Source organism: Blastocatellia bacterium (assembly GCA_016713405.1).
Lineage (GTDB): Bacteria > Acidobacteriota > Blastocatellia > Chloracidobacteriales > JADJPF01 > JADJPF01.
On sequence record JADJPF010000003.1, the window covers coordinates 1 to 57,671 of the forward strand.

General features: G+C 35.5%; 43 protein-coding genes and 4 pseudogenes (1 of these 47 running past the window's edge). 14 read left to right on the forward strand and 33 right to left on the reverse strand.

Annotated elements, in window-relative coordinates:
* Together IPK14_03335 and IPK14_03340 are read right to left on the reverse strand one after the other, a co-directional pair.
* Window positions 1–1,418, reverse strand: a pseudogene (locus tag IPK14_03335) (N-6 DNA methylase).
* Window positions 1,415–4,102 carry a DEAD/DEAH box helicase family protein gene (locus IPK14_03340; GenBank protein MBK7992464.1) on the reverse strand — a complete coding sequence of 896 codons (2,688 nt, stop codon included), beginning with the start codon at window positions 4,100–4,102 and terminating at the stop codon, window positions 1,415–1,417. The pseudogene IPK14_03335 and the gene IPK14_03340 overlap by 4 nt, the downstream one beginning before the upstream one ends.
* A 231-nt stretch (window positions 4,103–4,333) precedes the next feature.
* On the opposite strand from IPK14_03340, the gene IPK14_03345 reads away from it, so the two are divergent.
* From IPK14_03345 to IPK14_03360, 4 genes are read left to right on the forward strand one after another with little or no spacing between them, the layout of a single operon-like run.
* Window positions 4,334–6,094, forward strand: coding sequence for an ATP-binding cassette domain-containing protein (locus IPK14_03345; protein ID MBK7992465.1), 1,761 nt, complete (start codon window positions 4,334–4,336; stop codon window positions 6,092–6,094).
* Between the two features lie 7 nt (window positions 6,095–6,101).
* Entirely contained in the window at window positions 6,102–7,526 is a 1,425-nt protein-coding gene (locus IPK14_03350; protein ID MBK7992466.1) for an HlyD family efflux transporter periplasmic adaptor subunit, read from the forward strand.
* 13 nt (window positions 7,527–7,539) lie between these two features.
* The gene (locus IPK14_03355; GenBank protein MBK7992467.1) at window positions 7,540–8,976 is read left to right on the forward strand and encodes a TolC family protein; all 1,437 of its coding nucleotides are present in this window, start codon (window positions 7,540–7,542) and stop codon (window positions 8,974–8,976) included.
* Window positions 8,977–9,011: 35 nt separating this feature from the next.
* Window positions 9,012–9,515 carry a GNAT family N-acetyltransferase gene (locus IPK14_03360; GenBank protein MBK7992468.1) on the forward strand — a complete coding sequence of 168 codons (504 nt, stop codon included), beginning with the start codon at window positions 9,012–9,014 and terminating at the stop codon, window positions 9,513–9,515.
* On the opposite strand, the gene IPK14_03365 is transcribed toward IPK14_03360, so the two are convergent.
* The 4 genes from IPK14_03365 to IPK14_03380 form a co-directional block, all read right to left on the reverse strand.
* A complete protein-coding gene (locus IPK14_03365) occupies window positions 9,510–12,047 on the reverse strand; it encodes a response regulator (protein ID MBK7992469.1) in 2,538 nt (845 codons plus the stop codon). The genes IPK14_03360 and IPK14_03365 overlap by 6 nt on opposite strands.
* Before the next feature lie 78 nt (window positions 12,048–12,125).
* Complete coding sequence (locus tag IPK14_03370) at window positions 12,126–13,538, reverse strand: sigma-54-dependent Fis family transcriptional regulator (protein ID MBK7992470.1); 1,413 nt, start codon at window positions 13,536–13,538, stop codon at window positions 12,126–12,128.
* Window positions 13,525–14,400, reverse strand: a complete 876-nt coding sequence (locus IPK14_03375) for a GHKL domain-containing protein (protein ID MBK7992471.1) — start codon at window positions 14,398–14,400, stop codon at window positions 13,525–13,527. Before IPK14_03375 ends, IPK14_03370 begins: the two co-directional genes overlap by 14 nt.
* Window positions 14,384–15,070 (reverse strand): PAS domain S-box protein, encoded by a 687-nt coding sequence (locus tag IPK14_03380; GenBank protein ID MBK7992472.1) that lies wholly within the window; start codon window positions 15,068–15,070, stop codon window positions 14,384–14,386. Before IPK14_03380 ends, IPK14_03375 begins: the two co-directional genes overlap by 17 nt.
* Window positions 15,071–15,381: 311 nt before the next feature.
* On the opposite strand from IPK14_03380, the gene IPK14_03385 reads away from it, so the two are divergent.
* From IPK14_03385 to IPK14_03415, 7 genes and pseudogenes are all read left to right on the forward strand, one after another.
* The gene (locus tag IPK14_03385; protein MBK7992473.1) at window positions 15,382–15,837 is read left to right on the forward strand and encodes a YbjN domain-containing protein; all 456 of its coding nucleotides are present in this window, start codon (window positions 15,382–15,384) and stop codon (window positions 15,835–15,837) included.
* Between the two features lie 358 nt (window positions 15,838–16,195).
* Complete coding sequence (locus tag IPK14_03390; protein MBK7992474.1) at window positions 16,196–16,861, forward strand: TetR/AcrR family transcriptional regulator; 666 nt, start codon at window positions 16,196–16,198, stop codon at window positions 16,859–16,861.
* Window positions 16,858–17,343, forward strand: a complete 486-nt coding sequence (locus IPK14_03395) for an AMP-binding protein (protein MBK7992475.1) — start codon at window positions 16,858–16,860, stop codon at window positions 17,341–17,343. Before IPK14_03390 ends, IPK14_03395 begins: the two co-directional genes overlap by 4 nt.
* Window positions 17,344–17,369: 26 nt before the next feature.
* On the forward strand, window positions 17,370–18,710 hold the full coding sequence (locus tag IPK14_03400; protein ID MBK7992476.1) for a long-chain fatty acid--CoA ligase: 1,341 nt from the start codon (window positions 17,370–17,372) through the stop codon (window positions 18,708–18,710).
* A 134-nt stretch (window positions 18,711–18,844) separates the two neighbouring features.
* Window positions 18,845–21,107 (forward strand): annotated as a pseudogene (locus tag IPK14_03405) (3-hydroxyacyl-CoA dehydrogenase/enoyl-CoA hydratase family protein).
* A 16-nt stretch (window positions 21,108–21,123) separates the two neighbouring features.
* A pseudogene (locus tag IPK14_03410) lies at window positions 21,124–22,305 on the forward strand (acetyl-CoA C-acyltransferase).
* Between the two features lie 44 nt (window positions 22,306–22,349).
* Window positions 22,350–24,128 (forward strand): acyl-CoA dehydrogenase family protein, encoded by a 1,779-nt coding sequence (locus IPK14_03415; GenBank protein MBK7992477.1) that lies wholly within the window; start codon window positions 22,350–22,352, stop codon window positions 24,126–24,128.
* Between the two features lie 106 nt (window positions 24,129–24,234).
* Here the strand turns inward: IPK14_03415 and IPK14_03420 are convergent, their stop codons facing one another.
* The 6 genes from IPK14_03420 to IPK14_03445 form a co-directional block, all read right to left on the reverse strand.
* Complete coding sequence (locus IPK14_03420) at window positions 24,235–25,830, reverse strand: hypothetical protein (protein ID MBK7992478.1); 1,596 nt, start codon at window positions 25,828–25,830, stop codon at window positions 24,235–24,237.
* A gap of 583 nt (window positions 25,831–26,413) precedes the next feature.
* Window positions 26,414–26,872, reverse strand: a complete 459-nt coding sequence (locus tag IPK14_03425) for a hypothetical protein (GenBank protein MBK7992479.1) — start codon at window positions 26,870–26,872, stop codon at window positions 26,414–26,416.
* A 93-nt stretch (window positions 26,873–26,965) separates the two neighbouring features.
* Window positions 26,966–27,571, reverse strand: coding sequence for a uridine kinase (gene udk, locus IPK14_03430; GenBank protein ID MBK7992480.1), 606 nt, complete (start codon window positions 27,569–27,571; stop codon window positions 26,966–26,968).
* A 100-nt stretch (window positions 27,572–27,671) separates the two neighbouring features.
* On the reverse strand, window positions 27,672–29,495 hold the full coding sequence (locus IPK14_03435) for a hypothetical protein (protein ID MBK7992481.1): 1,824 nt from the start codon (window positions 29,493–29,495) through the stop codon (window positions 27,672–27,674).
* 12 nt (window positions 29,496–29,507) lie between these two features.
* The gene (locus IPK14_03440) at window positions 29,508–30,233 is read right to left on the reverse strand and encodes a hypothetical protein (GenBank protein MBK7992482.1); all 726 of its coding nucleotides are present in this window, start codon (window positions 30,231–30,233) and stop codon (window positions 29,508–29,510) included.
* Window positions 30,234–30,852: 619 nt separating this feature from the next.
* Window positions 30,853–31,593: a hypothetical protein gene (locus tag IPK14_03445; GenBank protein MBK7992483.1), complete on the reverse strand. Its 741-nt coding sequence runs from the start codon at window positions 31,591–31,593 to the stop codon at window positions 30,853–30,855.
* Between the two features lie 243 nt (window positions 31,594–31,836).
* Here IPK14_03445 and IPK14_03450 point away from each other — a divergent pair, with 243 nt between their 5' ends.
* Window positions 31,837–33,036, forward strand: a complete 1,200-nt coding sequence (locus IPK14_03450) for an ACT domain-containing protein (GenBank protein ID MBK7992484.1) — start codon at window positions 31,837–31,839, stop codon at window positions 33,034–33,036.
* 76 nt (window positions 33,037–33,112) lie between these two features.
* Here the strand turns inward: IPK14_03450 and IPK14_03455 are convergent, their stop codons facing one another.
* The 20 genes and pseudogenes from IPK14_03455 to IPK14_03550 form a co-directional block, all read right to left on the reverse strand.
* Window positions 33,113–33,433 carry a cytochrome C oxidase subunit IV family protein gene (locus IPK14_03455; protein MBK7992485.1) on the reverse strand — a complete coding sequence of 107 codons (321 nt, stop codon included), beginning with the start codon at window positions 33,431–33,433 and terminating at the stop codon, window positions 33,113–33,115.
* Window positions 33,434–33,473: 40 nt separating this feature from the next.
* Window positions 33,474–34,235 carry a cytochrome c oxidase subunit 3 family protein gene (locus IPK14_03460; GenBank protein MBK7992486.1) on the reverse strand — a complete coding sequence of 254 codons (762 nt, stop codon included), beginning with the start codon at window positions 34,233–34,235 and terminating at the stop codon, window positions 33,474–33,476.
* The gene (locus IPK14_03465) at window positions 34,222–35,889 is read right to left on the reverse strand and encodes a cbb3-type cytochrome c oxidase subunit I (GenBank protein ID MBK7992487.1); all 1,668 of its coding nucleotides are present in this window, start codon (window positions 35,887–35,889) and stop codon (window positions 34,222–34,224) included. Before IPK14_03465 ends, IPK14_03460 begins: the two co-directional genes overlap by 14 nt.
* A gap of 8 nt (window positions 35,890–35,897) precedes the next feature.
* On the reverse strand, window positions 35,898–36,998 hold the full coding sequence (coxB, locus tag IPK14_03470) for a cytochrome c oxidase subunit II (GenBank protein MBK7992488.1): 1,101 nt from the start codon (window positions 36,996–36,998) through the stop codon (window positions 35,898–35,900).
* 45 nt (window positions 36,999–37,043) lie between these two features.
* The gene (locus IPK14_03475; GenBank protein MBK7992489.1) at window positions 37,044–37,853 is read right to left on the reverse strand and encodes an SCO family protein; all 810 of its coding nucleotides are present in this window, start codon (window positions 37,851–37,853) and stop codon (window positions 37,044–37,046) included.
* A gap of 20 nt (window positions 37,854–37,873) precedes the next feature.
* Entirely contained in the window at window positions 37,874–38,347 is a 474-nt protein-coding gene (locus IPK14_03480) for a hypothetical protein (GenBank protein MBK7992490.1), read from the reverse strand.
* Window positions 38,334–39,419 carry a hypothetical protein gene (locus tag IPK14_03485; protein MBK7992491.1) on the reverse strand — a complete coding sequence of 362 codons (1,086 nt, stop codon included), beginning with the start codon at window positions 39,417–39,419 and terminating at the stop codon, window positions 38,334–38,336. Before IPK14_03485 ends, IPK14_03480 begins: the two co-directional genes overlap by 14 nt.
* Window positions 39,420–40,082, reverse strand: coding sequence for a cytochrome c (locus IPK14_03490; GenBank protein MBK7992492.1), 663 nt, complete (start codon window positions 40,080–40,082; stop codon window positions 39,420–39,422).
* A gap of 31 nt (window positions 40,083–40,113) precedes the next feature.
* Window positions 40,114–40,650 (reverse strand): DUF3341 domain-containing protein, encoded by a 537-nt coding sequence (locus tag IPK14_03495; protein MBK7992493.1) that lies wholly within the window; start codon window positions 40,648–40,650, stop codon window positions 40,114–40,116.
* Window positions 40,651–40,653: 3 nt separating this feature from the next.
* Entirely contained in the window at window positions 40,654–42,042 is a 1,389-nt protein-coding gene (gene nrfD, locus IPK14_03500; GenBank protein MBK7992494.1) for a polysulfide reductase NrfD, read from the reverse strand.
* A 2-nt stretch (window positions 42,043–42,044) separates the two neighbouring features.
* Window positions 42,045–45,160: pseudogene (locus tag IPK14_03505) on the reverse strand (TAT-variant-translocated molybdopterin oxidoreductase).
* Window positions 45,161–45,175: 15 nt separating this feature from the next.
* On the reverse strand, window positions 45,176–45,838 hold the full coding sequence (locus IPK14_03510) for a cytochrome c3 family protein (GenBank protein MBK7992495.1): 663 nt from the start codon (window positions 45,836–45,838) through the stop codon (window positions 45,176–45,178).
* 517 nt (window positions 45,839–46,355) lie between these two features.
* A complete protein-coding gene (locus tag IPK14_03515) occupies window positions 46,356–48,071 on the reverse strand; it encodes a hypothetical protein (GenBank protein ID MBK7992496.1) in 1,716 nt (571 codons plus the stop codon).
* Between the two features lie 15 nt (window positions 48,072–48,086).
* Window positions 48,087–48,893: an ABC transporter ATP-binding protein gene (locus IPK14_03520; GenBank protein MBK7992497.1), complete on the reverse strand. Its 807-nt coding sequence runs from the start codon at window positions 48,891–48,893 to the stop codon at window positions 48,087–48,089.
* Window positions 48,894–48,939: 46 nt separating this feature from the next.
* Entirely contained in the window at window positions 48,940–50,496 is a 1,557-nt protein-coding gene (locus IPK14_03525; GenBank protein ID MBK7992498.1) for a hypothetical protein, read from the reverse strand.
* A gap of 175 nt (window positions 50,497–50,671) precedes the next feature.
* The gene (locus IPK14_03530) at window positions 50,672–52,963 is read right to left on the reverse strand and encodes a pilus assembly PilX N-terminal domain-containing protein (protein ID MBK7992499.1); all 2,292 of its coding nucleotides are present in this window, start codon (window positions 52,961–52,963) and stop codon (window positions 50,672–50,674) included.
* Between the two features lie 21 nt (window positions 52,964–52,984).
* Window positions 52,985–53,764 carry a prepilin-type N-terminal cleavage/methylation domain-containing protein gene (locus tag IPK14_03535; protein ID MBK7992500.1) on the reverse strand — a complete coding sequence of 260 codons (780 nt, stop codon included), beginning with the start codon at window positions 53,762–53,764 and terminating at the stop codon, window positions 52,985–52,987.
* Between the two features lie 19 nt (window positions 53,765–53,783).
* A complete protein-coding gene (locus IPK14_03540) occupies window positions 53,784–54,224 on the reverse strand; it encodes a hypothetical protein (protein ID MBK7992501.1) in 441 nt (146 codons plus the stop codon).
* Between the two features lie 136 nt (window positions 54,225–54,360).
* Window positions 54,361–54,486: a prepilin-type N-terminal cleavage/methylation domain-containing protein gene (locus tag IPK14_03545; protein MBK7992502.1), complete on the reverse strand. Its 126-nt coding sequence runs from the start codon at window positions 54,484–54,486 to the stop codon at window positions 54,361–54,363.
* 44 nt (window positions 54,487–54,530) lie between these two features.
* Window positions 54,531–55,181, reverse strand: coding sequence for a prepilin-type N-terminal cleavage/methylation domain-containing protein (locus IPK14_03550; protein ID MBK7992503.1), 651 nt, complete (start codon window positions 55,179–55,181; stop codon window positions 54,531–54,533).
* 396 nt (window positions 55,182–55,577) lie between these two features.
* Here IPK14_03550 and IPK14_03555 point away from each other — a divergent pair, with 396 nt between their 5' ends.
* Window positions 55,578–56,759, forward strand: a complete 1,182-nt coding sequence (locus IPK14_03555) for a tetratricopeptide repeat protein (GenBank protein MBK7992504.1) — start codon at window positions 55,578–55,580, stop codon at window positions 56,757–56,759.
* Between the two features lie 202 nt (window positions 56,760–56,961).
* Window positions 56,962–57,303, forward strand: a complete 342-nt coding sequence (locus IPK14_03560; protein MBK7992505.1) for an STAS domain-containing protein — start codon at window positions 56,962–56,964, stop codon at window positions 57,301–57,303.
* Between the two features lie 90 nt (window positions 57,304–57,393).
* Here IPK14_03560 and IPK14_03565 read toward each other — a convergent pair whose 3' ends face one another.
* Window positions 57,394–57,671 carry the 3' end of a tetratricopeptide repeat protein gene (locus tag IPK14_03565; GenBank protein MBK7992506.1) on the reverse strand. 703 nt of this gene lie beyond the right edge of the window, so only the last 278 of its 981 coding nucleotides appear in the window; the start codon falls outside the window, past its right edge; its stop codon occupies window positions 57,394–57,396.

Here is a 57,671-nt window from a genome sequence, read left to right on the forward strand (position 1 = left end):
TTAACAAAATTATTTCCTTCAAATCATCCACAACCGCTTCTAGTTCTGTGATTGCTTCTGTAGCTAGGTCTTGGGGTTCCGGGTAACTCGTCAGCATCCTCTAAGGACTCATCCTTAAGCCAAGTGATGTCTAGCTTATAATCTCGCTCTTTACTTCATCAATGCTAAAACAACGGAAACGCCCCTCTAAACCTGTGTCCGTGCGCTTGCTATTGCCTTTGGGTCTGCACCATAGCATTGCTCAAATTCTGCAAAATGCTCTGGGTGATAATGGTCGGTCTTTTTAGTAATTCCTGCAACATTGGAACGCCCATCAAAAATCCAGACTTTTTCTGTAGCTAATCCTTTTTGCAAAAATATCACATTAGCTTTAACACCTTGGCTATAAGGCGTAAATGTCCCACGTGGCAAGCGTAAAACCGTATGAACATTGCAATCCTGCATTAAAATCTCAAAAACTTCGCCTGCCTTGCCTTCAAATAAACAATTGTCCGGCAACACCACCGCAGCACGTCCACCCGGTTTTAATACTGTCAAAATATGTTGTAGAAAATTAAGCTGTTTGTTTGATGTGCTGATTGTAAAATCTTCGCGCTCTGGGGCCTGATTTGCTCCCTTTGTACCAAATGGCGGATTAGTCAAAATTATGTCAAAGCGTTTACTAGACGCAGGTTGATCTATTGTGTCGCCAAACTCAATTTTAGACTCAATTCCGTGCAAATAAAGATTCATCAAAGCTAGCCGACGTGGACGGGCTACTAATTCTTGCCCAAAATAAGTGTTATTTTTAATCCGTCGCGCTGTTTCACGCTCTAACGCGCCGCCTTTGGTTAGTTCAATCAACCATTCATAGGCTGCAACTAAAAAACCTCCTGTCCTGCAAGCAGGGTCGCAAATGCTAAAACCTTATGAACACGCGGATCAGGCTTGACACACCTAACAATTGATTGAATTAAAACACGAGGCGTAAAATATTGCCCAGCACCTTTTTTACCCTCGCTAGCAGCCTTTTCTAGCAATCCCTCATAGGCTTGCGCTTTTATGTCTACACCCAAAGATGTCCATTCTAGCTCATCAATTAAACCTATTAATTTCTTTAAGTTAACCGGATTATTAAAACGTGATTGCGCTCCAGAATAAATATCACCCAATAAACCTGTGGTTTTTACCTAAATTACGAAGTAAATCAATATAATATTCGCTTATTTCTGTACCACTTTTTTTTTAAGCTCGGCCAATCACATTTTTATTTAAGGAGTTGCCTTATTATCCTTCATAAATGGCATTTCAATAGCTCGCTCATCAGCCATTTTTAGGAAAAGTAGATAGGTAATTTGCTCTATATAATCGCCATAATCAATCCCATCATGCCTTAAGGTATGGCAAAATCCCCAAAGCTTTTGAACAATATCTGTCATGCTGCTATTGCCTCATTAATATTTTTGATTAGCTCAAGTAAACGACCGTTAAAAACACGGTTAGCACGTCCCCAACCACCTTCACGCGAAAGAATCGGTATAGTATCAAAATCTTCCTGATCAATCGACAAAGTTTCTACTATAGCTTTCCTGATTCGCTCTAGCCATTCTTGTTGCTCCGGCGTAAATGTTTGATTAGCAGAAACTTTTTCAATAGCTCGGTTGATGCGTTCCTCAGCTGTAAAAAGCGGTTGGTCAGATTGTGCAGCGTGTTTAACCATTGAAATAATATCAACTAAGGCTTTTTTATATTGAAATTCATGAACTTTTTGTAGATTTGCAATTGTAAAATGCTCACTTGATGAAGAAATTTTATTTTGCAGTTCGCTAAGTGCGTCTGTTCCCCAATTTTGAGGACGATTAAGCAAAATACTAATTGCATCAATTTGATTAGGATTTTCCTTAACAAACCTTTCAAAAGCTTTTAGGTAATCTTCCGGCTTATGCTCTTTGCCTAGTCCATCACGAATTAACCATTCAGAGCTAACATTATCTTGTGTTTCATAAGCGACATAAAAAACACGTTGCGGACGAGGATAATTGACTAACAGGTCTTGAAATGCTGTGTCCTTAAGTAATTTTATTGATTCAGCAAAGTTTTCTGCTAATTTTTTAGGCAAGTTTAAGGCATAAGCAGCAAGGTTGCCATCAGGAATATAAGCAGCAAACAACTCTCGCGCATCGCCTGACATTTCCTTATCAACACGTTGCAGGCGTTTTACTAAACAACGTGTGTTATAGTCACGATCTCGATTATCCCAAATATCTTTAACAAGTTGTGCAATGCTGCGAGAGGCTCTTTCCGGTGCATCAGCAGTAATTGCTGTTGCATTACGGAAATACTCTAGCAATGTGCCTCCAAAACAATCAAAAACAACAAAATGTGATTTATCTGGGTATTTTTCGCCTTTTCTTGTCCCACGTCCTAGCATTTGCTCAAACAAAATTCGAGATTTAACCGGACGTAAAAAAACAATAAATTCTAGGTCAGGAATATCCACGCCGGTAGAAAGCAAATCTACAGAAACAACAATGCTAGGCTGTGGACGGTTGCGAAACTCTCGAATGTGCTGCAAGGGTCGGTCTACACTGCCAGTAATCTTTTGGACAAATGAATTGCCTCGTCCAAAAATATCTCGGCAAATTTCTACTAGCTGATCTGCATGCGAGGTATGATCTAGATCATTAGTAGCAAAAATTAAGGTTTTAGGAAAGCGTCCATATTTTTGCTCGTGTTCTTCAGCATATTTTTTTACTTCAGCAATAATTTTTTGGTTTGAATCTGGCGAGGTGACTTTTCTTTCTAAATCTGTAGCGTCAAATTCCCTTTCAGCTTCAATAAAATCTAGTTGCTCCACACCTGTTTGTGTATCAATTACGCCTACTTGCTCATCAGCTTTTAGAAAAACTCCATTTAATCTAACGTCTGAGTTTACTGTAACAACATCATAATCAACAAGATAGCCTTCTCTAACGGCTCTTTCATACTCATAACGATAAACTACATTTTGAAAATAGCTTTTTGTGTGTGCTGCCGGTGTTGCTGTAAGTCCAATGTTGATTGCATCAAAATGATCCAAGGCTTTACGCCAAGTGGAAAGCTCCTTTGATGAATAACCGCGATGGCATTCATCAGCAATAATCAAATCAAAAGCATGAATTGGAATATCAACACGTTCGGCATCTTCATCAATAGTTTCTTCTTCGTTCTTTTGCACCTCTTCACGTCCAAAAAGATTTACAATCATCCGTTGAATGGTACAAACATAAACAAAAGCGTGTTGTGGCTTAGGGTCTAACAAATAGGACGAGGGCAACACTTTACTATCAAACGTTCTATCACCGCTTAAATCTTCCCGTCTAAAGCGTTGGCTATAAACTTCATAAATGTTATCAAACTTTAGCCCTGGCTCAGGTTCAAAAGAAGCAAACGCTTGCACAGCTTGAGCCGCTAAAGCTCTACGGTCAACTAAAAATAAAATCCTTTGAGCAACTCCAGACTTCATTAGCCGGTAAACTTGGCTTACCAAAGTAAAAGTTTTGCCTGTACCCGTCGCCATTGCTACCAACATTTTCCGCTTACGATTAACTATAGCAGTTTCAATAGCCTGGTTTGCTTCCTTTTGATATGGTCGCAAACGCTGATGAAAAGGCGACTTAGCTGGATCAAAAAACCATTGGCAAGCCTGGTCAAACTGCTTTGTTAACATTTCTCTAAGTGCATTAGGGCTATGAAACGCGCTAATTTGGCGGGATCGGTTTAGTTGGTGCCGCACATCCTCAAACCAAATAATTTCCCCATTTGTAGAGTAAAGAAATGGTACAAAACGACCATTAAAGTTAAATGGGCTATTGCCAACACCTTTAGCATAACGCTCGGCTTGAGTTAGTACATTTTGAGGGCCAAGAGTAACTTTTTTAGCTTCAACAATCCCTAAAATTTGCCCATCAACACATAGGGCGTAATCAGCCGGGCCTGTGCTAGTCGGATATTCAACAATTGCTGTGTTTTGATACCAAGCAAGCGGACGATTAGCATCAAATGGGGCTATTGTCCAACCAGCTTTTATAAGTTTAGGGTCTATTCTTTGACGGCGAGTTTGCTTTTCAGATTCTGTTTCCATAGAAATCTAGCCTTTCCTAAATAGCAGACAAGTTGTCCTAATTTTGATACAAAACTAAAATTAAACTAGCTATATACTAAAACTAAATTACTATCATAATTTAACTAAAAGTTCCAGCAAACACTCTATTTATAAGTGTTTTAGGTATCTGTGTTGAAATAAAAACTTTATTTGGTATATTAATTGATTTTGTCAGTAGCGTTTCAAAATATTTGTGTGTTTTGAGGTAATATGGGCGCAGCAAACTCAACTATACATCCTTCTCCGCTAGCTAGATTAAACCTTATGCTATGGGAAGATCGCCGAGATTTAGCAATTTTACTGGTTTATACAATAATGACTGGTCTTTTTGCTTTGGCAATCCCCCTAGCTTCACAAGCACTTGTAAACACTATTGCAGCAGGCGTTTTTCTTCAACCATTGATTGTATTAACAGCTTTAGTTTTTGTAGGCATGCTTTTTCGTGCAATTTTAAGACTCTTAAAACTATCTTTGGTTGAGCGACTTCAACAACGTATTTTTGCCCGTGTAGCAATAGATTTTGGTCAACGTTTGCCAAGAATCCGTCATTCAGCCTTGGTTAATGAGTATCCTCCAGAACTTGTAAACCGATTTTTTGATGTTCTAACAATTCAAAAAACTTGGACAAAATTGCTATTAGATGGTTTGTCAGCCGTTCTACAAGTCATAGTAGGCTTGACGTTAATGGCCTTTTATAGCCCATTGCTACTAGCTTTTGACGTTTTAATTATTTTGTTTGTCGGCTTTGTAATTGGGATTTTGGGCATTGGTGGTTTGCGAACAAGTATTGCTGAATCAGTACAAAAATATCGTGTTGCTGAATGGTTAGAAGATATTGCACGTTGTCAAACTAGCTTAAAAATTAATGGCTTTGTCTCTCATTTAGTTAATCGTGTAGATGATTTAGTTATTACTTATATCAAAGCACGTCAAAGACATTTCCGCGTTACTTTTCGTCAAGCTATGGGAAGTTATTTTTTCCAAGCTTTTGCTAGTGCTGGAATTTTAGCTATTGGCGGCTGGTTAGTTATCAATCGACAATTAACTTTAGGCCAACTTGTAGCAGCGGAATTAATTGTTGTGGCGGTGCTTTCATCGCTAGAGAAAATCATTAAACATTTAGAAGATATTTATGATTTGCTGACTGGACTAGACAAAGTTGGTCATGTAATTGATTTACCACTAGAGCGTAGCGGCGGCAAAATTCTCCCAATCAACAATGAAAAAGGCGTTAGCTTGGTTTGTCGAGGTTTGCACTTTTCTTATGCTAATGGTCAAGAAGTTATTTCAGACTTTAATTTAGAACTTCAAGCAGGTGATCAAATTAGCCTAGTAGGTGCTAGCGGTGCTGGAAAATCAACCATTGCAGCCTTGCTTTGTGGCTTATATGAACCTAGTCACGGAACAATAGAAATTAATGGTTATGATATTCAAGACATAAAACTAGATAGCCTTAGGCAAGTTGTTGCTATGGTTGCAGATGCTAATGAAATTTTTGAAGGCACGATTGAAGAAAATATTTTAGTTGGTCGTGATTGGATAAGTCATGAAGATGTCCGATGGGCTTTATCTGTAACTCAATTAACAGACGACATTACACGTATGCCACAAGGCTTAAAAACTAAGCTGGTTAGTGCTGGTGCTAATCTTTCTCGTGGTCAAATACAAAGGCTTTTAATTGCTCGTGCTATTGTTGATCATCCACAGCTATTAATACTTGATGAAGCTTTTTCTAGCATTGATGAGAGAACAAAACTAAAAATCCTAGACGAAATATTTGATAAAAAATATGGCTGGACAATTATTGATATCTCTCATGACCCGACAGTAATTATGCGTACCAAAATGGTTTATGTTATGGGCGAAGGGAAAATTCTTGAGTTTGGTACACCAAAGAATTTAACACGTTATTATCAAGGTGCATTTCTAGATCTTTTCCCAACATTACTTCAAACAACTGCTAGGAGATAAAGGAGATATGGTGGCAACTGAAAACCCAATCAAAACAGATACAAAAGAAAACCTTGAGCTAGCACAAAGTCCAAAAGCTTTGGCCCTAATTAATGACAAAGCTTATGGGTTAAAGTCACTTAATTTGACTTCTACACCTAACACATTACGCAATCTAGCTATGTTGCTAATATTAATTTTAGCTTTAATCATTAATGGATTAATTTTTATTCCTTGGCAGCAAACTGTTGTTGGAAATGGGAAAATAATAATTTTTTCCCCAATGGATAGACCACAAAATATTGAAGCACAAATACCTGGTAGAATAATTAAGTGGGACGTTTATGAGGGTCAAATTGTCAAGGAAGGTGACATAATTGCCGAACTGTCAGACATTGACTCAAAGTTTTTAGATTCTAATCAGGTTGGCCGTTTAGAAAAACAAAAAGAGATGTTGCAATCTCGTCGTAGTGCTGCAATGACACGCAGTGCCGCGCTTGAAGAGCAATATAAATCACTAAATCAATCTAGGAATGTAGCAATTCCAACAGCCGGCGAACGAGCTAAACAAACTGAAGATAGATTGCGAGCGGCTGAACAAATGGTTAAAGCGGCTGAACAAAATTTGATGACATCTGAGCTTAATTTTAAGCGTATTGGTGAGCTAAACGAAAAAGGCTTGCGATCTAATCGAGATCGTGAACTTTCAGAACTTGATTTTATTCGTGCTAAAACTGAGCTAGAACGCGCACAAGCAATGCTTGAAATTGCTAAAAGTGACACAACTGTTGGAAGATTAGACCAGGTTAAAGTAGCTAGCGACACGGCTGCAACGCTAAATAATATAGAAGCGTCAATGGCTTCTGTCCAAGAAACTATGGCATCAATTAACAATGATTTACTTAAATTAGAGATAGATTTGCAAAATATGCGTGTACGAAGCACACAACAAATTATTCGCGCTCCTAGAAATGGGCAAATAGTCCGGTTGTTAAAAGTTGGTGCTGGTGAAACAGTCAAAGCTGGGGATGTGCTAGCAGTTATTGCACCACAAACTAATGATCAAGCTGTAGAACTTTATGTTTCTGACAATGATGCTCCATTAGTTTCTGTAGGTTCTCCTGTACGTTTGCAATTTGCTGGTTGGCCTGCAATTCAATTTTCTGGCTGGCCTTCAATTGCTGTAGGCACATTTGGCGGACGTGTAGCAGTTATTGACCCTGTAGATGATGGCAAAAGTCGTTACAGAATAATTGTAAAAGCTGACCAAGAATTAATTGCTAGTGGTAAAGACGACCCTTGGCCCGATGCCAGATATCTGCGCCCCGGTGCAGAAGTAAGCGGATGGGTAATGCTTAACACAGTCTCGCTTGGCTTTGAGCTATGGCGACAATTTAATGGTTTTCCTCCAACAATAGAACTTGAATCCTTAAAAGATAAAGGTAAAAAGTAGGAGATTAACCAAGATGAAAAACATAGTTTTAGCAGTTTTAACTCTAATTATTTTGCTATTTAACTCTGTTGCTATTTATGCTCAAGTTGATAGTTTTAATAATAATCAGAAAAATAACTTGACACCTTTATTTTTAGAGTCGGTGCTTAAACAAGTTGATTTTAATCATCCTAAATTAATAGGAATGAATATTGAGCGCAAAATAGCATCAGCTAAATTACTAGAAAAACAAGGTGCTTTTGACCCTACGCTTTCTTTTAATAGTGAATATATTCGATTTAATAGCACTACAACTAGAGGAAAGCTTAGATCTACATTTCAAAATGAAGTTGTTATGGAAATTACAACTAGAGCAGGATTAAAGTTTTTAGCAGGTTCTCGTTTTAATCTTGGTAGTGTTAAATCTCCCCTTTCTTCAACAGGCGATGCAGGAGAATATTTTGGTGGGATAAAAATGCCTTTTCTTCGTGGTGCAAGAATTAATGAAAAGGCGGCAGCAGAAAACCAAGCTAAATTAGGCGAATCTTTGGCAACAACAAACTTTGAAGAAGTACGACTTGAATTACTTAAAAAAGCTAGTGATAGTTATTGGGATTGGGTTGCAGCTAAAAGACGTTTAGATGTTGCAAATAATATTTATAATTTGGCTAAATTTCGTTTTGAAGCTGTCCAAGAGCGTGTCAAACTAGGCGATTTACCAAAAATAGATGGGGTAGAAGCTGAACAAGAACTACAACGCCGACAAGGAAATATTATTAAAGCTGAACGGGATTTGCAAAAGGCTGCTTTTAAGTTATCGCTTTTTCTGTGGGATGATAGAGGCATTCCAGAGGACACACCCTCCCCTGAACGTGTTCCAGTTTATTTTGGGAGTATTATACGCTTTACAGATGAGCAGCTTAATTTAGGCAAAATGTCGGCTATGGCGCGTCGGCCTGAACTACGAGCAATTAATATTAATCAAGACATTAGCAAAATAGACTTTAATCTAGCTTCTAATCAGCGTATGCCTGTTTTAGACTTGTTTGTTGTGCCGGGCCGAGACACCGGAATTGACTCTGTAGGAAATACATTAAAATTTGGTGTTAATATTGTCTTGCCTTTAAGACAACGTACAGCAGAAGGAAAAATGGCGGCTGCAAGGCTTAAAATAGATAAGCTTTCTGTAGAGCAAAGAGCCGAGCAACAACGAATAGTAACCGAAGTAGCAGACGCTATTTCTGCTATTAATACAACTTATGATCGATATATGGTAGCTTTGAAAGAAGTGAATTTGGCTAGAGAATTAGAACGTGGTGAGCGTCAAAAATTTGATTTAGGCGATAGCACAATATTTTTAGTTAACCAACGTGAGCGAGCAACTGCTGAGGCAGAAGTAAAATTAGTTGATATTGAAGCCGAGTACCAACAAGCTGTTGCTGCTTATCGTGCTGCTACTGCACAATTTTAGATTTGCTAAATTAAAGTTTTCAAAGGAAGCTGCTAATGAGCATAGAAAACAATATAAATGTTAGAGAAGCAAGAGTAGAAGATATAGAAACACTGTGTAAAATACGCAATAATGAAGAATTATTTAGAGGATATTTAGATGAATGCCAAGGAGGAAAAGCATATTTTTTGGTAGCAGAAATAGAAGAAAAAATAGCTGGTTTTGGCCTAGTTTATTTAGACATAACAAAAACAGGGAAAAAGAAATCTCATTTGCCAAAACTAAGCGATTTGTATGTTACCGAAAGTTACAGAAACAAAGGTGTTGCAACAACTTTAGTTAAATTTAGAGAATCACTTGCAATACAATATGGGCATTCTCAAATATATGTTAGTATAGATCCTAATGAAAGCCCTGAAATGATTAATTTAGCTAAAAAACTTGGCTATCTCCCATTACAAACAGATCCTTATCCTGTTACAGCTACCTTTTATGATCATCAAGGCCAAGCTTATGAAAAAACATACTTTAGGCTAGATTTCAAAAAATCCTTACTATAATTTTGATAAAGGCTCGTATGAATTTAATATTTTATTTAACTCATCAAAATTTATCGGTTTAGTAATAAAGTCATTCATTCCAACAATAAAGCATTTTTCCTTAAATTCTGTAATTGCATGAGCAGTCATAGCAATAATTGGGATATTGCAATTTTCATCACCTGCTGCACCAGCACGGATGGTTTCTGTAGCAGTTAATCCATCCATTTTTGGCATTTCTATATCCATTAAAATTAGGTCAATCGTATTGTTTTTTAGCTGTTGAATTACTTCTTCGCCATTAGTAGCAACAATTACTTTATGTGATAATTTTTCTAACAGCTTGGTAGCTACTTTACGATTTATTAATTCATCTTCTGCCAACAAAATTCTTAGACTTTTATTAGCTTGTTTAATCAATGGGATACTTTTGTCAGAATGTGTTTTGCTTACTTTACTTTCTTCTGACAGTGCTAGCGTTAATTCAAAAGAAAAAATACTACCTTTATTAACTTCACTATCTAGCTTAATAGTGCTATCCATTAATTCTATTAATTGTCTGCAAATAGCAAGTCCCAGGCCAGTACCACCATATTCTCGTGTGGTAGAGCTTTCTGCTTGGCTAAAATTTTCAAATATTTGATCTTGTTTTTCTGGAGCAATACCAATACCAGTATCAGCAATGGCAAAATAAATAGTTGTGCGTTCTTTAGTTATTTTTAATTGTTTAGCTGTTAAAGTAATAGATCCTTTTTCTGTAAATTTAATAGCATTATTTAGTAAATTAACTAATACTTGACGCAAGCGTATAGAATCACCTTTAACATATTTTGGTAAATCTGTAGATTTATCTAACTCTAACAGCAAATTTTTTTGCTTAGTCTGAACATTAAATATCTGTATAATATTATCTAGTAACTCTACCAGATTAAAATCTACTATTTCTAATTCTAGTTTTCCTGCCTCTATTTTTGATAAATCTAAAATATCATTGATTATTCCTAATAGATGGTGTGATGAATGGTTAACTATTTGTAAGTTTTCTTTCTGTTGTTCAGTTAGGTTAGTATCTAATGTCAAATTAGTCATTCCAATAATAGCATTCATTGGTGTTCTAATTTCGTGGCTCATTTTGGCTAAAAATAGACTTTTGGCCTTACTTGCCATTTCTGCTTGTTGTTTAGCCAAAAGTAGTTCTTCTGTACGTTCTGCAACACGTTTTTCTAATTCTTTGTTCATTGCTTGTAAAGTAGTATTTAATTGGTTTTGCAAATATAGAGCTTGTTCTTTTTGTTGAAGTGTTTGTGTTTGTGCTTGTGTAGTTTCTTCTTTTAAGGTGTTTATCTGATCTGCTAGTGCTAATGACCAAAAAAGCGTTGTTAAAACAATCCCTACCTGATATCCATGTTCAATTATCGTGTTACTAGGAAGTAAAGAAAAAATAAATGCAATACGAGCAAAAACGGGTAAAATCAGCGGCACCCAAGCTAATATATAGTAGCGTGTTTGACGATAGCCTTTTTGCCAAACTATTAAAGAAATAGTTAAACAGACAACAGAAGTAATTATTCCTAAAATATTTATTACTTGGCTTAATAAACCATAGCTAATAAATGGAATAGCTAATAACGACATTAAAAATAAAGCTATTAAAATTAAAACTACTTGATAGGCATAAAAAAGGGTTTCCTTTATATGTAGAAAAGCTGCTGTAAATTTTAGAAAAGTAATAAATATTAAAATAGTGCTTAAAGGAACTAAAAAAGCTATAGAACTTTTTGTTGTAGGCCAAACATATTGTTGTCCCAGTCCATCAAATGAAACTTGAAATAAAGTTACACTTAGCAAAAATAAAACATAATATAAATAGCTTTTCTCTCTTAAATGATAAAACAAAAATAGATGATATCCTGCTATTGCTAGTAAACAGCCGTAAAATAAACCCATTAATAAATAATCTAGTGTTTGTTTTTGTAAAAATAGCTCTAAGGATTGAATTGTTAAGGATATAACCATTACAGCTTGGCTTTGGTAGCGTAAATAAATAATTTTTTCTTGATTATCATCAAAGGTGAGATTAAAAACTAACAACCTAGATTCAATTTCTCGACTAGTAAAAGGTTCTAATGTACCTACTTTAATATGCTTAAAATCCCGATTATTATTTGATTGGTAAAAATCTAAAAAATGTGTATTAGGATAATTGCTAACTAATAACCATTTTTTACTTAAATCACTATTATTTTTAACACGAAATCTAACCCAATAGGTGTTGCGAGTAAAACCAAAGTTAGGAATTTTTTTGTCATTAGCAATAAATTTACTGTCATATTCTAAAGAGCTAACCTGTTGAATAGTTAGTTCATTAGTAGGATCTACTAGTATTTCTAAATTCAACCCTAATATATATTGTGTAATACTATCGCTTAAATCCAAAGTAGTTTTGCTGATTAAAGCCTTATCGCTCTCTATTGATTGGCAATAACTTACTGTAGTAAGTAGTAAAAAAAACAGCCAAGCAATTCCCAATACTTTAAGGATAAATTTAAGCATTTATTGGCCCAACTTTAGCTAAAAACCTTACCTAATGGATAATTTGGTGGAACAAAGAAAATCTTTTTTTAGATTTAATTAATTTAATACATCTTTTTCAATGTTATATTTTTTGATTTTCAAGTAAAGAGAATTTCTTGATAGTCCAAGTTTTTTTGCTGCTGGCTCAACACGGCCATTAGTGCTTTTCAGGACTCGCTCAATATGTCGTTTTTCATTTTCTTCAAGTGTTAAACTTGTATCATCTAATGCAGCTATATTAGTAGGTGTGTTAACTGTGCTAACAAGTTGATTAGCTGATAAAGTTTGGGGTTGAGACGCTTTAGAAGGAAAATCTAAGAGCAAATCTTTGTCCGTTAAAACTTCGCTATTGCTAAATAAAACTGCACGCTCTAACACATTTCTTAGTTGGCGAATATTTCCCGGCCAATGATAGCTTTGTAATGCTTTTTCTGCTGTTACAGAGAGTGTAATTTCCTTATGTTTTAATGGAGAAAGTTCTTTTAATAAATGTTTGGCTATGATTGGAATATCAGTCACTCGGCTTCGTAAAGCAGGAGTTTCTAAAGGAATTGTGCTAATACGAAAATAAAGGTCGCTACGAAATTTCTTTTCTTCCACAAGTTGGTTTAAGTCCTGATGTGTAGCGGCAATTAGACGAACATCTACTTGACGATCTGCGGTGCTTCCAAGTCTACGGAAGCGTTTTTCTTCTAAAACTTTTAGTAACTTAGGTTGAATTTGTGGATCAACATCTCCAATTTCATCTAAAAATATTGTTCCACGATGTCCAACTTCAAAAAGCCCTGCTTTGCTAGAAACTGCACTGGTAAAAGCACCTTTTTCATGTCCAAAAAGTTCTGTTTCTAAAAACTCTTTTGTTAGTCCAGCACAATTAAGATCTACAAATGCTTCATCTGATCGAGAGCTATTTTCATGAATCCATTTTGCTAAAACTCCTTTGCCAGTGCCGGTTTCACCTAAAATTAAAATTGGACTATCAGCATTTATTACCCGTTCAACTCTTTCTTTTAACTGTTGAATTAAAGGGCTACTACCTAAAAATGGATTTAAGCTTTTTCTAGCTTGTTGGGTTTTATTGGCTATTAATTTTTGTCGGTTCCGATGGTTTTCTAAAAGTCTTTCAAGTATGACTAAAAGTGCTGGTAGTTCAATAGGTTTAGTTAAAAATTGTTCTGCACCTTGTTTGATGGCTTTTACAGCAAGTTCTATTGAGCCATGAGCCGTTAAGATAAGCAGTGGGACATCTGGCGCGATTTCCTTAAAAATAGAAAGTAGGTCTAGTGCTGTTCCATCCGGTAAAGAATAATCAATTATTGCTGCATCAGGTTGGGAGTTACGAAAAATTTCTTTTGCTTTTTCACAATTAAAAGCTTCTAAAACATTATAACCTTTTGACCCTAAAAACTTACGTATACCAAATCTAATGCCTGGTTCATCATCTACAACTAAAATTTTATTTCTTGACATTTATTTTCTTTCCCTCATTAATTACTGGAAGTAAAACACTTACTTCAGCACCGCCTTTAGGATTATTATCAGCAAAAACTTTGCCTTTGTGTTGTTCAACAATTTTTTGAACTATAGGCAAGCCTAGGCCCGTACCACCTGGACGACGAGAATAAAATGGGTCAAAAATTTTTAGTAAATCTTCTTGACTAAATCCTGGCCCAGAGTCTTGGACAATTATTTTTAACCAATTTTTGTCATCTTCTGCTAAAACACTTACTATAATTATTACTTTAGAATTTTTAGGAGAATGATTAATAGCATTATCTAACAGATTTTGAAAGACTTGTACAAGCCGAGTTTCATCTAGTAAAATTTGTGGCAAATTATTTGATATTTGAAGATCTATTTGTACTTTTTTTTGGCTTGCTAAGTGTTCACAAAATTTAATTGCTTCTGTAATAACTAAATTAATTGTGCTAGGCAAAAGCTTTTGACTAGCAGGTTTTCCATACTCTAGCAAATCTTTCATTAATTGAGTTAGCCGGTTTAACTCGCTATGTAAAATATCTAAATATTCTTTATATTCTGGATGTTCTGGAAAGTCTTCTTCAAAAGCTTCTAGCGTCGCACTCATACTAAAAAGCGGGTTGCGGACTTCGTGAGCAACTCCAGCAACAAGTGAACCTAGAGCAGACATTATTTCACTACGACGCAAAGATTCTTGTAGCTCTACTAATTTAGTAATATCTTTGGCTACAACAATTACTCGCTCAGACTCTGCTGCTTTGGAAAAACTAATAGCAAGATCCCAAGTTTTTTTAACATCTTGTATTTGATAAGAAATAGCTTTTAGTTCAGTGTTTTTAATATTTTTTAGCATTCTTAAGACAATCTAAAATTTGTTTCCAAGGTTGATAGCTTGATAAATCCTTTAGATTAAACCCAATAATTTTATTTTGAGTTTGTTCTTTAGCTAGTTCTTCGGCTGCTTTATTAAGTCGAACTATTTTCCAAGTATTGTCTAAAATAATAATTGGTGATTCAATAGCGGTAAAAGTCAATTGTAATTCTTGTGCAACAGCTTCAACAGAAATTTGTAATTGCTCTTGTTCTTCAATTAGACGTTTTTTTTCCGTCATATCACGGGTAACTTTAGCAAATCCTATTAATTGGCCTACTTCATTTCTAACAGGAGAAATATTTACATTTGCCCAAAACTTTGAACCATCCTTGCGTAGCCGCCAGCCTTCTCTTTCAAAATGGCCTTCCTTTACTGCTGTGTCCAAGCCAAATTGAGGTAAATCTTTTTCTTGATCTTCTAGTGTGTAAAAACAAGAAAAATGCTTGCCTATTATCTCTGAAGCCTTATAGCCTTTGATGTTTTCTGCCCCATCATTCCAGCTAATTACATAACCATTTTTATCCAGCATATAAATGGCATAATCCTTAACACTTTGCACTAGCAAGCGAAAAGAATGATCATAGTAAATATCTGCTAATAGTTGTCGGTGTTCTTGAATAGCTTTTTTAGGTATTTTTTCGTTTTTCATACTTTATAAATACATCAAAACTTGTGCCAAAAATAAATTTAGCTTAAAAACTTATTTTTTCCTAAAAATTAGAAAAGTTGTCTTAAATTTAAGACAAAAAAATATTATCTAAAAATTACTATCTCTAACTAGTTCTAAAATATGGCGGTTATTATAAGTAAATATTTTAAGTATTTTGGCACTTATATTGCTAAGCATTAAAAATATCTATTTCTCTTACTCCCCCAAAAGAGGACAAATAAATGAGCGTATTAATTGTAGATAAAGCAAAAAATCAAGTAAAAGATAAAATAAATAAAAATATTCCAAAAATGGAGTTTAAGTCAAAAGCTCAAAAAGCATGTTATGAAAAAATTAAACCATGGATTGAAGAACTATTTAAAGAAATTGTTGTAGCAGATAAATTTATCCCTCTATTTTCTATTCCTTTTCGTTCTGCAATTACTCATATAATAGTTAACCCATGGTATGATGATGCGGTAATTACTACTAGAGCTTATGTAGTCTATGGAGCTAACTTAACACCAGAGCTACTGTATTTTTTACTAAGAAAAAATGTAGCTATGCGTTTTGGAGCTTTTGGAATTGATGAAGATGGAGAAATAATTTTTGAACATAATATTGTTGGCTCAACTTGCGATAAGGAAGAATTAAATGCTTCTGTAATAGAAGTAATGAGAATGTCAAACAAATATGATGATGAGATTGTAAATAAATGGGGTGGACAAAGGGCAATAGATTTAATTAAACAACCTTTTATAGTGTAGTAACTTTATATAACGTGCCAAGTTAGTACAATTAACTAGTAGATCTTAAGAGTTAAAACTTAGAAGTTAAAATTTTAACTTCAACAAAATTTTAACTTTTGGATCCTACTAGTTATTTTTTTGTTAAAAACTTTTTCTAATAAACTGACTATGGAGTCAGTTTATTACCATCCAAGGTTTTCTCTTACTGATATAACCCATTTATAATAAGCTATATACAGACACGGAATAAAATACCCGAAAGTCAAATAAAAAATCTTGAATTTTATTTCTTGGAATAGTAGTATGAATGGGGCTTCATTTCTGGGCATAATTAAAAAACTAAGTAATTAAATTTTAACCTATATTTGGGGGCTGGATGACTACCAACAGACCTTCGTTAAATAAACCTATATCTCAGGTTAATAGACCTTCGTTAAATAAACCTCTTACAGAGGTAATTGCCGCTGGCCCAACGGCAGACAAATATGAATCTATTCTTTTAGCAGCAATTAGAGTTTTTGCTAGAAATGGATTTTTTAATTCTAAAGTAGCCGATGTTGCTAAAGATGCTGGTGTTGCAGATGGCACAGTTTATCTTTATTTCAAAAATAAAGAAGACCTACTTATTTCCATTTTTAATTACATAATAGATGAAGCCATTGAAACTGCTCGTAAAGAACTAACCTTATTAACTGCACCTGATGAACAAATTCGTAAATTAGCACACTTACATCTTAACTTGATGGGGAGGGATGAAAACCTAGCTAAAGTATTTCAAGTAGAACTGCGGCAATTAAAATTTATGGAGCAGTTTTCTACAACAAAATTAAGTATTTATTTTGAGTTTATACGCACAGCAGTTGACCGAGGACAACAGCTAGGAGTTTTTCGTACAGGTATTAACTCACAAATTGCGGCAAAAGTCCTTTACGGCGCGTTAGATGAGATGGTGACTAACTGGATTTTAAGTAAGAAAGAATATAATCTATCAGATATGGCTGATCCTGTTGTTGACATCTTCTTGAATGGAGTAAAAAAATGAGTGCAACCGCAATAAGTGAAATAAAAACTTTTCCCGGCAAACCCTCGACCCTCGTCCAAGTCTTGCACCATGCTTTAGACAATTTTAGTAAAAAAGCAGCATTTCACTACAAGCAAGGTGGAAAATGGAAAAGTGTCTCCTATGGTGAGGTAGCAATGCGTATTCGCCATACAGCATTAGGGCTTCATAAATTAGGAATAGTTCATGGCGATAGAATTTCTTTAATGGCTGAAAGCTCTGTAGACTGGGTTGTTGCTGACTTTGGTTCGCTAGCAACTGGAGCCGCAGACGTTCCTATTTATCCAACTTTAACAGCAAAACAAGCCGCTTATATTATTAGAGATAGCGGATCACAAATAATCTTTATTTCTAATGAAGGACAACTTAAAAAAGTCTTAGAAGTTATTGATGAACTTCCTGAACTAAAAAAATTGTCGTCTTTGGTGATTACAATGCGAGTTTATTTAAAAACCCAAACCTAGTAATTAAACTTAAAGACCTAGAAGAAATGGGTCAAACTCTCGATAAAGAACAACCTAAACTTTATGAACAAATAACTGGCAAAATACAAGCTAAAGATCTAGCAACATTAATTTATACATCTGGCACTACTGGCGAACCAAAAGGAGTAATTCTTACTCATTGGAATTTAACTTTTAATGTAATCAATACATCTGATGAAAGCTTAATTTTTTCCGATGAAGATTGCTCGCTTTCCTTCTTGCCTTTTTCACATGTTTTTGAACGCGCAGTTGTTTATAGCCTTATTTACCTTGGTATTCCTATGCACTTATCAGAAAGTATTGAAGCAGTTGGAGCAAACCTTTTAGAAGTACGCCCAACTATTATGACTAGTGTGCCAAGAATGTTTGAAAAAATAATGGGCAAAATTACTGAACAAGGTATGATGGCAGGCTTTCCTAAAGCTAATATTGTTCGCTGGGCAGTTGATATTGGCCGACAATGGGCGCGTCTTTATCACAAAGGTGATGACATACCATTAACACTAGATTTGCAGTACAAATTAGCTAAAGCTCTTTTCTATGACAAACTTTACCATGAAAAAATGGGGGGTCGTGTCCGTCTGTTTCTTTCAGGTGGTGCGCCGCTTGCAGACGATATTGCTTACTTTTTTTTAGCTATGAATATTACCATTCTGCAAGGCTATGGTCTTAGTGAAACATCTCCAGTAATTTCTATGAATTCTCCTAAAGAAAATCGTGTTGGCAGCGTAGGAAAAGTTGTTAAAAACGTAGAAGTTAAAATAGCTGAAGATGGCGAAATTCTGGTTCGTGGGCCAAATATTCTACAAGGCTATTACAATAAGCCTACAGAAACCGCTAATGCCTTTGAAGATGAATGGTTTAAGACTGGTGATATAGGTAAGTTTGACAAAGATGGATTTCTCTACATCACAGATCGTAAGAAAGAACTCTTAAAAACCAGTGGTGGTAAGTATTTAGCTCCTCAACCAATTGAAAGCGCGTTAAAAGGTAGCATCTACGTTTCTCAAGTAATGCTTGTAGGTGATAATCGCAAGTTTCCTTCCGTGCTAATTGTGCCTAATTGGGAAACAATGGAAAATTATGCTAAGGCTAATGGGATTTCCTATAGCTCGCGTAAAGAGCTTTGCACTAACGCAAAAATACTAGACATGATGCTAAAAGAAGTTACCCGACTTACACCAGATTTAGCACAGTATGAGAAGATTAAGAAAGTAGCTTTGATTGAAAATGAGTTTAGTATTGAAAATGGTGAACTTACACCAACGCTAAAAGTTAAACGCCGAATAATCGAAGAACATTATAAAGATGTTATAGAAAAGATGTATGAGGGTGGAAAAGATTAATGCTTAAGCGCGACGCTAAAAACTCTATTAGAATTATTCGTTGCTGCTTTTGCTGCAAATTTTGCTGCTGTGTAATCAGCAATAACTAGGGTGGGCGCGACTTGGATCGCGCCTATTTTATTTTTGGAGGATTAATGTCTTATAAGATTGAAAAAGTAGCTGTTTTAGGCGCGGGGGTGATGGGAGCCCAAATAGCCGCGCACTTTGTCAATGCTGGATATCAAGTAATGTTGCTAGATATTCTCCCACCAAATCTAGCTTCAGAACCTGCGCCAGCAAAATCATCAACTAAATCATCTGAATGGGGCTTAAAGGGTTGATATCAAACGTTCATTATTTGAAAAAATAGATAAACTACGTAAGACAGGCTCCATAATTACTTCTAATACTTCAGGCATTTCTATCCGTGCAATGGCTGAAGGTCGTAGCGAGGATTTCCGCAAACATTTCCTTGGCACACATTTCTTTAATCCTCCTCGATATATGAAATTACTTGAAATTATTACTACTCCTGATACTTGTCCTGATGTAACAGCATTTGTAGCTGATTTTTGTGACCGACGGCTAGGTAAAGGTATTGCCTATGCTAAAGATACACCTAATTTTATTGCTAACCGTATTGGTACATTTGGAATGATGTACTGTATGAAAGTAATGGTTGAAGAGGGCTATAGCGTTGAGGAAGTAGATAAATTAACTGGCCCGGCTGTAGGTCGTCCTAAAACCGCATCTTTCCGCACAGCCGATTTAGTTGGACTAGATACTTTTGCTATGGTTGCACAAAATGTTTATGCTGGTGCAGTTAATGACTTAAGACGGGATGTTTTCCAACTACCAGAATTTCTTACCAAAATGGTTGCAAATAAATGGTTAGGAAATAAAACTGGTCAAGGTTTTTATAAAAAAGTAAAAACTGCTGATGGTGGCTCTGAAATTTATTCTTTAGATATAAATACTATGGAATATAAGCCACAACAAAAAGTTAAACTTCCTGCTTTAGAAAACGCTAAATCCATAGAAAATCCTCGTGCTAGAATCAAAGCCTTGGTCTATTCTGATGATCGGGTTGGAAATTTCCTTTGGAAGACATTAAGCGAAACTTTAATTTATACAGCTAATTTAATTCCAGAAATTGCAGACGATTTTGTCGAAGTTGATAACGCTCTAAAATGGGGCTTTAATTGGGAATTAGGACTATTTGAAACTTGGGACGCAATTGGCGTTGAAAAATCTGTAGAAAAACTTCGTAGCGAAGGCCGCATAGTCCCAGCACTTGTAGAAAAACTTTTAGCTTCAGGTAAAAAATCTTTTTATGACTATAAAGAAGGCATTTCCTACCGCTTTGACCTAGAAACAAGCGACTACAAACAACAAGCTGAAAAACCTGGCATTATTATTCTTTCCTCATTAAAAGACCGTCAAAAAGTAGTCAAGAAAAATGCTGGTGCATCCCTTATTGATTTAGGTGATGGTGTAGCTTGTTTAGAATTTCATTCTAAGATGAATTCCGTAGGTGCTGACACAGTTTCAATGATGAATTTTGCAGTCAAAGAAGTAGCACAAAACTTTGAAGGCTTAGTAGTTGGCAACCAAGGCGATGTATTTTCTGCTGGTGCTAATTTAATGTTGCTGCTCTTGTCGGCTCAGGAACAAGAATGGGACGACATCGAACTAATGATTCGAGGCTTCCAAAACGCTAATATGGCGATGCGTTATGCTGAAAAACCTGTAGTAACAGCCCCCTTTGGCTTAACTTTGGGCGGTGGTTGCGAAATTAGCATGCATAGCACTCGTACACGTGCAGCATCAGAAACTTATATTGGACTAGTAGAAATTGGTGTAGGTTTAATACCTGCCGGTGGTGGCACTAAGGAAATGGCTGTAAGAGCTACCCAGTTGGCAGCAATGGAATCACCTGATGCCGATCCATTTAACTATATCAAAGAAGCTTTCCAAGCTATTGCAACAGCTAAAGTTGCTACTAGTGCAGTAGAAGCTAAAAAGCTAGGTCTACTACGTAGAACCGACCAAATTTCTATGAATAAAGACCGTCTAATTGATGATGCAAAACAAACTGTTTTAGCAATAGTTAAAGAAGGTTATCAACGTCCAAAACCACGCACAGATATTCCAGCACTTGGAGAAAGTGCTTTAGCAGCCTTAAAACTAGGTGTTCATTTAATGGTTAGAGGTGGTTTTGCTACTGAATATGAGGGAAATATTGCTCGTAAGATTGCCCGTATTCTTACTGGTGGTGATTTATCTCACAAGACCTTAGTATCTGAACAACATTTCCTAGATTTAGAACGTGAAGCATTCTTAAGCCTTTGTGGTGAGCGCAAAACCCAAGAAAGAATCCAATATATGCTTAAGACTGGCAAACCATTGAGAAATTAATAAGGAGAAAGAAATAATGAAAGACGCAGTAATTGTTGCAATTGCAAGATCAGCCGTTGGTAAAGCCTATAAAGGATCTTTAGCCAACAGTCGCCCTGATGATATGGCGGCATCTGTAATAAATGAAGTTCTCAACCGTGTGCCAGAACTAGACCATAAGGAAATTGAAGACGTAGTTTTAGGTTGTGCAATGCCTGAAGCTGAACAAGGAATGAATGTAGCTAGAATTGCTTCCTTACGTGCTGGGCTTCCTGTATCGCTATCAGCAATCACAGTTAATCGTTTTTGCGCTTCTGGTCTTCAATCCGTAGCACAAGCTTGTGAAAGAATCTTGATTGGTGGTGCTGATGTAATTTTAGCTGGTGGCACAGAAACAATGTCAATGATTCCAATGGGAGGACATAAGATTGTCCCTAACCCTTATTAAGTAGACAACTACCCTGATGCTTATCTTGGTATGGGTCTTACAGCAGAGCGTTTAGCTGCAAGATATGAAATTAGCCGCGAACAACAAGACGAGTTTTCCTATCAAAGCCACCAAAAAGCTATTGCAGCTATTGAGGCAGGTAGATTTAAGGATGAAGTTGCACCAATTAAAGTTAAACACGATTACTTTAATGCTAAAGGGAAAAAAGAAGTAAAAGAAGTTTCCTTTGAAATTGATGAAGGCCCTCGTAAAGATACAACTCAAGAAGCTTTAGGAAAGTTAAAACCAGCTTTTAAGGTTAATGGAACAGTGACGGCTGGAAATTCCTCTCAAATGTCTGATGGTGCAGCAATTGCACTACTTATGTCTGAACAAAAAGCTAGCCGCTTAGGACTTAAGCCTTTAGCTAGGTTTGTTGCTTATGCAACAGGTGGTGTAGAGCCTGAAGATATGGGAATTGGCCCGGTTGTTGCAATTCCTAAAGCATTAAAAATGGCTGGATTAAAGCTAGAAGACATTGATTTATTTGAACTTAACGAAGCTTTTGCGGCTCAAGCACTTTCCGTAATTAAAGCCGCAGAAATTGACCCAAATAAAGTTAATGTTAATGGCGGTGCAGTAGCATTAGGTCATCCTCTAGGTTGTACAGGAACAAAGCTACTTGCAACTTTAATTTATGAGCTTAAACGCCGTGGTGGTCGCTATGGCATGGTTACAATGTGTGTTGGTGGTGGCATGGGTGCTGCCGGTATTTTTGAAGTAAATAATTAATCTTTATCGAGTCTGGAAAGGAAGTTAGTTTTATGTCAACAGTAATGGCTAAAAAAGTAAGTAAAGTCAAGGGCGGTAGCTTTTTGACTGAAGAAAAAAAACCATCTGAAATCTTCACTCCAGAAGATTTTTCAGAAGAACAACGTGCGATTGCAAAAACAACTCGTGATTTTATAATGGGTGAAGTTTACCCAAACCGCAATGAAATCGAAAATAAAAACATGGATATGCTGACTTCACTGCTACGTAAGGCGGGAGAAATTGGACTACTATCCTTTGATATTCCAGAAAAATACGAAGGTTTAGGACTAGATAAAGTTTGCTCCATGTTAGTAGCAGAAAACTTAGCTCCCGGCGGTGGTTCTTTTGCTGTTTCTCATGGTGGTCATACCGGTATTGGCACTTGGCCCATTATCTACTTTGGTACAGAAGCACAAAAGAAACACTATTTACCAAAACTTGCTACAGGTGAATTATTAGCTGCTTATGCTTTAACAGAACCTCATTCCGGTTCAGACGCACTTGCAGCTAAAACTAGAGCCGTGCTTTCAGAAGATGGTAAATACTACACTCTTAATGGAACAAAGATGTGGATTACCAATGCTGGTTTTGCAGACGTTTTTGTAACTTTTGCTAAAGTTGATGGAGAAAAATTCTCTGGCTTTATTATAGAGAAATCCTTCCCTGGTGTTTCTACTGGCGGTGAAGAGCATAAAATGGGTATTAAAGGCTCATCCACTCGTACATTAGAGCTAAATGATGCAAAAGTGCCTGTAGAAAACCTACTAGGCGAAATTGGAAAGGGCCATCTTATTGCATTTAATGTATTAAATATGGGTAGATTTAAGCTAGGTGCTGGTTGTGTTGGTGGTGCAAAAGCAGCATTAAAAGACGCTATTGCTTATGCTAATGAACGTCATCAATTTAATAAACCTATTTCCTCATTTGGTGCTATTAAACAAAAATTAGCTGAAATGGCAATTCGTGCTTATGCAGTAGAAAGTGCTGTTTATCGTACTGCTGGACTAATTGACCAAGCCCTAGAAGGCGTTGATGCAGATGATAACGCTGGCATTTTGAAAGGTATTGAAGAATTTGCTATTGAATGCTCTGCAATGAAAGTCTATGGCACGGAAATGTTAGATTTTGTTGTAGATGAAATGGTTCAAGTCTATGGTGGTTATGGTTATTCTGAAGAATATCCAGCCGCAGTTGCTTATCGTGATTCTCGTATTAACCGTATTTTTGAAGGTACAAATGAAATTAATCGGTTGTTAATTCCTGGAATGCTTCTTAAAAAAGCTATGAAAGGCGAATTACCGATTATGGCAGCAGCAAAACAATTGATGGAAGAGCTACTTTCCTTCCCATCAATGGATGAGGACGAAGACGGCGTATTAGCAGAAGAACAAAAACTAGTTCGTAATGCTAAAAAAGTTGTTTTAATGGTTGCTGGTGCTGCGGCTCAAAAATATATGCAAACAATTTCTGATCAACAAGAATTGCTAATGGGTGTTGCAAACATTATTATGGAAACCTACGCTATGGAAAGTGCTTTACTACGTACACTTAAATATGTAGCAGCAAACAGCGAAGAAAAGGCAGACCTAAGAATTGAAGCAACACGCACATTTATTAGTGATGCAATGGATCGTATTGAAATAACTGCTCGTCCACTGCTTGCAGCAGTTGCTGAAGGCGATATGTTGAGAACTCAAATAGCAGCATTAAAACGCTTTACTCGTCATACTCCTCACAATACTATTGTGTCACGTCAAAGAATTGCTAATGCAATGATCGAAAGCGGCAAATATCTTTTCTAAGTTCTAAACTTTTAAGCAAAGAATTTAGCTAATTTTCAAAAAGGCTGATACTAAAATTTAGTACCAGCCTTTTTTATTTTATTAAGAGGGCATGTCTAACAAATCATTAAACTTGAGATAAGATTACTGGTCGCATATAGTAATTTATTAAGCCTATAGGCAACGTAGATATGCCTAAAGTAATAAGAGCGGTTTTTTGACGATCAGTAAAATTAATGCGAACATCTGATGCAAGTAAACCAGAAATCACATCATCATAATCGGCACTAACCTTTTTATAAAGAGTTAAAACATCTGGGATAATTGCTGGATTTTGGTTTAAGCCATTGATAGCAGTTTGTAGTTTTTCAATTGCACTTCTCACAGCAAAACGTACTTTAGGTGGTAAACTAGGATTACTATCTAAAGTAGTAAAGCCAAACAATAAGTTATTAAGATTAGCTAAGTAAGCAGCACGTGGGCCAGCATTAGCAGCAAAAAAGTCTTTTACTCTTTGAGCTACTACAGGATCATTATTAGCAATTTTTGCATACACACTTGAACCTATTCTCATAAAAGGAAATGGGCTAGGTACAGTGCTAAAACAAACTTGTGGAGGATTGGCATTAGTTGGAGGAAAATTAGCCCCAGTAAACAATAATGTCATAGTTTGATTTTCAAGTGGTACTATTACAGCTTGTAACCTGTCAGCAGAGTTTACTTGATATACAACATTACTTAAACTAAAAAGCTGTGGAAAACCAACAGCAGATAAATAACTTCTTAAACCTTGACCAAAAACTAAGCCTGGAGTTGCTTGAGCAGCACTAAGCGGGCTAGTAGGACTAAAAACTGGGAGTGGCCCTCTAGTTGATGGAGTTGGGTTATTAGTTCCATTTATTGGTAAACGGTTAAACATATAATTTGAATAACCTATTCCAAGTATGTTTAATGCTGTATTAAAAGCACTTTTACTACTACTAGAAGTTAAAGCACTAGAAGTTGATAATTGTCTTATTGCTGCTGCAACGATTCCATAAATAAGATCTGGGTCTGCTGGATTGGCATTAAAATCTGCTAATGTGCCATAAGCATTTGCTAAAGCTGCTATTGTGTTATCAATAATTTCATTTACCCCTATATCATCAGAGCTAGCAGAATTTCTTAAGCCATTTAACGCTCTAGCTAAATTAAGTAAATTAGCGGCATAGTTACCACGAGAAACTAGATCAACATTATAGAGCAGATCAATTGCAGCTTTTTGGTTATCAGTTAAAGCACGACTATTAGCAGCATAGGATAAAACACCTTGAGGATCCAAGACTACACGAGGAATTTCTGATGTAACTGTAGGGGGAAAAGGTGTTTGTAGGCCACCAGCATTAGGTACTCCATTAGGTGATTGACCTGGCAAACCTAAAAAAAGTGTCATATAGGCTGTTTTACTTTCACTAAAACGTATTTGTGAATATTGCAATCCTTGAGCAGAATTAACAGCTAAACTAATAAAATCATCTTGATAGCTAGCACTAGAAAGGCGAAATGTTTCACCAAGAAAATTCTTTAATGGTGTTTGAAATGCTCCTTTTGGATCAAGCACTGGTGGTAGTGTTGGTGAAGGTATTTCTTGAGCTAAATTGATGTTTACGCTCAACATAAGCATAATCATTATGTTAATAACTACTATAAATTTAGATATTTTTGATTTGCTACTTAAAAACATTTTGACTCCATAAATATACTTAATATCTGTGTCTTAAAAGATTCACAGTTATAGTATATCCATCATTACAGTACTACTAACAGTATAATAGTAATAATAATACTATACTCAAAAGCTAAAAATTTTTATCAAATAAAATAAAATGTTAAAAATTGGATATTTACCAACTTAAAAAATCAAAGTTCAACACTAAGTTTTTAATTAACAGTAAATTTTTAATTATATTTTGTTTTCAACTGGTATTTTATACTAGCAGTGATCTTGCGGGGCTTACTCTTAAGATAATACTAACTCAACAAAATACTTGAGTTAATTATTAATATAGCTTTAAGCTAGTTATTAAAAAGTAACAATGAATATCCTATAAATTCTCACTAATTGATTCTAATTAGGCAGTTAATAAAAGTAAACCATTCCAGGCGGAATAGTTGCTGGTTTATGCTTAAGTAAAGAGTTTTTCTATTTTTAGAATAAACAAATCAAATACATTACTAGGTTTTACCCTAATAATTATTTTTTATAATGTTTTAAGGTGTAAAATATTAATTTATTTGGAGGACAGCAAAAGAAAGTCAAAACTCTATTAAGTTTGCTCTGCACCATCTAGGATAGCTTGAATTTTTAAGCTATGACCAATTACTCCAACTGTACCGCCTCTTTTAATCAAGCATAAAGCAAACTTGTACATATCTTGAGATGAAGTTATGGCATTTAATTTGGCTTCTGCAAGACATTCTTGGATAACTAAATCTGCTTTTTCTTGTCCCAAAGCTTTTGTTAGTTTATTTTTTGTTTGTTTTAGCCTAGCTTCCATTATTTCTGACATCAAACTTTGGGTAAGTTTGTCAAATTCTTTACCTTTTTTAGCTAGAACTTGATTAAACCGAACTAAATCTTGAGAAGTATTAATTGAGGTAATATTTGCTTCTTTTAAGCATTCTTGAAATATTTTTCCTGCTTGTTGGGAACTATTTAGAAGTTTAGCCATACGGGATAAGATCTGTATTTCTAAAGGTTGTCCACCTGATATTGTTTGATCCATAATTTTGTTTTACCTCAAATTTACACTTCTTTAAACCTAGTAAATTTTTGTATTTTATTACAGCCGTTTTCTTTTTTGCCACAGCAATTAAGCTTAAATTAGCAAAGATTTTAACCAAGTGATCATTATTTTTATTACTATTTCATTATTTTGCTCACCTGAAATAATAAAGTCTGCATACTTTTGGCTAGGTTTTATTAACTGTTCATACATTGGTTTGACAGTTGTTAAATATTGATAAATTACAGACTCTTTATCTCTCCCACGTTCGGCAATATCGCGCTTTAAGCGGCGAATAAAGCGGATATCATCAGGAGTATCAACAAAAACTCTTACTTTCATTAACTCACGTAAGATTGAATTATGAAAAACAAGTAGTCCATCAAGTAAGATTATAGGTTTAGGTTGGACTGTGTAAAATTCTCCTGTTCGGGTATGCTCAGAAAAATCATAGATAGGTTGTTTGATTTCTTTACCTTCTAATAAGTTTTTAGTATGCTCAATCAGTAGTTCTAAATCTAAAGATTCTGGATGATCAAAATTTATTTTATGACGTTCACAAATAGATAAATGTCCTAAATCCAGGTAATAATTATCTTGTTGCAAATAAACAACATTTTCTTCGCCAACACCAGCAATAATTTTTTTAGCAATAGTTGTTTTTCCTGAAGCACTTCCCCCACAAATTCCCACTAACATTAAAATCAATCCTCCTACAAAGTCTGTTCTTAAAATGAAAAAGCACAAAGACTTATAAATCCTTGTGCTTAGTTAATAGCAAATTAAAGACAAAAACAAACTACTTTTGCCCTAATATGGTTAAAGTATATTGATCAGAATCTACACCAGCAGCAACACCTATAAAATATGTACCTGGTTGAAGTAGTCCTGTACCAATTAATTCTGAACCTGTAACAGTCAACCCAGTATTAAGAACAAAAGCACTATTGATAGATATACTTCCATTTTTAATACCTTTACTAAAAAGTATTACGTCTATATCACTACGTACATCAGCAGCTTCTAAGGAAATATATAAAGAGCTAGGAGACTTTAAGTCAATGCGATAAAGGTCTTGAACTGGTAATCTGTCCCCTTGTCCAAAATCAATAAATACTTTAGCTGGATCACTAGCAGCTATACGGCCTGTTATTATAGTTTCAGCACCAAGTTTTTGAGATTGTTTCTTAGAGTCATTTGGTTCTGATTCGCCACTAGAAGTAAGAGAAGCTAAACCAAAACCATTAAGAATAATGTCAATATTTGGAGTAATTGCACCAGCAACAACTTTTACAGGAGTAAAATCTTTTGGATTATCACTAGCAGCATTACCTTCATTTGCGCCATTGTAGTTTTCTGGAATAGCTAAATTAAGTTGTTCCTCCCTTGGCCCAACACTGGAACCACCTAAAAAGCTAGGGTTAATTCTTTCTACAGAAACTAAATAATCTCCCGGAGGTAGTCCAATAAATTGATAAGTGCCATTGTTATCAATAACTCCACTAACAAAACTAGTAGCTGTAATTAGTGGGTCAATTTCTGGTCGGTTTGTTGGTCGTTGAGGTGCGCCATCAGCATCAACAGGAACACTTCCACGATAAACATCTAGATTAGGATCTGGAGGATATTTACCCTGACTAACACGCCTTGCAACTACATTAAGCCCTGTTATAGAGAAGTCCTTGCTAGGAGTCCGTATTAAGACTTTTCCAGTAATTCCTCCTATCTGTGAGCCTGCTTCACTTGGTAAATAACCTGGTGCAGGATAAAGAGCCGACATTGCCACATTATCATCAAAACTTAGAGAGGCAATAAAACCACCTGAACTACGAAAACCTAAATTAGCAAGTCTGCTTGTACTTGGGCCACTAAATAAGAAAGGATAAACAGTTTCAATAAACGGGCCAAAAACATCAAAACGTTGAGACGAATTAGCAAAGCCATCTGGAAGAGTAGCAAAAGAGCTACTTGCAGCAATGCCGCCATTTAGTTGTGAATGATCAAGTGGGCCAGCAAAATGACCAAATTCATGTGTAAATACCCCAATAAAAGGAACTTTACCAATAGAATTAATTGCAGGGCCATTAAGCACTACAGCACCTTCAGCTAAAGCTAAAGTGGAAGAATCAGGACGGCTAAAAGCTAGAAAAGTAAAAAAGCCTAAAGTCCCGCCACCGCCAGTAATACCACCATCTGAGTCAAAAACAATTGGATTTTGAAGGGTTGGATTACGAGAACTTAAAACCATTCCCACATTATTACGATTAACATCAATAGGTGTGTTATCAACAGGGCTTTTAATTTGTCCAGCATTAACAAATTCTATTGTAGAAGTTGGGATATCGGTATAAAGCTTAAAGATACGATCTACAATTTTTACTGCTTCAGCATTTGAAAGTGGCCCTAGAGGGCCGCCATCTACACGATAAAGCACTTGACCCTGAGCATTTACTGTTGAACTTCCTATAGGGCCGCCTTTAGTTTCTTGTTTAGCCCAAATTACAGGTTTACCATTAGAAGCAACAAAGAGTGGGCCACCAGCATAAATATCAGTAATTTGACCTGCTACAAATAAAAACAACATTGCAAAACATAAATAAAAAACGCTTTTAAATACTTTCATTGTTCGCACCTCCTACTTTTCGGCTGCTACAATAGTGCGAACTAATCCAGTAAAATCACTTAATGGTAGCGCACCGGGTTTGCCAATTAGCAAAGCAAAGTTTTGATTACTAGATTTAGCAGCAACAATAGGTTGTTCTAAATCCCCATCTGGATAAATTACTTTAGCTTTATCAGCAGATTTTGTGTAATTATTGTATGGATTAGTAAATAACCCACGATTATTAATACTATTTTTAATTATTGTTTTTCCGCTAGAAGTACGAGTAACATAAAAAGCACCTTGGTAAAGGCCAACCGGATATGTTAAGTCTGCTAAATAATTAGGAATTAGCATAAGTAACATTTCTTCGCCAACTTGATAATAGCTCATGCCATGAACAATAAAGCTATCTGGGTCAGCAATTTTTCCACCTAACCCGCCAACCATCGGAACTAAATCTTTATTTTTAATAGATTTATTAAGCATACGAGGTTGATGACCTAGTTGCTTAAAAGTATAAGTTTTTGGAATATCACCTTTAATTTTTTCAGAAATACTAAAAGTGTAATAAGTAACAGGCATAACGCCTTGAGCAATCATTTCTTCTGTCTCTTTAACTTCTAAACATTTGCCAACAAAGACTTTATCTGATGTAGCAATCATTTCTTCCAAATTAAATTGCAGTACAGCATGATGAGCTTTAGTTGTTATTAGTTGGGAGCTAAAGATCACGGCTAATAACAGAGCCAAAATCATATATTTAAATTACTATCTGGAGATCTCCAGAAATTTAGAAAGGTTTTACCAAGTATGAAACACCAGCAATTATGCGTCAAGACTTAAGCTAATAATTTATAGCTTAAAAGGAAAATTAGTTTTGAGCATCAAACTGAACTCTTAAATAAGTGCGTCTCATAGACAAACTACAATTAATCAAAAGTAAATTGATAATATCATTTAATACAGCGTAAATTAAGTAGGTTAATATTTTTTCAATTTCTTAAGTCACGCGCGTGACAAAATAATTGTAGCATAGGGTTGAAACCCTAAGAAATAATAGTTAAGTCCTGAAAGGGCGTGCATAGTCTTTTCTTGCTATTAAAAAACTATGCCCGCCCCGTTGGGCTTTGGAAGACACTTAATTATTAGGGCTTATGCCCTACACTACATATCTATCGTCCCGTTGGGGCTTAAGATTTAAGAATTTAAGATTACTTAGTTTACGCTGTGGTTAGTACACTGTAAATAAAATTGCAAGGACTTCATTTTGTGCTACTAGCAAATAATAGTTTAAAGGTTCTATTTGTTGGTATTCTTTAAATTTGCCTTTATTTAAATTTGTCTGCCTAACTAATACTACAAAATATTTACATCATTATTTTAACTTAGACACTTGTTGTCTAGTTTGATCTACTAGGCGGGTATTTTCTTGCCAAATCCAAGCAATTACTTTTTCAATAGGGTAATACTGACCTTTTTCTTTCCAAGTAACTTGTTTTATTTGTGGGTACAGTTCAAACACAGGCTTCATCTGTTCGCTATAATCATAAACATATTTATGTTGCTCTAGCCCAACTCTTAATGACCAAATAGGAGTAACTGTTTCATAGCCACGAATTATTGCTTTTATTGACTTAACCAATTCACTTTGATTATTTTTTTCATATTTTGTAAGAAAAGTATCTATAGCCCTCTTTGTTTCATCAACCTTTGGTTGGTATTGGCTAAAAGTTATCCCGCTAGTAGCTGCTGATAAAGATGTTAGCGATTGTAAGGCTGTGTTGGCATCACTAATAAATTGAGGATCTATTTTAGCTGGTATCTCACCAACACCAACATTTAAGCTAGCGACTTCTTGTAAAGAAGAAGTAACGACCAAACCATTGCCAGCATCAACTACTACCTGACTCATAGTTATATTAATTAGTCGTCCAGCTACTTCACGTCCATTGGTATAGCGAACACGAACTTGAATTTGTGAATTATTTACAGCAGGTTTAGCTACTTCTGTTGTTTCTTTAGTGTTAGAGCGTTTTTTCTTTTTTTGAGGGGTTACGGCTGATGCTAAAGAAACGCAAACTATCAAGACAAGAAATAATAAGCTAGCCTTTTTCATAATTTTTACCTTACGCCTTAGAAATAAAATAATTTTGTATAATTTGAGGATAGAAATTATATTATATTTGCCAGCGATAAAATTTTAAGCAAAAATTTTTATTTTTTTTGCAGTTTTACCCCAAAATAGAAAATTTATACTTAAATAAAACCTTTCTTTCTCCAAATCTAGCTTTGATAGCCAAAAACTTATTATAAAATGACTGCCACCTTAAAGATAAAGAAGACAAACAGGAGGCCGTGTATGACTAGAATTCTGCTTGCAGATAAACTTCACTCGTCTTGTATTTCAGCATTACAACAAATTAATTCTTTAGAAGTAGTTAATAAGCCTGATTTAAGTGCAGACACTTTGCCCGAAGCATTAGAAGGCATAGATATTTTAGTAGTTCGTAGCACTAAAGTAACAACTAAGGCTTTAGAAGCCGCTAAATCCTTAAGTTTAATTATTCGTGCTGGTGCAGGAACTAACACAATAGATGTAAAAGGAGCTTCTAGGCGAGGTATTTATGTAACAAATTGTCCTGGTAAAAACGCTGCGGCAGTCGCAGAACTAGCCCTAGGGCTAATGTTAGCCATTGACCGGCGCATTCCAGATAATGTTATTGAAATGCGCCAAGGCAAGTGGAATAAAAAGAAATTCTCTAAAGCAAATGGCTTAAAAGGCCGGACTCTTGGCATTATTGGCCTTGGTCAAATTGGACAGGACGTAATTACTCGTAGTCAATCTTTTGGAATGGAAGTTATTGGATGGTCGCGCTCTTTAACTCCAGAAAAAGCAGAAGAGCTTAACATAAAATTTGCGGCTACACCTTTAGAAGTTGCTGCTAGTGCAGATATTGTTTCTGTGCATTTAGCTCTTGCTGATGGCACTAAAAACTTAATCAACAGAGAATTTTTAGCTGCAATGAAAAAAGGAGCTATTTTTATCAACACATCTCGCGGTGAAGTAGTAGATGAAGAAGCCCTAGCCGAAGAATTAGCAGCAGGCAGGCTTTTTGCTGGCTTAGATGTTTTTGCTCAAGAGCCTGCTGGCGGTGAGGCTCAAATAAGTTTTCCAATTTCTACTTCCGCTAATCTTTATGGTACACACCACATTGGAGCATCAACCGATCAAGCAGAAAGTGAAACAGGCGATGAAGTAGTCCGCATAGTCAAATGTTTTCTAAATGGTGAAGAAATTCCTAATTGTGTTAACTTACGTCGTGGCTCTAGTGCAAGTTATGGAATAGTAGTAAGACATGAAGACCGTGTAGGAGTTTTAGCAGCAGTATTTGGGGTATTAAAAGAACATGGTTGTAATGTTCAGGAAATGCAAAACCAAATTTTTGAAGGTGCTGTTGCTGCCTGCGCCAAAATTATGCTAGACGCACCTGCTCCACAAGAAGCACTAAATTTAATTAAAGAATGTGATGGTGTTTTATATGTCGCTACAGTAGGATAAAAATTCTATACAAAACAAAATAGCCGTCATTACCAAAAAGCAATAACGGCTATTTTATTTTGTTTTTGAAAACTGATTAAAAGAAAATACGTTGTTGGATGTCCCAATGTCTTGTTACGTAATCACCTAATGTTATAAGTAACATCAAAGCTAGCCAGCCAAAACTACCTACAACAACTACCCATAAAAGACGGGTGCTATAGAAAATGTGCATAAAAAATAACACTACCAATGTGGCTTTGGTGACGGCTATGCCCATAGCTACAAAGTTACTTGCTATGCCTAAATCAATAAAGGCTACATAGTAAGTTAGCACTGTAAAAACTAGTAATGCGCCTAGAATAGCAGCATAAGTTGTTGGTGAAACAATATGATGTTCAGCGTGTTTTTCAGACATAAAATTTTACCTTTCACCTATTATCATCAAGCTTCAAGTATTAATGATGATGACGGCCAATTAAATAAAGAAGTGGGAATAAGAAAATCCAAACTATATCAACAAAGTGCCAATAAAGTCCGACTAGTTCCACCGGAGAATTATATTCTTTAGAAAATGTATTTTTTGCAGATAAACCTATTAACCAAATAAGTAGACCTGCGCCAATAATCATGTGGAATGCGTGAAGACCAGTCATAGCAAAATAGAGAGAGAAAAATATTTGTATCTCTCTTAAAGGCTTTTTATCACCTGTTTCTGAATGGCTGCTTTCACCATGACTGCTGCTAGAAGCACCATGTTCAATGGCTGCACCTGTTTTTGGGTCATGGTGTGAGGCAAAATCAAAATGTCTGCCCGGCACTAACCCATGTTCAAATTTATCTTTATATTCAAAATACTTAACGCCCAAGAATGTACCACCAAGTATTAGGGTTAAGATTAGAAAAGCAATTAAATTTGTTTTCTTGCCAACTTGCGCACTATAAACAGACATCGCCATAGTAAAACTGCTTATAATCAGTACAAATGTATTGCCTAGACCCATTTTTACATCTAGGGCATTACTTGCAATGGCAAAAGCATCTGGATAAGTAGAGCGATATATTACATAGGCTAAAAATAAGCCTCCAAAAAACATAATTTCTGTAGCTAAGAAGACCCACATGGCAAGCCATGTGGTATCTTTTTGTTGATCTAAATCTTGGAAATGGTGGGCTAAAGCTGGATGATGTCCTGCTGCGTGATCACTATGCACGGGCATTTACCTCCTTAGATAGTTCTTGAGGAAAGTCTTTGATGAAATCTCGATTAGCATAATTATATGGGTCTTCTGTTACAATAGGAGTTTCATGGAAATTCTCAACTATAGGTGGGGAAGAAGCTTTCTCCCATTCAAGACCAGTTGCTTTCCAAGGATTAGAATTAACAGCTTTACCATAGAATAATGACCAAACCATATAAACTACACCTAATGTAAAGCCTAAGCCTAAAACAGAACCACCAGCCGTTGACATAATGTTAAGTAGTTGAAACTCATCTGTATAACTAGCATAACGACGAGGCATGCCTAGATAACCTAAAACAAACTGTGGAAAGAATGTTAGGTTAAAACCAGAGAAAACTAAAATCATTGCAAACTTAGCAATACTTTCTGGATACATTTTGCCTGTCATTTTAGGCCACCAGAAATGTATTCCAGCCATAAATGCCATTACAAGACCGCCTACCATTACATAATGGAAGTGTGCAACAACAAAATAAGTATCATGGACGTGAACGTCAAAACCTAAAGCAGATAGGAATAATCCTGTCAAACCACCAATTAAAAACAAGCCTTGGAAACCAAAAACATAAAGCATTGGGGTGTCATAGGAAATCGAACCCTTATACATTGTTGCAGTCCAGTTAAATACTTTAATAGCTGAGAAAATACCTACTAAGTAGCTTAATATTGAAAATATCAAGGCTGAGTATACTGATTGACCAGCAACAATCATATGGTGGCCCCATACGACAAAGCTAAATATAACAAAACCAACATTAGCAAAGGCAATTGCACGATAACCAAATATGCTTCTACGAGAAAAACATGTTACTACTTCATTAATTACACCCATACCTGGCACAATCATAATATAAACGGCTGGGTGGGAATAAAACCAAAATAGGTGTTGAAATAGTACAGGATCACCACCTAAAGCAGGGTCAAAAATTCCAAGCTTAAATATCTTTTCAAGTCCTGCCATCATTAGGGTTACAGCAATTACAGGTGTTCCTAGAATTTGAATAATGCTAGTAGCATAAAGTGACCAAACCATTAAAGGCAACCTAAACCAAGTTAGCCCTGGCGCACGCATACGATGAATCGTCACCATAAAGTTTAGCCCTGTTAAAATCGAAGAAAAGCCAGTAATAAAGAGACCTAAGACAACAGGGACTACATGTGTTTGGGATGAAGAAGTACTATAGGGAGTGTAAAAAGTCCAGCCTGTATCAACCCCACCAGCTACTATGGTGTAAATAGTAAACGTTGCACCAGCTATATACACATACCAACTAAGTAAATTCAGCTTAGGAAAGGCAACATCCTTTGCTCCTAGCATCAAAGGCAAAAGGAAATTACCCAAAACCGCCGGCACAGCAGGAATAATAAAGAAAAATACCATCACTATACCGTGCATAGTAAAGAGCTTGTTATAGTTATCAGGCTCAAAAAGGTCTGAAGCTGGGGTCATCAACTCTAAGCGCATTAAAGCTGCAAAGATTCCCCCAATAAAAAACATTGCGGTGATGGAAGCAAGGTAAAGCCAGGCTATTCTTTTATGATCATAGGTTAAAAACCAGGACTGAAGGCTATAGCCGGCAGTTAAATAGTTTTCTTGTTCCTGTTGTTGCGGTACAGTTGTAACACTCATATGCGTTCCTATTTTTTAGCTGGCTCAGTTTTTGCGCCAGATGGGTTGTTTTCTGTTTTTGGTTTTTGATCCCCTGTAGATTTTGTTGGTTGATTTGCTGTTGCTGTTGGATTTACAGCTACTGTGCTAGTTGTTGGTGCTGTTGTCACCGCTTTATTAGGAGTATTGCTAGTAACAACAGGGGTTAAAGTTCTCATATAAGAAATTAACTGTAGTATTTGCTCTTCCGTAATTAAGCCTTTATAAGTTGGCATATTGCTAGGAAAGCCTTCTACAACTTTAGCATTAGGATCTAGTAAGGATTCTCGTAGATATCGTTCATCTGCCGTTAAGGAGTTACCATTGTCTAAACGGACTTGTTTACCATAAATACCTTCTAAATTTGGCCCCTTAGTTGCGGATTGTGGGCTATGGCAACTAACACATCCTAGGGTTTTGAAAAGTTTTTGACCAGCTTCCGTCAAAGAAGCATCATTGCTATTACTTAACCAATTTTCATAGTCTTTTTGTTCCATCACTATTATAGAACCAATCATACCAGAGTGTTTAGTTCCACAATATTCAGCACAAAATAGATGATATTTTCCCGGTTTAGTGGCTTCAAACCACATTTTTGAATAGCTACCAGGGATCACATCAGCTTTGATGCGAAAAGCAGGTATATAAAAGCTATGAAGAACATCCTCAGAAGTCATAGTCAATCTAACCGCTTTACCAACAGGAACATGCAATTCATTTATTTCACGATGTCCATTGATATGTTGCATTTTCCACATCCACTGTTTACCAGTAACATAGATATCCATAGCCTCTTTAGGTGGGGAAGCCATCTTGAAAAAGATTATTGCTCCCCAAAAAAACATCACAAAAGAAATACCTAAAGGTATAACAATCCAAGTTATTTCTAGTAAAAGGTTAGAGACAGTCATAGGTGGACAGTCAGCATCAGAGCGACGACGATACTTAATCGCAAAAAATGCTATTAAACCTGAAACTAATACTGTAAAAAATGCTGAGACTACCGTTAAAAACAAGTAAAGTAAATCTACTTGTAATGCAAAGGTGGAAGCCTGTTCTGGAAGAAATGGTACACCCGAACTTAACTGCATAATTTAACCTTACCTTTAATTATTTATCAGAAACTTAGGTTAATCTTAATTTGGCTGTAACTTTTTTTTCTTACGATCATTTCGTATTGTATTAATAATGAAAGCAGCAATAATAATTACTGTAATTGTTCCAGCCAAACGTACTACATTCATTACTGCGGCACCATATTTGCCAGTTTTAGGATCATAGTGGTAACACATCAGTAAAAGTTGATCTACAGGTGAGCCAATTTTATTTTCTGATGCTTCAACTAAACCTAATCTTAGATCTCGTGGAGGATATTCAACTCCATAAAAATAGCGGGAGGTTTTTCCCTCTGGAGTTAGAACAATTACTCCGCTAGCATGTGCAAAAAGATCTTTTTCTGCATCATAAACATATCGAAATCCAACTGTTTGAGTTAAAGTTTTTATTGAACTTTCTTCACCCGTTAAAAAATGCCACCCCGCTTCTGTTCCTTTAGTGACATATCGTTCTAGGTAACTTCTCTTTTTTCCTGTAGCTAATTCAGGAGTTTCTCTTGGATCAAAACTAACTACTAAAACATCAAACTCTTTTCCTACAGTAAAAGAAAGAGTATTTAAGGATTGAATCAGTCCATTAAGTACCAAAGAACATAACATTGGGCAGTTATAGTAAATTAAGGCTAATACTACTGGTTTCTTACCAAAATAATTTTGTAGCGTAACATTCTGCCCATTCTCATCACGAAAAACCAATTCCAAAGGAAGTTGCTGATTAAGACGCTGGTCAATACCAATATCATTTAATACTGGTGGACGTGTATTAGGAACAGCTTGAGGCAACTCTGGCTTTGTTACTTGTGCTGGCACAGAAAGAGCTAGCATCAGCATAAGTATTACAGCTAGCAACCTCATCTTAATCTCCTCTCAAAAATCTGCCCACTACTTTGATCTGAAGGCATTTTTTCTGCTTTATCCAGAAAGTTTTGAGCTTCATTTTCTGGTCTTGTTTCAACTCCTTTTTGAACTAATTTATCTATTGCTTGTTCAATAGGAAGTTTTTCAATACTTGCATCACCTTCTTTAAGAATTTTCTCTTCTTTAGCTCTAAACTTTTTTAAGTCTCCCGCCTGACTAGCATTTGTTTGGAGTATAGGTTTTGGTGGCAAATTAGATCTTTGTTGATACATAGTGTTAAGGGGAGGATTATTTTTATCTTCCCACCAGGCTAAAGCCTCAAATAAGCCTACTGTAGCAATATAGATAACTACTGTAGTAACAATTAGAACAACACTAAATTTAACTATTGCACTAACATCAATATCTTTATCCTCTAAATCCATACGAGGATATTTTTTGTGTCCAGTATCATCAGTGTTTGCCATGAGCTACTGCCTCCGGTTGAATATAAGGATCACGTAATGGTATTAAAGGATTACCTGATAGAAGTTTAAAGAATGCTCCTAACCAAATAGCTCCGATAACTCCAGTAGATACTAGTGTAAAAATAATAGAATTAATTGAAATAACTCCATTATTAAATTGAGGGAAAACTAGCCAAAATAGATCTACTAGGTGCATAAGTAAGAGTCCAGCAGCAATAGTAGCTAGCATAGTTGGTTTCTTTTTCAAGGATCTTGAAAGCAAAATCAAGAAAGGAACAGCAAAATGTAAAACTACTAAAGCAGGGCCAACATATTGCCAACCACCAGTTCTACGGCGAATATACCAAATAATTTCTTCTGGTAAGTTAGCAGACCACATAATTAAAAGTTGTGAGAGGTTGAAATAAGCCCAAAGCATTACACAAGCAAGAAGTAATTTCCCTAGATCATGAAAGTGTTTAGGAGTAATTTTACCTTTTGCACCTTCTCGATCAGATATTCGAGAAAGCATAATTATCATAAAAGAAAAAGAACTTAGTAAACATCCTCCAATAACTAAAATGCCAAAAATGGTAGAAAACCAATGTGGATCTAGTGACATTATCCAGTCTACTGAAGCAAAGGTTACTGTTAAAGCAGAGATTAGTAGTCCTGGGCCACTTATATTTCGGCACTTTTGAGCAACATCTATAGCTTGGTCTACTGTAGTGGTTTTATCTTGTTCAACAGAAAACTTACTTAAAAGAAAAGCAATTGCTGACCAAATAACAAAGTAAATAACGGCTCTAACAGAAAAGAAAGTAGTATTAAGGTAATATTGTGTTTTAGTACCTAAGGTTTTAATTTCTTCTTCATGTGTCCAAGGAAAAATATTATGGGAAAAAATTATAATTGGGATAAATAGGACAAACATTAATGGTAATGTTTTAGCAGCAGCTTCTAGCAACCGACGTATACCGTGGCCCCAATTGCCACCTGTTAGGTGTTGAATCATTAAAATTCCTAATGATCCAATAGTAATTGTCACCCAAAAAAGATATCCGACTAAATAAGATGGAAAGAAGTCACTCATTTATTTGTGTCCTCCTGAATTATCTTTATTTTCTGTTTTTGGAGCATCAGTATTAGTAGGAGAACTTTGCTTTTTGGGGTCAACTACACCACTTGGAGTAAAGTCTGTCATTGTATCTACTGGTAGTGGATCAGTAGTACTTGTTTGGCTAGCTTGTAAAGCTCGAATATAAGCAATTATTGCCCATCGATCCCGAACATTTACTTGAGCAGAATAACCAGCCATTGCTCCATATCCATTACTAATAACATCAAAGTAATAGCCTACAGATTGATTACGCAGGCGTTCTTCATAAAGTGAAGCAGCCTTTTTAAAGCCTCTTTGTACAATCATTCCATTACCGCTGCCTAATTGACCATGACAAGGAGCGCAATAAATATTAAAGCGTTCTTGACCACGTTTTACTACTGTTTTATCTACAGCAAAAGGAAATGTAGCTACAAATTGACCATCTTTTTTACCTGTGTAAAGGTGGACATCATCTCTTAGTTGTCCCCTAGCTACTGTACCAGCAACTAGTTGACGAGAAGCTTGTCCATCAGAGAAAAAGTTACTTTCCTGTAGTGGTCTGTAAGCTGGTTGATCGGCCATATCTTGGCGACAAGCATTAAATAGAAATAGGCCACAAAAAATAGCTAAAATACAGAGTTTTATTCTTGTCATATTTTCTGTACTCTTTCTGTGCTGTGAAAATTTAGGGTTCAACTTCTGTCACCTCCACTGCACCAAGACTTTTTAAGAATTCTGCTGTGGCTTTACGGTCAAATTTTGGATCTTCAGCTTCAATACAAATAAAGAATTTATCATCTGAAGCCAGTTCAAATCTTTTTGAGTTAAAAACTGGATGATAAGGTTGTGGAAGTCCATTTAAGGCTAGCATACTAATCACACCAGAGAATGCACCAAAAAGAACCGTTGTTTCAAAAGTAATTGGGATAAAAGAAACCCAGCTATGTAAAGGACGACCACCTATATTAATTGGATAATCAATTACCGAGGTAAAATACTGCAAAGCATAACCTAAGCAACCGCCAATTATTCCACCTATCAATACAATATATTGTATTTTGGAATGAAAGCCTATGGCCTCACCTAATTCTTCTATAGGATAAGGAGAATAGGCATCCATTTTCCTATAACCTTGTTTGTGAACTGCTGATGCAGCATCAACTACAGTTTGTGGATTATCAAACTCTGCCATCAGTCCATAAATTTTTGCTTTTTCTTTCATAAGTTATTCCTCGTGATGGTGAACTTTTGATTCTGGCAGTAATGTCTTAATTTCAAACATAGGAATCATCGGCAAGAACCGGACAAATAAGATCATTAGCATAAGGAAGAATCCCATTGTTCCTATATACATTCCCCAGTCCCAAATAGTAGGCCAATAAATACCCCAAGATGAAGGTAAGAAATCACGATGTAAGCTAGTAACAACAATTACAAATCGTTCAAGCCACATACCAACGTTAACTATTAAAGAGATGACCCATAAAACAATAATATTTTGTCTAACTTTTTTAATCCAAAGAATTTGTGGCACTACGCCATTACAAAATATTAATGCCCAATAAGCCCAAGCATAAGGCCCGGTCATACGGTTATACATCATAAAGCTTTCGTATTTATTGCCACTGTACCAGGCCATAAAAGCTTCCATGTTATAGCCATAAAAAACTATCAATCCTGTTGCAAGCATAACTTTAGCCATATTTTCCACATGGCGCATAGTTACAAAGTCTTGAAGTCTAAATAATGCACGTACAGGTAGCATAAGTGTTAGCACCATAGCAAAACCCGAATAAACCGCACCTGCAACAAAGTAAGGAGGAAATATAGTTGCGTGCCAACCTGGTATTACTGAAACTGCGAAGTCAAAACTTACAATTGTGTGTACTGAAACAACTAGAGGGGTAGCAAGTCCTGCTAAAAGGTTATAAATAGTTTCATAACGGATCCAGTGACGAGCAGAACCACGCCAACCCATACACATCATGCCAAAAATAACCTTTACTACTTTATTTTTAGCTCTATCTCTCATTGTTGCAAGGTCTGGAATTAGACCAACATACCAAAACAGCAAGGAAACGCTACCATAGGTAGAAACTGCAAAAACGTCCCACATCAGCGGGCTACGAAATTGCGGCCATAATGCCATAGTATTAGGGATTGGAAATAGCCAGTAAGCAGCAAACCATGGTCGTCCTGTATGAAGCAAGGGGAACATACCAGCACAGGCTACAGCAAAAAGCGTCATTGCTTCAGCAAATCGGTTAATAGAGGTACGCCATTTTTGGCCCATCAATAATAAAATAGCTGATATTAAGGTGCCTGCATGACCAATACCAATCCACCAAACAAAGTTGATGATTGCAAAACCCCAACCAACAGGAGCGTTTAACCCCCAAACACCTACGCCACGAGCTAAAAGCATTGTGACAGAAGCCATAAGGATATTAACGATTATGAAAGCAACCCCTAAACCAACAAACAAGGAAATAGGAGTGTAGCGAGTTAAAACTATAGAACTAATTTTTTCTGTAATTGTACCAAAATTGTGTCCTGGGCCAAGCACAGGAATAACATCTTTAAGTACTGGTTCACTTGAGCTTTTTGCTTCCATATCTACCCTTTCTTAAGCTCTGGATTAGGGTTACGCAACGCAGCCAAATAAGTAGTGCGTGGTTTAGTATTTAATTCTTCAACCAGTGCATAATTTCTTTGTTCTGCTTTTAGCTTGGCAACTTTGCTTTCTGGATCATTTATATTGCCAAAGACTATTGCCTCAGTTGGACAAACAGCCTGACAAGCTGTTACAACTTCGCCGTCTTTAATTGGACGGTTTTCTTTTTCTGCTTCTATACGTGCATAGTTAATACGTTGTACACAGTAAGTACATTTTTCCATCACACCACGACTACGAACAGTTACATCTGGATTATTAAGTAGTTTTAATACTGGTGTACTAAAATCTGTATATTGTAAATAATTGAACCGACGGACTTTATAAGGACAATTGTTAGCACAATATCGTGTCCCTACACAACGGTTATAAACCATATCATTGAGTCCTTCAGAACTATGAGTAGTTGCATTAACTGGGCAAACTACTTCACACGAAGCATTTTCGCACTGCATACAAGGAACAGGTTGGAAGTAAGCTTCTGGATTATCTAAAGCATGGTCATGACCATTATCAGTGTAATAGCGATCAATTCTAATCCAGTGCATATGTCGGCCAATTAAAACTTGTTCTTTACCAATAACAGGAATGTTATTTTCTGATTGGCAAGCAACAGCACAAGCATTACAACCAATACAAGTAGCTAGATCAATTGCCATTCCCCAAGCATAGCTTTTATACTCCCAAGTTGGGTACATAGATATGTCATGGTGAGAGGAACCATGGCCGCCTTTTTTCTCTCCATGTTCTTCTTTCTTTTCTCCATGCTCAGACTTATGCTCAGAATCTCCGCCAGATTTATAGCCAGTAAATGTACCTGTACGCAAAATGTCATTATCTCGACCTTCCATTACTTGATGACCTTGAGTACAAGCTACTTCATAGGTTTCATCTATTTTCTTGAGGTCAACTCCACCACCGGCCCAAGATTCTGTGCTAGTGCGTAGAGAATAAGCATTAAAACCTGTATTAGTACCTACACGACCTGCGTTAGTACGCCCATAACCAAGATGCAAAGTTATAGAATCATTAGCATGACCTGGAACTATCCAAGCAACAGCCTTTAGTTTACGTCCTTGATAGCTAAGTTCAACCATATTTACATAGCTACGACCATGTTCACCGCCACTATTACCAAAGCTTCTGCTAACACCATATTTTTGAGCCGTTGCAGGACTCATCATTACAGCATTATCCCAGGTGATCTTGGTTAAAGGCTTAGGTAGTTCTTGGAGCCAGCCATTATTAGCAAAACGTCCATCAAAAAGCGTAGGATCTGGACGAAAAGCTATTTCCATGCCTGTTGCACTGCTTTCAGGTAATTTAGCAAAAGCATCCGTTTTTAGAGTAACTGTTTTAGCAGGAAGTGCTGTATTAGCAATAAATCCATCGTGTACAGATTTGCGCCAAAAAGCTTCAAAATCGCCACCAGCTATATTTTGGCTTTGCCAATAACTACGCACAAGTTCATATCCTGATGGATCTACTTGATCGCTAAAAGCTGCAAAAAGCTCATGTGCTGATTTGGCAGTATATAAAGGAGCTATTAAAGGTTGAACAATTGATGCTGTGCCATCAAAAGCGCGGGCATCACTCCAGGCTTCTAAATAATGGGTTTCTGGAACATGCCATTGGCATAGCTCAGAAGTTTCTTCATAGTAAAGGCTATGATGAATTCTTAAAGCTGCTTTTGCATATTTTCAGCAAACTTTAAGTCTACAGGTGCGTCATAAACTGGGTTAACACCAGCAATAACCAGCGTTGTAACTGTGCCTGCTTCTAAATCTTTTACCAAGCTACTTAATGATTCAGCATAAGTAGCAAAGCCTTCAGGATGATAGCTGACCAAATCGGTATAAGTAACCGTTTTACCAACATTTTCTAAAGTTTGATTAATAGCATGAGCTAAAGCATGAACTGCTGGAGGTTGCTCATTACCAGCAATAACAATGCTAGCACCTTTATTGGCTTGCAGTTCACTAACAAGTGCTGTCACCCAATTTTTATAAGCTGGATTTTCTGCACCAGCACTAACACCAGCAACACCTAAAGCAGCAGCTAAAGCTTTAGCAAAGCCAGCTACATCGCTTGGTTTAAGTGGTAAGCGATGGTCAGCAGCAGAACCAGTGTTAGTAGGCATAGTTTCTACTGAATAAAGACGTAGAGCTTTTTCTTCACTTGTACGACGGCGGCGACCAAATTCACGAGCATATCTTAAACTAGCAACACCGCTATAGAGAAAATCGCTATCAAGTGAAACAACTACATTGGCTTTAGAAAAGTTATAAACTGTGTTTACGGCTTCGCCAAAAGCTAGTTGTGCGCCTCTGCCTATAGAATCGCTAAAAGCTGGTTCATATTGATGCCATTTAGCTTTAGGATAGATTGCTAAAACAGCTTTTATTTGGTTAGCTAAAGTAGGTGAAATAACTGAGCCAGTCAAAAATCTTATTCCTGCCCCTTGGCTTTCACGTTGTTTTTCCAAGTTCTCTTTTATGGTACCAAGGAAAGCACCCCAAGTTTTAGCCTCGCGCAAATAAGTAATTGATTGGGCGCGGTCTGGATCATAGAGAGATAAAATAGAAGCTTGTCCTATTGCATCAGAGCCACCCAAACTAGCAGGATGGTCAGGATTACCTTCTATTTTTGTGGGCCGACCCATATGGCTTTCCACTAAAACACCATTTGCCATACCTGCTAGAGATATGGTGGTAGCAAAATATAGTGGTTTACCACTAACCATTTCCTCTGGTGGGCGCACATAAGGAACAATTCGTTCATTAGGTATGAGTGTTTCTGTAGGCAATTTACAAGATGCAAGTCCAGCAAAAGCAAAAGAAGCAGCCATTATTTTTAAGAATTTACGCCGACCAAAAGGATCAACCCATACTTCTGTATTATCAGGAAATTCCTGTTTAGCAGCTTGTGCAAAATCTGGATTATCTGATAATTCTTCTAGGCTACGCCAAAAGGTTTTACCTTTTTCTTTAGAGAGTCGCGCACGTATAGACGCAAGATCAATAAGATCTACTTGAGGTTTTTCATTTGTATTATTCATGATGCCTTTTTCAGTCTATCTATGACATGTAGAACAACTTGTTAGTAATTCTTTGCCCTGAATATTATATTGTTTTGCCAATTCACGGCCCTTAACTTCTTGATCAGCAGGTGGCTCCCAATCCATTTTGAAAATATCTTCTTTAGGTCTAAGTATTTTCTCTGGATTTCGATGGCAGCTTAAGCACCATTCCATCTGCAAGGTATTTTCTTTCCACATCAATGGCATTTCGTCTACTCTACCATGACAGGTAGAACAGCCAACACCTTTATTAACATGAATACTATGGTTAAAATAGGCAAAATCAGCGAGGTTATGAACCCTCTTCCAAACTAATGGTTTACCGGTTTCAAAGCTTGTCCTAACAGGTTCAAGCATTGGACTAGTAACCCAGATTTGCGAATGACAATTCATGCAGGTTCTAGTAGGAGGGATACCTGCGAAAGCTGCATCTTCCACAGATGTATGACAGTAACGACAATCCAGCCCTAGACCACCAACATGGTGTTTATGGCTAAACTGAATTGGCTGTTCTATAGCGACTTGGGTCTGAGTTAGGTATGAAGAACGTATTATTATGACATTTACGACCCCGCCAATGGTGGCAAGTAACAAAACTAATCCAACTATACTTATTTTTGCAATATTATTAAAGCTACGGTGAAAAATTTGTGCCATTGTCGCTATCTCATTTCAATCTGCTTGTGATATTTGCTCAGAAAATTTCCTTATATAAATTAAGGTATAGAGCATTTTTTGTAACCTACATTACTACCAAATTATCTAGTGTTATTTATGACTATTTTGCAAGTGTATCAAGTGTATATAGAGTTATGAAAATATATTACTAAACCTATTGACACACTGCTTTTGTGCATTACTAACAGGTAATTTTGGTAGACTCATGTCCACTAAGTAAAATTTTCAAAATTGCTTGTTTATGTGGAGGTTGGCTAGATTGTATGGATTTTTTATTTCAGAATCAACCTATTATTGGACGATATTTGCTGATTTTGGCGAAATTTTTGCAGACTTAAAAACTATCTCACTGGTCAGAAATAAAATTAATATAAACTTAAAAATAATTTAACTTACTTATAATAAATAATTTAAGGCTACTTTTTACTTCTCACCTAACATTCTAAGTAAGCTTAGATATTTATTAAGTTTTTGACCATAGCTTTTAAGGGTTATTCTAAAGTAGCATTTGTAAAAATTGCTCTACTCGTTTTTCAAAAAGATCTCCAGCAAAATTAAGAGAAATTTTATAGATTGCAAGCATAAATATTAGTTCTGTTACAAAAACAGGGTAACTTAGCCACGCAGTTTTATAGTACCAAGCTGTAACAGGTGCAATTGCAAGCAAGGAAAAGACAAACCCTTGTAAAAGTGTCATTAATAACATTGCCATTTTTGAATAATTATTATTACTTAAAGAAGAAAAATCCATTTTGTACGGGTAAAATATCGATAGTAAGTTCCCTAGAATAATATATGCTAATAAAGCTATCATGGTACTGAGAACAGTATTTAATAAAATATATAAGCTTATTGGATAAATAACATAATGAAAAAGTATTAACATAATACTAATTTGAATTAAAGTAATTAGGAAAATAGAGAGGTTTTTACCTAAAAGTACATTTTTACCCCTAATAGGCATAAGAAAAAAAGTTTTTACTCCATGAGAATCAAACCCAAAAGAGTTAACAAAAAATTGTCCTATTACCATTAATGAATAAAAACTTATTCCAGGCAAAACAAAATGCTTAAAAATTGAAGAACTTTCTGTTGGTGGTTCTATTTGAAAAATAAATGGAAATGGAATTGCCCCTAATATTCCAGAAACAAAGAGTAATAACATTTTTGAGCTACGATAAAAATATTTTATTTCCTTCTCTAATACTATAACAGCCTGTAAGGGCAATAAATTAAACCAATTATTAGCAAAAACATTTTTAGCAAAAGTCTTATTTGTATTAGCTTTAACTTTAGTAATAGGTGTTTTATTAGGGAGCAAAGTTTTAGAACCAACTCCATAAAACTCATAGTTAATTTTTCTTTGAACTAATAAAAGACAGCCTCCTGAAAATAAAAATAATAATAAAATTATGGAAAATTTATTACTGATAGTTTCTTTAGGAAAATTTATTGCTGCACGAGCTATTAAACCAGGAGGCGACCATTTTAATACTTGAACTATAGTTTCAGAACTAGGAAGGTTTTCCTTTAACAAAAAAACTTTAGGTGAATTTTTAATAGTTTGCTCTTTTGTAGGAATTTGCTTAGATTGTGTTTGTCTCATTTCTTGCCGAAAAAAAATCATAGGAGCAAAAGAGATTGAAATAAATATAAAAAGCACGATAAAAACCATTATTTCTTTAATTCGGCGATGAGCAAAAAGCTTTTCTAATATCCTTTGTAAATAGCGAGATAAAGCAATATTAAATAAAATAAATAGTGCAAATAAAATTATTAGAATTGGTGAATACAATGGCGAGATTATTATTGACCCAATAAGAATACCTAGTAGAGGTAAATAGAGAGATAAAGAAGTTAAATCTGTTGCCCCAGAAAATAGATCTAAGAATAAAAGCTTTTTATCACTAATTGGATAAAGTCTAAAATTAGATATACTTAATCCACTTCCAAAAGAAGCTGTCACTAAAGGGATTACTTGCCAATATAGTGTTATACCTAAAAAAAGATAAATAAATGCCTTAATCATACTAGGGTGATTATAAAGTAGAAGTGTTGCCATAAATAAACCAACAGCAATAGCTATATCTACAATAGCACTGCCTATAACAAAAATTATCCTAGCAACCAGTTCTATTTTACTACTTTGAGATTTAAGAGAATTTTTAAAGAGTAGCCATTGTAGTTGTAAGATTAAAGTCAATTGTTCCATAGATTTACAAATCCTTTATTCAACTAACCAACTTAATTGATTTTCTGAGCGTTCACGTCCACCGCCAACAATTTCAATAAAAATTTCTTCTAAAGTTAGCTTTTTATTTGATAAATCCTTAGTTAAGGCTTCGCTATTAGCAAAAACACCTTCCCGTAGTTGTTCTATGGATCCTTGAGCTACGATTGTTCCACAGTTAATAATACTAATATCTGTACAAAGTTTTTCTACAATATCAAGCACATGAGAAGTTAAAAATATAGTTGCTCCATGTGAAATCATAGCATTTAACATATCTTTCATAGTCTTAGCTGCAATAGCGTCAACCCCTTCAAATGGTTCATCTAAAAATAATACCTTAGGGGAATGAATTAATGCAGCAGATAGAGCTATCTTTTTTTTCATTCCATGAGAAAAATCTATTATTAATTTGCGAGAGTTAGCAGTTAATTCCATCAATTCCAATAATTCTGTTGCTCTTTTAGCTACCTGGTCATGACTTAATCCATACATTCGACCAACAAAATTAAGGTATTCAGCAGCAGTTAATCTATCAAAAAGAGCTAGATTTTCTGGGACAACACCAATTTGTTTTTTTACTTCAACTGGATTTTGTGAAAAATCTATTCCTAAAATCTCTATTCGGCCTGCTGTAGGAGACATAAGCCCTGTAAGCATTTTTATAGTAGTCGATTTACCGGCACCATTAGGCCCAAGAAAACCATAGAAAAGACCGCGAGCTATTTTTAAATTCACATTATTAACAGCACGCATAGTCTCAAAATCTTTGGTTAAATTTTCGGTTGATACAGCAAGAGACAAATTATCATTAGTATTAAGCATATTTTTCTATTAAAAAATTTTAAGTTTATTTTTTCTTTTCAGGAGATCTTAGTAAAATCCATTGCATTTTTAACACAATATTTTCTGCCTTGGAGTTGTTAGTAATTACTTCAACAACAGTTGCATAGTTATTACTAAGACTTGGTTGTTGAATTATTCTTGTACTTACTTGATCACTTCCTTGCAATTTAGTTAAGTTTAATTCATAAGCTTCATGTGGTAGAGGATCAAAGCTAACAACTACGTTTTGGCAGTTTTCAGTTTGATCAACAAATAAGGTTTGCAATCTTATTAAGGTTGATTTAGTTACTTGCCCTTGCCAGATAACTAAGCCTGTATTTAATAAATCCCAATCAAGATTTAGGCTAAAAACATTTTCCTTTTTAGGTGTTAATTCTAGCGTCAAACTATATCTATTATTTATATTTGGATAGCTAATGATTTTTGCTTGTAGATCTCCTGAGAAACGAACTAATTTAGCATCAAAAAGCCTAGCAGGAAATTTTCCTTGTAGTTTAGCAGAAATATTATTGTTGCCAGATAAAATAACTAATTTATTATCAATAATTTGTACTGTTACACTACCTGTAATTGTCCCATTAAGTTGTACACTGCCATTTGATTTATAATCTGAGCCTAATCGTAAAAAAATTTCTTGACTACGCATATCAACATAAGCTTTTTTCTCTGGTAAAAACTGTAGAACATTTTTATAAACTCTTAGAGCTTCGTTATATTTATAGGATTTCATTAAGCTTTCAGCCTTGTTAAATTCTTGTTGACCTTGCGCTAAACGTAAGGCATCTATTAAACGTGGTTCACTTGGATAAAGACTTAAAGCTCCATTTAACTTAGCCATTGCTATAGACAAATCATCTTTTTTTAAGCTGCTTTCAGCCTCGCTAATGGTTTGTTCTTTTTCTATTTGCGCGATGATTTTTTCTATTTCTCGGTTTTCTGGCTCAATACGAGAAAGTTTTTGGTATAACTCCAAAGTTTTATTGGTATCACCTTTTTTTTGTGCAGTTTCTGCGGCTAATTTAAGATTTTTTAGCATTTGTTGACGAGGAAAATCATTTTGTGGAGCAAATCTTAGCCACTGTTCATAAAGTTTATAAGCTTCTTCATAATCAGAGCGTTTTTCTGCTGCTTCGCTTAATAAATCAAAAGTTTCTAAAATAAATTCTAAAGGTTTAGGGTCAACAGGATTGATTTTATTTATTTCTATATATTTAGCTACAGCTTCTTCGGCTTTTCCTTGTTCTTTCAAGCTTTTAGCTTCTTTATAAATTAAAGCTGTTTTATATAAAGTTTCTGCTAAAGCTATTATGCTAGGTTTTACTTTTTTACGTGGAGCATTTAGGGCAGCCTCTAAATAAGCAATTGCACCTAAATAATCGCCTGTTTCAAGTAGTCGTCCTCCTTTAGTCAAGTAAAAAGACAAAGGTGTTCCCTTTGGTACAAGTTCAATGTCTGATATTTTGCTGCTACTTTTCGCTTTATTTTGGGCTAAAGTCTTATATGGCAAGCCAAAAACAACCAATATAGCTAAAGAAATACTTAATAATAATTTTAATTTCATAACAAATAGTTTTTTATAAATATTTTATTAGTAATGCGATTGGCTTAATGTTAATAGATCTTATTGTTTAAGAATAGTAACGAAATAGCTTGATCAAGAAAAAATAGCTATAAAAAGAAAAATGCAGACTCAAGCAGAGTCTGCATAACTAAGGAATAATAGGAATAATCACTTATTAGAATTTTAATATTCTATAAGAGGAGCTTTTTACCGCGCCCAACGCACCTGTTGAGCCTTTGAAAGTAACTTGCGCACTACCTGTCAAAGTATTAGTAGTAACTTTGGTGTCAAAACTAGTGATATCAGCAGCAACAACTTGGCCGCTATAAGTACAGTTACCAGTTAGACCAACTTGTTCACGTGCATAAACCACGCCTTCAAATTTTATTGATGTTTCTAAATTACCGCTTAGTGAGACATCTGTACCAGCAACAAATAGTAGTTGTGGGTTAGTAAAAGGAGGGGTAATTGGATCTAATGCTGCTTTTAGCTGTGCTACAAAATTAGGAGTTCCTTGTACATCAATATATCCAGTAGTAATAATAGTTAAACTGACTGGATTAGAATCTGATCCAGCATTACCTGTAACTACTGCATTACCATCAAAGAAATAAACTTTATTTTTTAGTTCATTACTCTCTAAAGTATTGTTATTGCTAAATGTTGCTCCATTGCTTGCTCTTGAAGGGGTTCCTGAAGCAACAACTGGAGGGGGACAAGTTGTAGTGTTTGTACAAGGGCTACTACCACCACCGCCGCCACCGCCGCCACCACTACCGCCGCCAGGACTCCAACCAACTCCAGATAAAACACCTGTACTATTATATCTCGTACCATCACTTAATTTATACCAGCTACTTAAGCTACCATTATTAGCTATACTAGCAATCAAAATATCATTACTAGCTGCCAAAGTGCCTCGGTCAATAACAATTGCATCACTGGAATTAGGTTTAGTCGCACAGACAGAGGTTGAGCGAGCATTACACCAATTAGTAAACTCAGTTTCAGTAATTGTTGTAAACATTCTTAGTAGGCCATTTTCTGAAGAAAAGCTACTAGTTCCGTGCCGTCTTGTTCTTTGTGAGCCTGAAGTACTTTTAGGAGAAAGAAAAACTAAATCAGCACCTTTTTTATTAGCTCTAGTATTAGTGTTTTTATCTACAACATCTTTAACCCAAAACCAGCCATTTTGATAATAATCTCCAACGTCATCATCATCAGAATCACTACTATCATACCTTCTATAAGGTGTTTGAGGTGCTGGAGGTGTAACATCTCTGCGACCTGGTAGAGGGTTTAGGTCTGGAACAATTAAAATAGGTTGATTTCCACCAGAAAAACCACAAACTTTTATACCGCCACCACCACCAGAACCACAATTGCTTGCTGGAATAGAAGGACAGCTTTCACAAAGGGCAGTAGCAGAAGTTGCACTTTGCTCTACAGTAGGAGAACCACTTAAACAAAGTCCATCATTTGCGTGGACTCCTCCATAAGAACCTAGAATTTTAGAACTACCTGACATTATGGTACAGCCTTCTGTTATCACGGCTGGATAAGGAAAAAATCCTACAATACTATCAACAACTACTTCGGAGACTGGTGTAAGGGTTCCGCCAACATTTTTCATTTGCCTGGCAGTAGAACGAATTAACACACGAGCATTAAAATCTTTATTTTTTCCTGAAAAACTACTAAATTTGCTTGTGTTATTGCCTGGGCATTCAACAAATTCATTTGGGCAATTATCAAAAGTGTTATAAGTAGTGCCAGCACCAGGAACTTTATAAACAGGGGCAATTACTCCATTATAACCTGTAGGATATGCAACACCTCCACTACTTGGATAAGCATTAAACAACCTTGCATAAGCATCATCATCATCAAAAACTTCTACATAAACTTGATAAGTTGAGTTAGTAGCAGGGTCATTAAAACTTAGTTTTCCTCCCCAAACAGCACTATTTGGTAAGATGGCACTCCCTAAACCAGCAGATGTAAGCTGATCTTTGACATCTTGGGTGTTGCCTAAAGGTAAATCGCTAGCTTCAGGATTAGTAAAACCCTTTACTGTATCTGGAAACATTGGCCCAGCAGCACCAGAAGCTAAAGTTCCTGTAGATGTTGCCCAACCATTATTACCAACTACAAATTCTTTGCCACGAGTGGTTAATGAATCACCTAGTCCACTAGTAGAATCTGGCCCGCCCAGCAGATCATTAAAATCCCCTTTCATACGTTTTACCATCGAAACAGCCATATTTAAGCCTGCTTCAGCATAATAAAATCCTTTAGTTGCTTCTTCAGATCTACTAGCAATTTGTACTTCAATTGTAGTAGTAGAAGCTACGGAAAGCCCTATGCTAGTAATTAAGAGCAAAACAATTAATACCATTGCCAAGGCAACACCTCGTGAATTTTTCACAGTAGAGGTTTTTTTATCTTTATCTAATTTATTTTTCATATAGTTACTCCTGAATCAGGCTTAACGGTTTCTTAGTTTAACAACAGAAACTAAGCTTGCATAACGAAAGCGTTTTTCATAAACGGTTTCTATTGCTACAGCACGATTAGATCTAGCCGTAACACTAATAGTTACTTGGTTTTGTAGTGAATCCACTATAAAGTTAAGATCCGTAACAAATTCAGCAATAGCAATAGCACGACTGTTGCTACCTTGGGCTGGAGCAGAACCTCCACCTGGTAAAGCTTGTCCTTGGGCTGGATTATAGTTATAAAGATTGACTAAACCTGTTGAAGGGTCTAAGTAAACAACTACATTTTCGCTAGTAATAACATTAGCAGAAAAAATAGTGCTTCCTGCTGTAGTAGTACCAACATCAGTATTAGTTAAAGCATCTCCATCAAAATCGCTAAAAAGCTGGAGAGCTTTTCCACTTGGACAAGTAACTCCACTAGTTCCACCACAAGTAGGAGGGATAGTTTTACCTATTGTAGGAGATCCAGCAGGTGTAGTTGCATCAAAAGTGTCATAGAGACGAATAAAATTTAATCCATTAAGGACAGTAAGATTTTGAGGGTTATTTCCTGCGGTTTGAACAATTTCCGAAATCCGATCCACTGCATAACGAGCATTTTCTTGAGCTTGTGCATTGGCTAATTCTGCATCAAAAGTTTTTTGTCCATTGACCAAAGCACTAAAAACGGAAGTCATAATCACAGATAGAATAATTAGCACTAACATCAATTCTAGGAGAGAAAAACCTTTAATTGAGTTATTTGCTTTTTTTATTGGTATTTTCATAAATTTTAACTCTCCTAAGTTAATTAGCTGGATTAGTTAGCAAGGTAGCAAACTGGATTCTTTTGGCAAATTTAGCGTCATTTACCACAGGTGCAACTCTTACGATTACATAAACTGAAGTTTGCTCATTAGTGCCTGCCCTGGAAGGAGTTGGAGAAGAAATTAAATTAGAAAAATTTGGGGTGTTAGAAGATTTTGTATAGGCATTTGTTAAACTAACACCATTTGGATCTACATTGGCTGTAGATTTATAGCCAATTACTTGCCAACGAACTTCAAACGCTCGTTTACTCCAATTACTATCTCCAACCTTTGTTGTATTGGTCTTATAGTAAAGTAAGCGATTAGTTACAGAATCATTTACAGCTTCAAAATAAATTCCAGCAATATGTGCTTTATCTGGGTTGCCTGGAGAAGAAGCAGGTAAAGAAGTAGCTGCTACGCCTCCATCACTTGGCATTAAAATAGTTCCACCAACTTGAATTCTAGGATCAAAACTAGGGCTAGAACTGTTTGTAGTCCAACTATTTATTGCTCTTAGCTCTTCTATTACATTTTTTCCAGCTTTTATAGCTAATGTTGTATTTTGAGCAAATCTATTTGAATAAGTTGAAACTATAAAAAAGCTGAGCTACACCTAAAACCCCAACTAATAAAATTAACAAAGCTAAAGTAATTTCTATTAAAGTAAATCCTGCGTCCTTATTACTATTTAGTCTCATAAATACTCCTTAGCAAATGACTTTGTAAGCTAAAATTTTACAAATTAAAAAGTTAGTACAGATACTCCACCTCTTAAGGCAATAGAGACTGTAAACTTAATGTTCTGTACTAATTGCTTACAAGAAATTACTACCGCACCGGCAGGACTAGAAGAAAGATTAGTATTTATACAAGTATTATTAGTTTGGCGAAACCCTAGTTGTAATTCACCTCTTGAGTCATAAACAATTGCTTTCCAACCAGCACTTGTATAATTAGATATTCCTAATTCTGGGGCAGCACTTGCAACAGCAGGTAAAGATGTAGTTGTGTTAGGAAAAGAGGCTGGTACAGAGAAGCAACTACTTCCACCGCCAAAAACTAAGCTGATGCTAGGAGCTAAGCGATATTCTTCATTAAAAGCACTGCGATTAACTACACTAGGACTATCAAACCCTTCAGGAATGCCATTGCGGTTTAGATCTAAAAATATTCGTGAATTAGAAGGATCCACAAAAATAATTATAGGTCGCCCTTGTCCAATAGCTTGCTGCCGAGCAGAATTAAGTTGAGCAGCTAAGCCTTCAGCAGATCCTTTTACACGATAAATCGATAGCATCCGACTTAGATTTGGTAAGCTAATAACTGCAATAATAAATATTATTATTACTACAACTAGTAGTTCTACTGCTGAAAAACCAGAATGTTTTTTCATTAAAACCTTCCTCTTTGGCAATCAAAATTGTTTGTTTGAAATTTGTTAGGCTATGTTAATTTTTGGGGCAACATTTTTATTATTTCCTAACAAAATATTTACATGTTTAATAGAAATTTAATAAACTTTTTTGTTAATTTTTTATTAAGTTTTTTCTTAAAAGTGATTGCATTATATCCCAAGTTTTCTAGTATTTACAGAAAAAATTTTTATAAAAAAAACTATTTTTGACTTCAAATAATAGTTATGGTATACCAAATATAAATTTGTTACATTTGCAAGTAAGTCTATCTTTTAATCCATTTTCTAAAATAAGTACAATGCCTTATTTTAGAAAGTATGGAGCTATTAAGGCCAATCAACAAAAACAGACTGTTTATATTTAAGGAAGGCTTTATGGACATTTTGGTTAAATTAGCAGAAGAAACAGAAGACACAATGGAAAATTTAGACTCTTTTATATTAGAAGATGATTTTATAATCGCTTCTGATGCAATGGAGTTAATCACCCCTGATCAAATCACAGATATAACTGCTTTAGCTAATACAACAGAAGTTAACATTAATAGCACTTTAGCAGAAGTTAGCTTTATGGAAGCAAATGAATTAATGGTAAAAGGGGACTACTTAAATGCAATCAAATTTTACCAAGATGCAATTAACTATGACCCTAATAACCAAACTTACCGACAAAAATTAGCACAAGCCTCAGACTTAGCTAAAAATAAACAATCGACAACAAATTCAGCTAAAAAAATGACTAGTAAACTTTTACAAGATTTAACTAACTCATCAAATCCTGCTAACAGTAATAATCTAGCCAGTAAAAAAGCTGAAAAAGAACCTGCATCAGTTAATGAAACTTTAGCTGCTGTTAGTTTTATGGAGGCCAACGAACTATTAGACGCAGCTAATATAATGGGTGCTATTGAGCGTCTTAGAGAGGCTGTTAAATATGATCCTAATAACAGTACCTATGCAACTAAACTAGCATCTATACTGGCAGAGTCAAAAATAGCTAAAACATCTCAGTTAAAAAAGGCTGATTTACCAAAATCTGCTCTAGCTTTATTACCAGATGATGAGGAAAAACCTGTTTCTACTAAAGGAAAAACTTCTAAGCTATCAAAAAACTTAAAAACTATTGAAGAATTAGACCTAGATTCACCCTTAAGCACAACTATCAACAGTAAAAAAACTAAACAAAGCAGAAGATCTTTTATAGCAATAGTTATTTCTTCAATAGTTATTTCTTTAGTAGCTACATTTTATCAATCACAAACAGTTGTTTTAATACCTGTAAGCCTTTCTTATCCAACAGATCAAGCTAAGTTAAACACTAATCAATTAGAATTTGAATGGAAATCTACTAGCAATAAGTTTTTATTTCAAATAGAGTCTTTAGGTAAAGTAATTCTTAGCACTTATACAGAAGAAACTCGTTATAAGTTAACTCCAGAACAAGTAAAGCTATTTAAGCTTAAAACTGATTATAAATGGCGTGTAGTACCTGTTAATTTTAAGGGTCAAGAACTACCTAGCAAAGTTCAAGAACGTTGGTTTGAAGTTGTCCAATAAGTTTTTCCACTAGTTGTAATTACTTTAGGTTATCTTTTACTTAAAAACTATTAAAAGCTTAGTAGCAAAAATTTTAAGCTACTAAGCTTATTTTCTTTTTGCTTTAGAAAAAAATAAAATATTTTTTGTGCAATATTACTTACATTTTCCCTATAAAATTTGATAAACTCCGGCAAAACAAAATATTTAGGAGGACAATTTAATGGCTGTTACCTTTAACACTCGTGAAGTATCAGGAGTAACTATTATTGACATTTCTGGACGTATTACTTTAGGAGCAGGCAACGTAGAACTGCGTGAGCATGTTAGTAAAGCTATTGACGCAGGTAGCAGAAGCATTTTACTTAATTTAGCAGAATTAAATTATATGGACAGTTCTGCTGTAGGAACTTTAGTAGGCTGTTATACTTCGGCTCAAAATCGTGGAGCAAAGCTTAAATTATTAAATTTAACTAAGAAAATAACAGAGCTATTAGCTATTACAAAATTATTAACTGTATTTGATACTTTTGATGATGAGCAAAAAGGCGTTGATAGTTTTTAAGACTTAAGCTAAAAAAACTAATGGAGATAGTTATAACTTACTTAGCTATCTCCATCACCTACATAAAATATTTAGAGTAATAATAAGGTTTTATTTTTTGCTGACTTCTTTACGACGAAAATAATTAAAATCATATTCCGCCGCCCAAGTTTTCCCATCATCTTGAGAAATTTCGCCTAATTGTCTTACTTGATCAGAAGAAATATGAAAGAAAGTTAGACGACGTAGGACGCTTTGACCATTTACTTTTACTGCCTCTGCTTGAAAACGCATCTCTTTATCTTTGAACTCACCAACAAAATTAATTACTCCACCTTTATCATCAATCCAATTTTGATACCATTTTTTTGTATTGCTATTATAGAAAT

Coding starts and splice junctions, on each gene's coding strand:
- IPK14_03340 (MBK7992464.1), bottom strand. CDS start 4,102: ATGGAAACAGAATCTGAAAAGCAAACTCGCCGTCAAAGAATAGACCCT.
- IPK14_03345 (MBK7992465.1), top strand. CDS start 4,334: ATGGGCGCAGCAAACTCAACTATACATCCTTCTCCGCTAGCTAGATTA.
- IPK14_03350 (MBK7992466.1), top strand. CDS start 6,102: ATGGTGGCAACTGAAAACCCAATCAAAACAGATACAAAAGAAAACCTT.
- IPK14_03355 (MBK7992467.1), top strand. CDS start 7,540: ATGAAAAACATAGTTTTAGCAGTTTTAACTCTAATTATTTTGCTATTT.
- IPK14_03360 (MBK7992468.1), top strand. CDS start 9,012: ATGAGCATAGAAAACAATATAAATGTTAGAGAAGCAAGAGTAGAAGAT.
- IPK14_03365 (MBK7992469.1), bottom strand. CDS start 12,047: ATGCTTAAATTTATCCTTAAAGTATTGGGAATTGCTTGGCTGTTTTTT.
- IPK14_03370 (MBK7992470.1), bottom strand. CDS start 13,538: ATGTCAAGAAATAAAATTTTAGTTGTAGATGATGAACCAGGCATTAGA.
- IPK14_03375 (MBK7992471.1), bottom strand. CDS start 14,400: ATGCTAAAAAATATTAAAAACACTGAACTAAAAGCTATTTCTTATCAA.
- IPK14_03380 (MBK7992472.1), bottom strand. CDS start 15,070: ATGAAAAACGAAAAAATACCTAAAAAAGCTATTCAAGAACACCGACAA.
- IPK14_03385 (MBK7992473.1), top strand. CDS start 15,382: ATGGAGTTTAAGTCAAAAGCTCAAAAAGCATGTTATGAAAAAATTAAA.
- IPK14_03390 (MBK7992474.1), top strand. CDS start 16,196: ATGACTACCAACAGACCTTCGTTAAATAAACCTATATCTCAGGTTAAT.
- IPK14_03395 (MBK7992475.1), top strand. CDS start 16,858: ATGAGTGCAACCGCAATAAGTGAAATAAAAACTTTTCCCGGCAAACCC.
- IPK14_03400 (MBK7992476.1), top strand. CDS start 17,370: ATGGGTCAAACTCTCGATAAAGAACAACCTAAACTTTATGAACAAATA.
- IPK14_03415 (MBK7992477.1), top strand. CDS start 22,350: ATGGCTAAAAAAGTAAGTAAAGTCAAGGGCGGTAGCTTTTTGACTGAA.
- IPK14_03420 (MBK7992478.1), bottom strand. CDS start 25,830: ATGTTTTTAAGTAGCAAATCAAAAATATCTAAATTTATAGTAGTTATT.
- IPK14_03425 (MBK7992479.1), bottom strand. CDS start 26,872: ATGGATCAAACAATATCAGGTGGACAACCTTTAGAAATACAGATCTTA.
- udk (MBK7992480.1), bottom strand. CDS start 27,571: ATGTTAGTGGGAATTTGTGGGGGAAGTGCTTCAGGAAAAACAACTATT.
- IPK14_03435 (MBK7992481.1), bottom strand. CDS start 29,495: ATGAAAGTATTTAAAAGCGTTTTTTATTTATGTTTTGCAATGTTGTTT.
- IPK14_03440 (MBK7992482.1), bottom strand. CDS start 30,233: ATGATTTTGGCTCTGTTATTAGCCGTGATCTTTAGCTCCCAACTAATA.
- IPK14_03445 (MBK7992483.1), bottom strand. CDS start 31,593: ATGAAAAAGGCTAGCTTATTATTTCTTGTCTTGATAGTTTGCGTTTCT.
- IPK14_03450 (MBK7992484.1), top strand. CDS start 31,837: ATGACTAGAATTCTGCTTGCAGATAAACTTCACTCGTCTTGTATTTCA.
- IPK14_03455 (MBK7992485.1), bottom strand. CDS start 33,433: ATGTCTGAAAAACACGCTGAACATCATATTGTTTCACCAACAACTTAT.
- IPK14_03460 (MBK7992486.1), bottom strand. CDS start 34,235: ATGCCCGTGCATAGTGATCACGCAGCAGGACATCATCCAGCTTTAGCC.
- IPK14_03465 (MBK7992487.1), bottom strand. CDS start 35,889: ATGAGTGTTACAACTGTACCGCAACAACAGGAACAAGAAAACTATTTA.
- coxB (MBK7992488.1), bottom strand. CDS start 36,998: ATGCAGTTAAGTTCGGGTGTACCATTTCTTCCAGAACAGGCTTCCACC.
- IPK14_03475 (MBK7992489.1), bottom strand. CDS start 37,853: ATGCTGATGCTAGCTCTTTCTGTGCCAGCACAAGTAACAAAGCCAGAG.
- IPK14_03480 (MBK7992490.1), bottom strand. CDS start 38,347: ATGGCAAACACTGATGATACTGGACACAAAAAATATCCTCGTATGGAT.
- IPK14_03485 (MBK7992491.1), bottom strand. CDS start 39,419: ATGAGTGACTTCTTTCCATCTTATTTAGTCGGATATCTTTTTTGGGTG.
- IPK14_03490 (MBK7992492.1), bottom strand. CDS start 40,082: ATGACAAGAATAAAACTCTGTATTTTAGCTATTTTTTGTGGCCTATTT.
- IPK14_03495 (MBK7992493.1), bottom strand. CDS start 40,650: ATGAAAGAAAAAGCAAAAATTTATGGACTGATGGCAGAGTTTGATAAT.
- nrfD (MBK7992494.1), bottom strand. CDS start 42,042: ATGGAAGCAAAAAGCTCAAGTGAACCAGTACTTAAAGATGTTATTCCT.
- IPK14_03510 (MBK7992495.1), bottom strand. CDS start 45,838: ATGGCACAAATTTTTCACCGTAGCTTTAATAATATTGCAAAAATAAGT.
- IPK14_03515 (MBK7992496.1), bottom strand. CDS start 48,071: ATGGAACAATTGACTTTAATCTTACAACTACAATGGCTACTCTTTAAA.
- IPK14_03525 (MBK7992498.1), bottom strand. CDS start 50,496: ATGAAATTAAAATTATTATTAAGTATTTCTTTAGCTATATTGGTTGTT.
- IPK14_03530 (MBK7992499.1), bottom strand. CDS start 52,963: ATGAAAAATAAATTAGATAAAGATAAAAAAACCTCTACTGTGAAAAAT.
- IPK14_03535 (MBK7992500.1), bottom strand. CDS start 53,764: ATGAAAATACCAATAAAAAAAGCAAATAACTCAATTAAAGGTTTTTCT.
- IPK14_03540 (MBK7992501.1), bottom strand. CDS start 54,224: ATGCCAAGTGATGGAGGCGTAGCAGCTACTTCTTTACCTGCTTCTTCT.
- IPK14_03545 (MBK7992502.1), bottom strand. CDS start 54,486: ATGAGACTAAATAGTAATAAGGACGCAGGATTTACTTTAATAGAAATT.
- IPK14_03550 (MBK7992503.1), bottom strand. CDS start 55,181: ATGAAAAAACATTCTGGTTTTTCAGCAGTAGAACTACTAGTTGTAGTA.
- IPK14_03555 (MBK7992504.1), top strand. CDS start 55,578: ATGGACATTTTGGTTAAATTAGCAGAAGAAACAGAAGACACAATGGAA.
- IPK14_03560 (MBK7992505.1), top strand. CDS start 56,962: ATGGCTGTTACCTTTAACACTCGTGAAGTATCAGGAGTAACTATTATT.